We start from the raw sequence: 57,671 nt of genomic DNA, 5'->3' as shown, positions 1-57,671 counted from the left end.
GCGATCAGGGGCCGCTGAGCAACCCGGACAATTCGCCGTCCGTGGGTCTGCATTTGTATGTGACAGATGTCGACAAGTCCTACAAACAGGCGATCGATGCCGGTGCAACCGTTGTATCGGAGGTCAAGGATCAGTTTTACGGCGACCGTTCAGGGACCTTGAAGGATCCCTACGGGCACCTGTGGTTCCTGGCCACGCACAAGGAAGACCTGACCCAGGAGCAGATCGAGCAACGGGCCAAGGAGATGTTCGCCCAGGGTTGAAATCCCTGGTGATGGAGCGGGCCTCTTCGCGAGCAGGCTCGCTCCCACAAGGGCCCCGCCTTCAGCAGCACCGCCGACTTGCTGATCACTTGCGCAAGCAAGCCCGCCCACAGCCGTCGGCAATGAGAAACATTTTCTTTCATTTCCCCTTTCGGGATTTCCCCTGCTCATCCGTCCTACATAGATGCAGTCCTTTCGCGTAGGCAAAAGCCACGACTGGACCTTCAGGGCGCTCATCCCTGCGAAGCCCGCAGCCGAGCCGCCTCTCATCCAGCCAAGACCTCCAACATGTCAAAGAAGTCCCGTTCAAAGATCTGGTTCCTGGTCCATAGCTGGCTGGCATTGCCGATCTGGTTTTTCGTGCTGATCGTCTGTGTAACCGGCACCCTGGCCGTCATCAGCCAGGAGATCGTCTGGCTGGCCAACCCGCCAATGCGCGCCAGCCAACCCTCGGACGATGCTCCGCTGCTCAGCTACCAGCAGGTCATCGAGGCCATCAACAAGGCCGAACCGCAGACCGTGGTGCAGAGCATCAGCCGCCCCGACGAGTCGCACTTCGCCCTGGATGTCGAAGTCAGCTACCCCGACGGGCGCTCGGTGGTGATTTATGTCAATCCGTACAGCGGCGTGATCCAGGGTGTCGCGCCGCAGTTCAACTTCCGCGCCTTCACCCGGGCGCTGCACGGCTGGTGGCTGGTGCCTTTTACCAATGGCTACAGTTGGGGCTGGTACCTGGTGTCGTTTCTTGGCCTGCCGTTGCTGGCTTCGCTGGTCACGGGACTGGTGGTTTACAAACGCTTCTGGAAAGGCTTCTTCCGTCCGACCCTGCGCATTCGTCATGGCGCGCGAATTTTCTGGGGCGACTTTCATCGCTTGAGCGGCATCTGGTCGATCTGGTTCATCGCGGTGATTTCCGTCACCGGCACCTGGTTCCTGATCCAGGCATTGCTGTTCGATAACCAGATTTCCATTTCCACGGAAAAGATCATCCCGGCGATGTCCCGCGAAGCGGTGCCGCTGTCAGCCGATGGCTCGCCCCCGCCGCGTATCGACCTTGACCGTGCGGTTGAAATCGCCACACAGAAAATTTCCGGACTGGAGGCCAGTTTCGTCAGCCTGCCGGGCAATGCCTACAGCCACCTGGATGTCGGCGGGCGCGGTTGGTATCCGTTGATGTTCCAGACTGCCACGATCAACCCGTACAACGGCGAAATCGCCGCCTCGCGCCTGATTTCGGACCGCTCGGCCCTGGAGTTCGTCACCGAGTCCATGCGCCCGCTGCACACCGGCGACTTCGGCGGACTGTGGATCAAGCTGATCTGGGCATTCTTCGGCCTGCTGCTGAGCATGATGGTGCTCAGCGGTCTGCTGATCTGGACCAAGCGCACGGCGCTGGCCACGGCCAATGCCTTCAAACGCAGCAACAAAAAACAACGCGACACCGCGGCGCAACCGGCCACGAACCACGAAGTGTCGGAGGTCGAACTGTGAGCAAAGACATTGCAGCCCCGCAACCTTCGCGCCTGAGCCTGTTCTGGCACAAATGGCGCTTTCACCTGAACGTCCTGTTGTTGCTGATTCCACTCGGCTTCATGACCAAGTACTTCGCCGACGAGGCATTGATGCGCGGCGACAGCGGCCTTGGCGAACGGGAAGTCGGCGAAGTCCGGATCGGCCCCTGGAGCTTGCGCCTGGCTGAATTGCGCAATTCAGCCCCGATGCTCGAAGGCCCAGCCGGCTACATGAAGGGTTTCAACGCAGCACTGTGCGAGGCCTGTATCGACCAGGTCAAGGCCACTTACCTGCGCATCGGCAAGCCCCGCAGCCTGCGCGCCGCCGGGGTGATTTTCTTCGGCACGCCCTACCGCATGGGCGCTTCGCTGCCCGTCCCGGAAAAGACCAGGGCCGACGCCGAACTGTGGATCACCATGGAAGGCTGGGACGGCGCCATGCATCAGGCATCCATTCCTTTGAGCCAGGCCTCCCCCGCCACCATCGCCTGGTTGAACAAACAAGGAGGCAAACCATGATCAACCCTCTTCGCCCGCTCAACGCCATGTTGCTGGTGCTCTGCGCCGGCTTCAGCGCCAGCGCCCTGGCCCACAACCCGATGTGCGAGTGCAAGGCCATCGACGCGGAGCAGATCAAGTGCACCGGCGGTTTTTCCGACGGCAGCGGTGCTCCGGGTGTGACCCTCGATGTGATCGGCTACGACGAAACCATTCTGGTGCCGGGCAAGCTCGGGCCTGATTCGACCCTGACCTTCAAGAAGCCCGGCGCCGAATTCTATGTGCTGTTCGATGCCGGCCCCGGTCACGTCGTGGAAATCGACCAAGCGGACATCGAGGCACCATGAGCACTCCAACGACCCAAGTCGTGCGCCCGGCCGGGGCCGGTCACGAAACCCTCTACGTTCTGTTGCTGTGCCTGATGATCCTGGCGGTGGCCGGCTCGGTGGTGCTCTGGCGCGGCGAATCCCATGAGGTAAGCAGTGTCAGCAGCCATCAACTGGATGCGCGCCGTGACCTCAGTCCATCCGAGCAAGGTATCTACGCCGATCTGCGGGTGACGCTGGACGAGATCCAGCTGCTGCGCCAGGAGCAGCAAACGTTGCCGACACCCGAAGTGCTGGCCGAGGAAGGGTTTGCCCCGTTTGCCCGGGACGCCAGCGCCGTCAGTCGGGGCGGCCATGCCTGGCAATTGCTCGACGCCAAGGCCTATTTCGGCCAGAGCCAGGCGCCGACGGTCGCCGGTTCATTCCTGATGCGCCTGGCCGCAGCCAATGATGCACCGGACATCTGGCTCAACCGCGCCAGCACGCTCACGGCACCGGCCGACCTCAGCGACGCCGCGCTCGAAAGCGCTGGCTGGCAGCAAATCGTCGCGCAATTCGATGCCGGCGTGACCCGCCAGCACCGGCACTGAACCCTCGCCTTTTTCCGAGAGAAGACCGCTTTCCCATGCCCAATTCATCTCACCGTTGTTTTTTACGCCTGCTGCTGGTCGGCTTGCTCGCCTGCCTGCTGCCCTCACTGGCCAGCGCTGATGAAGCCAAGCGTCTGCGCATCGGCATCACCCTGCACCCCTACTACAGCTACGTGGCGAACATCGTCGGCGACAAGGCCGAAGTGGTGCCGCTGATTCCGGCCGGTTTCAACCCGCATGCCTACGAGCCCCGCGCCGAAGACATCAAGCGCATCAGCGGGCTGGACGTGATCGTGCTCAACGGCGTAGGTCATGACGATTTCGCCGACCGCATGATCGCCGCCAGCGAAACCCCAAGGGTCCCGGTGATCGAAGCCAACGAAAACGTACCGCTGCTGGCCGCCACCGGCGTGGCCGCTCGCGGTGCCGGCAAAGTGGTGAACCCGCACACCTTCCTGTCGATCAGCGCCTCGATTGCCCAGGTCAACAACATCGCCCGGGAGCTGGGCAAGCTCGATCCGGTCAATGCCAAGACCTATACCGAAAATGCCCGCGCCTACGGCAAGCGCTTGCGCAAGATGCGCGCCGACGCCCTGGCCAAACTGACCCAGGCACCGAGCGCCGAACTGCGGGTGGCCACGGTGCACGCGGCCTACGACTACCTGCTGCGTGAGTTCGGCCTCGAAGTGACAGCTGTGGTCGAGCCGGCCCACGGTATCGAGCCAAGCCCGAGCCAGCTGAAAAAAACCATCGATCAACTGCGTGAGCTGGACGTAAAGGTGATCTTCTCGGAGATGGACTTCCCTTCCACTTACGTCGACACCATCCAGCGTGAATCCGGGGTGAAGCTGTATCCGCTGTCGCACATCTCCTACGGCGAATACAGCGCCGACAAGTACGAAAAGGAAATGACCGGCAACCTCGACACCGTGGTGCGGGCGATTCAGGAGTCCGGCCAATGACATCGAAAGAAACCATTCTGGCCGATGCAGAATCCCCGGTAGGAGCGAGCCTGCTCGCGAAGGCGTCCGGCCATGCAACATCATCATTGAATGACACACCGCAATCGCGAGCAAGCTCGCTCCCACAGGTTCTCGGACCGACCGTGGATTTTGCTGACGTCTGCCTGACCCTTGGCCGCACGACGATCCTCGACCAGGTGACCTTCAAGGTCCGCCCCGGCAGTGTGCACGCACTGGTCGGCCCCAACGGCGGCGGCAAGAGTTCGCTGATCAAGACCCTGCTCGGGCAGATGCCCCACCAGGGCCGCTTGAGCCTGCAATGGCCCGCTGAACCAGGGACCATCGGCTATGTGCCACAGGCGCTGGAGTTCGACCGGGGCTTGCCGATGACCGTCGACGATTTCATGGCCGCCATGTGCCAGCGTCGCCCGGCCTTTCTCGGCTTGAGCAAACACTACGCGGCGGCGATTGGCGAGGCGCTGGAGCGGGTCGGCATGCAGGACAAACGCAAGCGCCGCATGGGCGCGCTGTCCGGCGGCGAACGGCAACGGGTGTTGCTGGCCCAGGGGCTGATTCCGCCTCCGCAATTGCTGGTGCTCGACGAACCCATGTCGGCCCTCGATGAGGCCGGCATCCGGGTGTTCGAACGTTTGCTCGGCGACTGGCGAGCGGCGGGCATCACCGTGCTGTGGATCGAGCACGACCTGGAAGCGGTCGGGCGCCTGGCCGATCATGTCACCGGGCTCAATCGCCGGGTGCTGTTCGACGCCACGCCGCAACAGGCGCTGACACCAGAGCGTCTGTTGACCCTGTTCTCGACCCACCCACGGAGCCTTGCCTGATGAGTTACGAAGCTTTTCGCCTGATGGTCCAGGGCTGGGCGTCGTCGGGTTATCTGCCCGAGGCGCTGGCCTATGGGTTCGTGGTCAACGCCTTGATCGCCGGGCTGCTGATCGGCCCGGTGCTGGGAGGCCTGGGCACGCTGGTGGTGGTCAAGCGCTTCGCGTTTTTCTCCGAGGCGGTCGGTCATGCTGCGCTCACTGGCGTGGCCATTGGCATCCTGCTCGGCGAACCCTACACCGGGCCTTACGGCAGCCTGTTCGGCTACTGCCTGCTGTTCGGCATCCTGCTCAATTACCTGCGCAACCGCACCGGCCTGGCGCCAGACACCTTGATCGGTGTGTTTCTCTCGGTGTCGCTCGCCCTGGGCGCGAGCCTGCTGCTGATTCTGGCGGGCAAGATCAACGTGCACATTCTGGAAAACGTACTGTTCGGTTCGGTGCTGACGGTCAACGGCAATGACCTGCTGGTGCTGGCCATCGTCGGTTCGCTGGTCATGGCTCTGGCCTTGCCGTTGTACAACCGCATCATGCTCGCCAGTTTCAATCCGCAGCTGGCGGCGGTACGCGGGGTGGCGGTGAAAACCCTGGATTATCTGTTCGTGATTCTGGTGACGCTGATCACCGTCGCCGCCGTGAAGGTCATCGGCGCGATTCTGGTGGGCGCCCTGCTGGTGATTCCGGCCGCCGCGGCACGCCTGCTCAGCCAATCGCTGAAGGGCTTTTTCTGGTGTTCGGTGCTGATCGCCACGGTCAGCACGCTGTGCGGGATTCTCGCGCCGATCGTCTTTGACCTGCCGATCCCTTCCGGTGCCGCGATCATCCTCGTGGCCGGTATCGCCTTCGCCCTGGCCGCCCTCGCGCGCGGCGTCGTCCCCAGCCTGAAAGGGAACCTTGGATAAATGACTTTTTCACTGCGCCAACTGACCCTCTCCGTCGCCCTGTGTGGACTGGCGACAACGACCAGCGCCGCCGACAACGGTAAACCGCTGCGCGTGCTGGCCTCCTTGCCGATTACCTATGGCCTGGGCGAAGCCTTGCTCAAGGGCACCGATGTCAGCCTCGAACGCGCGGCCCCGGCCAACCTGCCCGGCAGCCGCCAGACCGCCTACTTCACCGGCCGTGGCGCCCCGGCACTGGCCAGGCTGGCGGACGATGCCGATGCGGTGATCGGCCTGCGTTCACTGTGGCCGGATGACCCGCTGTACCCGGTCTCCCGGCGCAGCAATATCCGCATCGTCGAAGTCGACGCCGCCCGCCCGGTGGACGGCGCCCTGCCCGGCATAGCCGTACAGCCCGACAACAAGGTCGACGGGCTGAACAGTCAGCCGTGGTTCTCCAGCAATAACATGGGACGCATGGCCGATGTGATGGCGGCGGACCTGGTACGCCTGGCTCCCGAGGCCAAGCCGAAAATCGACGCCAACCTGGCAGCGCTCAAGCAGCGTTTGCTCAAGCTCAGTGCCGACAGCGAAGCGCGGCTGGCCAATGCGGACAACTTGAGTGTGATGAGCCTCAGCGATCACTTCAGCTACCTGATCGGCAGTCTCAATCTGGAATTGATCGGCCAGGACGCACGCGCCGATGCCGAGTGGACACCCGAAGCGCTCACGCAATTGGCCACGACGCTCAAGGACAATGACGTGGCGGTGGTGCTGCATCACCGGCAGCCGTCGGATGCACTCAAAGCGGTGATTGCCGGGTCGGGTAGCCGGTTGGTGGTGTTGAGCACCGATGCCGAGGATCCGGTGGCGGAGCTTGAGGGGAATGTGGATTTGCTGATCAAGGGTTTGAGCGGCGTTTAAGGTCAGTACGACCGCGTTATCGTTCATCGCGAGCAAGCTCGCTCCCACAGGATTTGTGCCATGCCGCAGATCACTGTGGGAGCGAGCTTGCTCGCGATAGCGGCCTGATAGGCGACACAAGACTCCAGACCTGAAAAAGCCCGCTGACTGTCACCAGTCCAGCGGGCTTCTTTTTGCATGACGGTTCAGTGCGCCACAGCCGCCTGCTCGTCCATTTTCTGCCGCAGGCTCAACGGACGCATGTCGGTCCAGGTCTCTTCAATGTAAGCCAGGCATTCCTTTTTCAGCCCGCCTTTGCCTACTGTGCGCCAGCCTTGTGGCACGGCTTTGTAGTCGGGCCAGATCGAGTATTGCTCTTCGTGGTTGACCACGACCTGAAAGAGGATGTCCTCACGGTCGAATACTGACGTCATGCTGTCTCTCCATCGTTTTCGGGCGGGCTGCGCCGTGTGCGCAGCCGTTATGTAGAAAGAACGTTCCGCCGGGCGGGAAATTTAGGGATTGGCAGTGGCGGCGACCAGGGCCCGACCGAAGATTTCGGCCACGCGATCGATCTGCGCAGCAGTAATCACCAGCGGCGGCAGGAAGCGCACCACCGCGCCATGGCGGCCACCGAGTTCCAGGATCAAGCCACGCTTGAGGCATTCGCGCTGCACCAGGGGTGCCAGGCGGGCGAAGGCCGGCGGATGGCCTTGGGCATCCAGAGCGCCCGTCGGGTCGACCAGTTCGACGCCAAGCATCAAGCCACGCCCGCGAATGTCACCCAGTTGCGGGAAGTCCCGCTGCAGGATGCGCAGGTGCTCGGCCAGGCGCTCGCCCATCGCGGCGGCATGCTCGCAGACCTTGTGATCGACCAGATAACGCATCACCGCGGAGCCGGCGGCCATGGCCATCTGGTTACCTCGGAATGTCCCGGCATGGGCGCCCGGCAGCCAGGTGTCGAGCCAGTCGCGATAGACCACCACCGCCAGCGGCAGGCTGCCGCCGATGGCCTTGGACAGCACCACGACATCGGGAATGATCCCGGCGTGCTCGAAGGCGAACATCTTGCCGGTGCGGGCGAAGCCACTCTGGATTTCATCGACGATCAGCGCGACACCCGCCTGTTCGGTGATCCGCCGCAGACCGCGCAGCCAGTCCAGATCCGCCGGGATCACCCCGCCCTCGCCCTGCACCACTTCCACGATCACTGCCGCCGGCAATTGCACGCCAGCCTCGGGATCGTTGAGCAGGTTTTCCAGGTAACTCAGGTTGGCCTTGACCCCTTGCACGCCGCCAAGCCCGAACGGGCAGCGGTAATCGTAAGGGTACGGCATGAACTGCACGCCACTGCCGAGCAAGGCGCCCAGAGGCTTTTTCGGCCCCAGGCTGCCCATCAGACTCAACGCGCCCTGACTCATGCCGTGGTAACCACCCTGGAACGACAGCACGGTGCTGCGCCCAGTGGCGGTACGCACCAGTTTCAGTGCCGCTTCCACGGCGTCGGTACCGGTCGGGCCGCAGAACTGGATCTTCGCTTCAGCGGCCAGGGCTGGTGGCAGCAAGCCGAACAAGTCCTGGACGAACCGGTCCTTGACCGGCGTGGTCAGGTCGAGGGTATGCAGCGGCAGTTCATCGCTCAGCACTTGCTGGATGGCTTCGATCACCACCGGGTGGTTGTGCCCCAGGGCCAGGGTTCCGGCTCCGGCCAGGCAATCGATGAAGGTTCGGCCTTCGACATCCTCGACGTAGATGCCCTTGGCGCGCTTGAGTGCCAAGGGGATGCGTCGTGGATAGCTGCGGGCGTTGGATTCCTGCCGGCTCTGACGGGCCAGCAGCGGCGATTCGTTGAATTGATAAAGCGTCTCGGCGGACGTCGCCGGATGCTCTTCGATAAGGCTGGTAGCGACTGACATCTCTCGACCCCTCAATACGCTGTGGATAGTGACCAAAACTGCACACCGGGCAGGTGCGCGCTCCGGTCACGGGGCGCACTTGTCAGGTTTTCCTGTTCTGGAAACGCATCAGCGAGGCGGGGATTTAGACTTTCAATCCGCTTTCTTGGCGGTCACCGCAATACCCTGTGGGAGCGGGCTTGCTCGCGAAGAGGCCATCACATTCAACATTTATGTCGACTGTTACGCCGCCTTCGCGAGCAAGCCCGCTCCCACAGGGTTCAGCGGTGTTTTTCAGACCGGTTGCAGCGGCATCGTCAGCTCAACCCGCAAGCCGTCCGGCCGGCTATCGAAATGCAGGGTGCAACCGCAACGCTGAACGATGGCCTGGACAATCGCCAGTCCCAGACCACAACCGGTGCTCTGGCCGTTGCGCCAGAAGCGCTGGGTCAGATGTTGCAGGTCTTCTTCGGCAATCCCCGACCCATGGTCGCGCACCACGAACTGCACACGATTGCCGGTGGTCTCCAGGCTCAACTCCACTGTTTTGTCGGCGGGGGTATGGCGCAGTGCGTTGTCGAGCAAGTTGCGCAGCGCGGCAATCGACAACACGGCGGGCATTTGTACCGGCGCGGCGGATACCTTGCCCGGTGCCTGAAACCTGATGCGCTGGCGATCGCCGCTCGCCGCGTCCTGGATCGCCAGCTTCGCCACTTGCTCGGCGTTGCATTGCACACCGTCGTCAAACGACAGACTGCCTTCGACGCGCGCCAGCAACAGCAATTGTTCGAGGGTCCGGTGCATGCGGTCGGCACCCTCTTCGGCCCGGGCCAGGGACTGGTCCCGGGCGCTGCCGTCAGTCATCCGCGCCACTTGCAGGTGGGTCTTGATCGCGGTCAGCGGGCTGCGCAGTTCGTGGGCCGCGTCACCGGTCAGGCGACGTTCGCGCTCGATGGTCTTGCCGATGCGCTGGAGCAATTGGTTCTGGGTTTCCAGCAAGGGTTGCAGCTCGCTGGGCAGTGGCTGGATCTGCAACGGTTCGAGGGAGTCGGCGCTGCGGCGCATCAAGGCGTCGCGCATGCGGTTGAGGGGCGCCAGCCCCTGGCCGATGCCCAGCCAGAGCAAACACAGGCAACCGAGCAGCGCCACGCCCACCGGAACCGAAGCGGCCAGCAGAATCGACATGTTCAACGCCTCGCGCTCGATCTGCCGGTCGGCGGTAGTGATGCGCAGATCGCCACGGGCCAGGGTAAAACTGCGCCACGGCGCGCCGTCGATCATCTGATCGTGAAAACCAAGTTTCTCGGCCTCCAGGGTCTGCTGCGGATCGGTGTGACTGCGGGCGAGGATCTCACCGCGCAACGAGCTGACCTGGCACGCCATGCCGCCCGGAATGTTCAGTTGTTCGGCGCTGAAATGAGTGCCCTCGCCCTTGCTCGGCACGGGCGGCAGTTGCTCCATCAGTCCGGCGACCATGCGCGCCGACGCCACCAGCCGCTGGTCGAGGGAAAACATCATTTGATTGCGCAAATCGCTGAGCATCCAGGCCGCGGCCAAGGCCCAGATCAAGGCAAAGGCGGCTCCGAGCGTCAGGCTCAGGCGCAAACGCAGGCTCATCACTTCGATTCTTCTCCGCCATCAGCCGGCCCCAGGCGATAGCCCAGGCCGCGCACGGTCTCGACAATGCCGTTGCCGAGCTTGCGCCGCAGGTGATGGATATGGACGTTGAGGGCGTTGCTCTCCAGCTCGTCGTTGAAACCGTAGACGCTGTCCTTGAGTTGCTCGGTGGATAACACGCGGCCACGGTTATGCAGCAAGGCCTGCAACAAAGATTGTTCACGACGCGACAGGTCCACCGGCTGCCCTGCGAGCGTGGTTTCGCGGCTGCTCGGGTCGTAGGTCAGGGCACCATGCTCGATCAGGTTGACGCTGCGCCCCGCCACCCGCCGCAACAGCGTGTGCAAGCGCGCAGCGAGCTCGCGCAAGTCGAACGGCTTGAGCAGATAATCGTCGGCGCCGGCTTGCAGGCCATCGACGCGGTCAGTGACCGAGTCCCGGGCGGTGAGGATCAGCACCGGGATTTCCAGGCCATGGTGACGCAACTGCTGCAGCAACTTGAGGCCATCTTCATCGGGCAGGCCGAGATCGAGCACCATGACATCAAACTCCGCGACCTTGAGCATCGCCCGTGCGGCGGACGCCGTGGCGACGTGTTCCACGGTCAGGCCCTGGGCGGTCAGGCCGGCGACGATACCGCTGGCGATCAATTCATCGTCTTCGCAAACCAGTATGTGCATGGAAAACCCTGTCGAAAGACATTGATTAAAAAGACACCGGGTTAAGCCAGGATTATGCCTTGACCGGCTGCTGACAGTCATTTCTCAAGACTGATGGTTTGTCGGGCATCCTATAAATATGTACCGCACCTGCACCCTCCTGCCTGAATAACCTGTGTGACGTACCACCCAAACTTCCATCAACACAGGTATTGACCATGTATATACACGCGGACGCATTGACGTCTTTGTTCAATTTGCTCAACACGCTTGGCTCACTGATCACCCAACTGAACGATGAGCAAAAAGCCGCCAGGAAAAAAGGTCTGCAACTTTACAACCTGGGGGAATATCGGGAATCGGAGGCCTATCTCATGATTGCCGCCACCGCAGGGGACCGCGATTCGCAGTATGCACTCGCACAGGTCATCACACTCCGGGAAAGAAGTCTCAAAGAGGAGGATAAAACCCATGCAGAGAGAGAATGGTACGTAAAGGCCGGTGCCCAGGGCGACGTCCGTGCCTTACTGCGATTAGCTGATGAAACCTCGCTTGCCAAAGCGAAAGAGCTTGCAGAGGAGCGCGCCGATCACGGCGACAGCGAAGCCATGCTGCAACTTTATGAACTAACCAAAGATATCGAATGGATGAAAAAATCTGCAGAAGCAGGATTTCTCGAAGCGCAATACAGTCTTGCTGTGCATTATGACAACGATCATTCCCTCATTCCGAACACGGATGAACGCGAAACGGCTATCGATGGCTGGCTCAAACGTGCAGCCGATGCCGGGTTCCCGAAAGCGATACATTGGTACAGCAATCGTCCGCACATCAGCCATGATCTTCCCGTCAGAAAGGAATGGCTGCTTAAATGGACGGAAACAAACGACGTTTGGTCTCTGCGCTATTACGCGTATGCGCTTGGCGGTGCATACCACGATGAAAATGGCATCGATGTCGAGTACGGCCTCGAAGAGAATCTAGTCAACGCCTACGGCCTCATGTGGCTGATTATGGAAAGCCACAAAGAGTTCAAGGGATACCAAAACATCTCAGATGTTTTTTCACAGATTGCCGAAACGTTGTCCGAAACAGATAAAGCGGCCGGCAAAGCATTTGCACAGGAGTGGAAACGCACGCATCCGCCAATGTCGGAATACCGATTGACCTATAGCGACCCTCGTTAATCCCGTGACGACGATTCGCGCTGTGAACCCGGTTTTCAGCGCGAATCAGTTCGTTAACACCCGGTTAATCGGCGGCCATCATCGTGCTCGGCAATAGCAGTTTTTAAGGCTTTTTCGATGCGCGGTATTTTTGTTTTTTTCCTCTGGCTGTTTACCTGCCTGGTTCAAGCGGCGCCCGGAACCAATCCGTTCGACACCAAACCTGAATTTCTCCCGGTTGATAAAGCCTTCACGTATACCTCTGAACGTCTGGAATCCGGTGAAACCCAGCTCTATTGGCAGATCACCGACGGCTATTACCTGTACCAAAAACGCTTGAAGTTCGACGGATTGCCTGTCGAACAGCACCCCCCGCTGCCGGAAGGTGAAGCGCACAGCGACGAGTTTTTCGGTGAACAGCAAGTCTACCGCCAAGGCCTGGAGCTGAAGATTCCCGCTGGCGCCAGCGGTCAGGTCAAGGTCAGTTACCAAGGCTGCGCCGATGCCGGCTTGTGTTATCCGCCACAGACCAGGGTCGTGGACCTGGGCAACACCAATGCGCTGAATGCAGCCACTGAAGCACCGGACCAGGCGCTAGCCAGCAGCTTGCAACAACGGGCGCTGGGCTGGAGCCTTTTGCTGTTCTTCGGCCTGGGCCTGTTGCTGGCCTTCACGCCTTGTTCATTACCGATGCTGCCGATTCTGGCTGGATTGATCGTTGGCAGCGGCGCCACACCCAGACGTGGATTCGCCCTGGCCAGCAGTTACGTAATCAGCATGGCGCTAGTGTATGCGGCGCTGGGTGTACTGGCCGCCTCTCTCGGGGCGAACCTGCAAGCCTGGTTGCAGAACCCTTGGCTGCTGGGCAGTTTCGCGGCGATATTCGTACTGCTGGCGCTGCCGATGTTCGGCTTCTTCGAACTGCAACTGCCGGTGGCCGTGCGTGATCGCCTGGAAAACGTCTCGCGCAATCAACGCGGCGGCAACCTGATCGGCGCCGGGGTGCTAGGGGCGCTGTCCGGTCTGCTGGTGGGACCGTGCATGACCGCCCCACTGGCCGGCGCCCTGCTCTACATCGCGCAAAGCGGTAACGCGCTGCATGGCGGGTTGATTCTGTTCGCCATGGGCATCGGCATCGGTGTACCGCTGTTGCTGCTGGTGACCGTCGGCAATCGCTTCATGCCCAAGCCCGGCGCCTGGATGAACCTGGTCAAAGGCATTTTCGGCTTCCTGTTCCTCGCCACTGCATTGCTGATGCTGCGCCCGGTGCTGGACGAATCCCTGTGGGTCGGATTGTGCGGTGCGCTGCTGTTGATCGCGGCCTACAGCGCCTGGAAACAGTCCGAAGGTTTTGGTCGTATCGCGCACCTGTTTGGCGCCAGTTCGTTGCTGCTCGGTTTATGGGGTGGCCTGTTGGTGATCGGTGCGGCCGCTGGCAGTGATGATCCGTTCAAGCCATTGCTGGTCTACCGCGCCTCGAACCAGGTTGTGGCCGCCGTGCCGGTTGGCCACGATGCCTTCACCACCGTCAAGGATCCGCAGGCACTGCAACGGGAACTCGACGCCGCACACGCTCAGGGCCAGTGGGTGCTGCTGGACTACTACGCCGACTGGTGCGTGTCGTGCAAAGTCATGGAAAAGCAGGTCTTCGGCAAACCTCATGTCCTCGAAGCCTTGAGCGATGTGCGCTTGCTCCGACTGGACGTCACCGCCGACAATGCCGCCAGCCGCGAACTGCTCGGCCGCTACAAAGTGCCAGGGCCGCCGAGCCTGCTGTGGATTGGCGCGGACGGCGAAGAACGGCGCAGCCAGCGCATCACCGGCGAGGTCGATGCCGACACTTTCCTGCAACGCTGGACCATCACCCGAGACGCCCGTTAATGCTGACCTTCACCCTCGGCACCTTTGCCATTGCGCTTAATCACCTGCTGCTGATCAGTGCGCTGGCGCTGGCCACCTTTGTCGGCTGGCGGGTTGCCAGGCGCGGTGGTGAAAACCCCGAGTCGGTGCTGTTCAGCCTGTTTCTGCTGGGCATGCTGGCGGCCCGAATCAGTTTCGTGGCGGCCTATTGGGTGCACTATCGCAATGATCCGTGGCAGGTCATCGACCTGCGCGATGGCGGTTTTCTCGCCTGGCCGGGGGTGGTCGTGGTGTTGCTCGCCACGCTGTATCGCGGCTGGCGTCGCCCGGGTCTGCGCCGTCCATTGGGCTTTGGCGTGGCCAGCGGCCTGGCGTTCTGGCTGTTGGCGACGATCTCCCTGTCAATTTATGAACAAGGCACACGCCTGCCGGAAATCACCTTGCGCAACGCCGCCGGCGAAACCGTGCAACTGGCCGACTACAAGGGCGGCCCGTTGGTGATCAATCTCTGGGCCACCTGGTGCCCGCCGTGCCGCCGGGAAATGCCGGTGCTGGAAAACGCCCAGCAACAACGGCCGGACCTGACGTTCCTGTTCGTCAATCAGGCGGAAAGCATGCAAAGCGTCGCGACCTTTCTGGAAACCCAGGGCCTGAGCCTGTCCAACGTGCTGTTCGACGGCAGCGGACGCCTGAGCCAGGCCGTCGGTTCCATGGCGCTACCGACTACGCTGTTCTACAACCCCGAGGGTCGCCTGCTGGGCAGCCATCTGGGCGAGTTGTCGGAAGCCAGCCTGGCCCGCGCGCTGGAAAACTTCGACACCGTACCCGTCACCTCTTCAAGGAAACTGCCATGTCCCGCCTCCGCCACCTGCTGACCCTGAGCCTCGGTGCTGCCCTGTTGCACCTGCCATCGGTGCAGGCCGAAGAGTTGCCCGATGCGATCAAGAAAATCGAGGCCAAGGGCGCGAAAATCGTCGGCCAGTTCGACGCCCCCGACGGCTTGCGCGGTTATGCCGCGCAATACCAGAACCGCGGCATGGCGCTGTACCTGACCCCGGATGGCAAACACGTGTTGCTGGGCAACCTGTATGACGCCGAGGGCAATGACCTGAGCAGCGCGCCATTGCAGAAACTGGTGTATGCCCCGATGGCCAAGGAAGTCTGGGCCAAGTTCGAAACCAGCAACTGGATCGGCGACGGCAAGAAGGATGCACCGCGCGTGGTGTACCTGTTCAGTGACCCGAACTGCCCATACTGCAACATGTTCTGGGAACAGGCCCGGCCGTGGGTCAAGGCTGGCAAGGTGCAGTTGCGCCACATCATGGTGGGCATCATCCGTGAAGACAGCCCGGGGAAATCCGCCGCACTGCTCGCAGCCAAGGACCCGGAAAAAGCCCTGCAGGACCACGAAGCCTCCGGCAAGGACAGTTCGCTCAAGGCCTTGAAGGAAGTGCCGCCGGCGATTCAGGCAAAGTTCGCGGCCAACATGCAATTGATGGAAGAACTGGAGTTGCAGGCGACGCCGGCGATTTTCTACATGGACGACAAGGGCAATCTGCAACAGCAGCAAGGCGCGCCGTCACCGGACAAACTGGCGAAGATTCTCGGACCGAAGTAAGCAAGATCAAAAGATCGTCCGAACGCGGGCCGCGTTCGGACGATCTTTTTTGCAAACCCTACGCCGGATTGCGCTCAGCCAAAAACTCCAGCAGCGCTTGGGTGACAAAGTCCGGATTCTCCAGATTGGAAATATGCCCCGCCTCCGGCACCAGCACCCACGGGCAGCCAATCAACTCGGCCATATCACGGGCTTCACCCGGTGGCCGAGGCTTGTCCTGATCGCCGCACATCACCAGCGTGTTCGCCGCATCCAGTTCGCCCAGACGCGATAACTGATCATCGCGCCCAAACGTAATCCGCCCCATCGGCACGATGCTTTCACGCAGGCGATCCGCAGGTAGAGCCGCGAGGGAAGCATGAAAATCCCGGTAGAGCGCCGACTGCTGATCAAGGCCTGTCCGGAAGAAAATCGGCACCACGATATCCAGCAACGCTGGCGTGATAACACCCGCCTCCTCGATCTGCTTCAACAGTGAAAAGTAATACTGGCGAGTCGGCTCCGGTTCGGCGCCGACGTAGGTGTCCATCAACACCAGGCCATTGAGCCGGTGCGCTGCCGATAAGGCCAGGCGCACGCCCCACATGCCGCCAACCGACAGGCCGACCAGCGTGACCCGTTCGATATCCAGATGATCGAGCAGGACCAGGGCCTGACGCGCCAGGTCATCCAGGGACGTCGTACCGACAGGCAACGGCCCGGATTGGCCGTGCCCCCACAGGTCCAGGGCGATCACACGATACTGCTGCGAGAGCGCAGCAATCTGCGGCGCCCACATGGCCTGGTCCCACAGGTAACTACCGGCCAGCAGAACCGCCGGGCCGGTGCCTTGATCGATGTAGTGAAGGGCCTGTCCGTCTATCGTTACGAAGGGCATCGACTGTTTCCGCGAGTAAAAATGGAGCCGGAAGACTGAGCGGCAGGCCATCCCTCGTCAATCGCTGGAGTGTATGCGTTTGTGCCACCTTCGCGGGCAAGCTCGCCCCATAGCGATTTATGCCGATCACAGATGATGTGATCACCACAAACTACTGTGGGAGCGAGCTTGCTCGCGATGGGGCCATTACAGACGCCAGGGAATCAAAGCCCCTCCAGCTCCGCCATCAAATCATTCAAGCGATCCACCTTCTCCCCGGTGAGCTCGCTGGCCGCCAACCCGTTAATGTACCGGGCCAGTTCTTCCACCGTGCTGCATTCGAACATCGCCCGCAACGGCACCTCCTGTTGCAGGGTTTTCTGCACCCGCGAGGCGATTTGCGTGGCCAGCAGCGAATGCCCGCCCAACTCGAAGAAGTTGTCGCGAACGCCCACCTTCTCGACCTTCAACACCTCGGCCCAGATGTCTGCCAGGGCCTGCTCCAGCTCATTGCGTGGTGCCTGGTAATCCTGGCTTTGCAGCTGGCCGATCTCCAGCGCAGGCAAAGCCTTGCGGTCCAGTTTGCCGTTGGCGTTGAGCGGCAGCTTGTCCAGCCACAGCCAGTGCAGCGGCACCATGTATTCCGGCAATTCGGCACGCAGGCGTTGCTTGATGCGCTCCAGGCGTTCAGCCGGATCGAACGCAACATCCGCCGCGACCAGATAGCCCACCAGATGCTTGCCGTTCGCCCCTTCCTGCACACTGACCGCTGCGTCACGAATTTCCGCTTGTTCATGCAGGCGAGCCTCGATTTCACCCAGTTCGATACGGTAACCACGGATCTTCACCTGATGATCGACACGGCCGACGTATTCCAGCACACCGTCACTGCGACGGCGGGCCAGGTCGCCGGTGCGATACAGGCGCTCACCCGGTGCGCCGAACGGGTTCGGCACAAATACCGGGGCGGTGCGCAGCGGATCGCCGACATAGCCGCGACCGACTCCGGTCCCCGCCACGCACAGCTCACCCACCGCGCCCAGCGGCACCAGTTCCAGCGCTCCGTCGAGCAGGTACAACTTATTGTTGTCGGTCGGCGTACCGATCGGCAGGTAGCTGCCGCGAGTCGACGCCAAATCAACCCGGAAGAACGCCACGTCATCCGAGCACTCCGCCGGGCCGTAGGCATTCACGAGGCCGATCTGCGGATAGCGCAGCAACCATTGATGCGCCAGTTCCGGCGGCATCGCTTCCCCCGTCGGCAGCATCCAGCGCAAGCCGTCGAGGCTCATGCGTTCCTGGGCGAGCATGCCCTGGATCAGCGAAGGCACGCTTTCCAGCACGGTGATGCCCTGGCTTTGCACATGAGCGAGCAAACCTTGGGGATCGTGGGCGATGGTGTTCGGCACGATGTCCACCCGTGCGCCGAACAACGGCGCCGCGAGGAACTGCCACACGGAAATATCGAAGCTTTGCGACGCGGTTTGCGCGATCACGTCGGCGTCGCTCAGGTTCAGGTACGGCACCTTGCTCAACTGGTTGTTGAGCATGCCGCACTGTTCGACCATCACGCCTTTGGGCAAACCGGTGGAACCGGAGGTGTAGATCACGTAGGCGAGGTTGTCCGGGCCGCTGAAGACGCCAGGATTGTCCGCCGACACCGCCAGGGTCTGGACCTCCTCCCAGACCAGCAGCCGTGGCCGGCTGGAGCAGCCGAACGCCTCAAGCAAGGCCTGCGCCTGCTCACGACACGCTTGCGTGCACACCAGCAACGGCGTGCGGCTCAGATCGATGATCCGGTTCAGACGCTGACTCGGCAAACCCGGGTCCAGCGGCAGGTAACCCGCCCCCGCCTTGAAGCTGCCGATGATCATGCCCAGCAAATCGAGGCTGCGTTCGGCCAGCAAGGCCACTGGCTGATCGCGCCCGACACCGGCGGCGATCAATGCATGGCCGAGGCGGTTGCTGCGCTGGTTCAGCTCCAGATAACTGTACTGGCGGTCCAGGCAACTGGCGGCAATCCGCTGCGGGTTCCGGGCAACCTGGGTTTCAAACAGTGCAACGTAGCTCTGCTCCAGCGGGTAATCCTGCTCGCTCTGGTTGCAGCCCTGGATGAGGAAATCCTGCTCCTCGGCCCCCAGCAACGGCAGGTCAGCCATGTCGCCATGGAAACCTTCCACCAACGCCAGCAGCAGACGCTTGAACTCACCGAGCATGCGCTCGACCGTGGTCTCATCGAAGTAGCGCTGGTCGTAGGACAGGTGCAAGCCCAGGTCATCCCCCGGATAGCACACGGCCGTGAGCGGGAAGTTGGTATGGGTCCGCCCCGAATCCGAGGTCGCGTTGAGGCTCTGCGCACGGTCCAGCACCGAGACTTCAACCGGGGCGTTTTCGAACACGAACAGGCTGTCGAACAGCGGCTGGCCCTTGGGCAGTTCGCTTTGCTCCTGGATGTTCACCAGCGGCAGGTATTCGTATTCACGCAGTTGCATGTTGTGGTCGAGCAGACCGCTGAGCCACTGGCGCACACTGCAACGCTGGCCGTCCTCGGGCATTTTCACCCGCAGCGCGATGCTGTTGATGAACAGGCCGACGGTGTGCTGCATCTGTGGCATGTCCACCGGACGCCCGGCCACGGTGACGCCGAACAGCACGTCGCGATCCCCGCTCAAGCGTCGCAGCACCAGTGCCCACGCCGCCTGGGCGAAGGTATTGATGGTCAGCTGATGGGCCTGGGCCAGTTCGCGCAATTGCACGCCGTCCCGGGCATCGAGCCTTGTGTAGCGGTCGCCGACGATCATGCCGCCGCTGTCGCCGGCATGTTCGCGCAGCAATGGCCGGTCGCTCGGGATAGGCGTGGTCCGTTCGAACCCCTGCAGATTGGTTTTCCACCATTGCCGTGCTTCAGCCAGGCTTTGGTGCTGCAGCCAGCCGATGTAGTCGCGATAACGTGGCGGCATCGCCAACTGCGCTTCCCGGCCTTCGCCGAGGGCGCTGTAGATTTCGAAGAAATCGCTCATCAGCAGCGAACGGCACCAGGCATCGATGAGGATGTGGTGGTTGCTCATCATGAACCAGTAGCGCGCCTCGCCCACACGGATCAAACGCAAGTGGAACGGCGCCTGGTTGAGCAGATCGAACCCGGCCTCGCGTTCGGTCTTGAGCAGGGATTGCAGTTTCGACTCCTGCTCGGCTTCGGCGAGATCGCTCCAGTCGAGGTATTCGATCGGCGTGTCGCCCGGTTTGTGGATCACTTGCAGCATGTCTTCTCCGACGTTCCAGCAAAAGGACGCGCGCAAGGCTTCGTGGCGGGCGATCACTGCTTGCCAGGCCTGGGCGAAACGCTGCGGGTCGAGCTCGCTGTTGATGCGGTAGCGGTCCTGCATGTAGTACAGGCCGGTGCCCGGCTCCAGCAAGGTGTGCAGCAGCATGCCTTCCTGCATAGGGGTCAGCGGGTAGACGTCTTCGATGGCGGCGGCCGGGACCGGCAGCGCATCCAGTTGCGTCTGGCTGAGATTCGCCAGCGGGAAGTCCGACGGCGTCAGGCCGCCCGCGTCGTCGCGCAGGCAATGCTCGATCAAGCTGCTCAACTCACCGAGGTAGGCATCTGCCAACTCGTTGATGGTTTGCCCATCGAAGCGTTCTGCGCTGAAAGTCCAGCGCAGTACCAGTTCACCGCCATACACCTGACCGTCGACGCTCAGCTCGTTGGGTAGCGGGGCATTGCCATCGTGGGCCGCGCCAAGGGCTTCATCCAGTGGATGGAACAGCGCGTCCGCGCCGAAGCTCTGGTCGAACTGGCCGAGGTAGTTGAAGGTGATCGGCGCCACCGGCAACCCGGCCATGCGCTGGCGACTCCGGTCATCGGCGAGATAGCGCAGCACGCCATAGCCCAGGCCTTTGTGCGGCACGGCACGCAGTTGCTCCTTGATCGCCTTGATCGACGCGCCCTGCCCGGCCGCTTCTTCGATGTTCGACGGGGTCAGGCGCAGCGGATAAGCGCTGGTGAACCAGCCGACGGTGCGGGTCAGGTCGATGTCGTCGAACAGCGCTTCGCGGCCGTGGCCTTCCAGTTGAATCAGCGCCGATGGCTGACCGCTCCAGCGGCACAGCACGCGGGCCAATGCGGTCAGCAGCAAGTCGTTGACCTGGGTGCGATAGGCACTCGGTGCCTGTTGCAGCAACTGCCGGGTACGCTCGCTGTCGAGACGCACGCTGACGCTTTGCCCATGCCGGTTCTGCCGCCCGCCCTCGGGGTGATCGCAGGGCAGATCGGCAATTGGTCCGGCCAGGTGTGCCTGCCACCAATCCAGTTCCTCGCGCAAGGAATCGCTGCCGGCGTAGGCCTGCAAGCGAGCGGCCCAGTCTTTGAAGGCGCTGGTTTTCGCTGGCAGTTTCACCGACTGCTGCGCGTGCAGTTGGCGATACACGGTTTGCAGATCGTCCAGTAGCACGCGCCATGAAACGCCATCGACGACCAAGTGGTGAATCGCGATGAACAGCCGTTGCTGGCCCTCGGGACCATCGACCAGCAACACGCGTATTAGCGGTCCCTCTTCGAGGTCGAGGCTGCGCTGGGCATCGGCGAACAAGGCTGCGCATTTGTCCATGGACGAAACGCGCACCTGCCACAACACCGGCGCTTCGAACATCGACTGGTGCGTGGCCTGCCATTGGCCGGCGACCTTGCTGAAACGCAGGCGCAAGGCGTCGTGCTGCTCGATCACCGCCAGCAGTGCTTGCTCCAGACGATGGGGTTCGAGGGCCACAGTCGGGTGCAGCAACAACGCCTGGTTCCAATGCTGGCGTTGCGGGATGTCGGTGTCGAAGAACCAGTGCTGGATCGGCGTCAGGTGCGATTCGCCGATGATCAAACCCTGCTCGGCGCTGACCTGCTCGGTGCGGCTGGCCACGGCGGCGAGGGTCTGCACGGTCTGGTGCTGGAACAGGTCGCGAGGGCTGAAGTGAATGCCCTGCTGCCGTGCCCGGCTGACCACCTGGATCGACAGGATCGAGTCACCGCCCAACTCGAAGAAGTTGTCGTTGAGGCCGACCTGTCCGACGTTCAGCACTTCGCACCAGATCTGCGCGAGGCTCACTTCAAGCTCGTTGCTCGGCGCTACGTAGTGATGGCGATTCAGCTCCGGGTCCGGCGCCGGGAGAGCGCGGCGGTCGAGTTTGCCGTTGGCGGTCAGCGGCATGCTGCCCAGCAGGATCAGGTGCGTGGGCACCATGTAGTCTGGCAGTTGCGATTTCAGATGCGCCTTGAGGGCCTCGCGCAAGACCGATTGCTGTGCTTCGCTCTGTTCGGCGACGTCAGTCACCAGATAGCCGACCAGTTGCTTGCCGCTCGGTACATCGAGCGCCAGCACCACCGCTTCACGGATCGATTCGTGCTCCAGCAGACAGGTTTCGATTTCACCGAGCTCGATGCGGAAGCCGCGAATCTTCACTTGATGGTCGATGCGACCGAGGTATTCCACCAGGCCATCGACGCGCTGGCGCACCAGGTCGCCGGTGCGGTAGATACGCCCGCCGCCGGCGGCAAACGGATCGGCGACAAAGCGCTCCGCGGTCGTGCCCGGACGCTGGTGATAACCCTGGGCCAGGCCCGCGCCACCGACGTACAACTCGCCCGTCGCGCCTTGCGGCACCAACGCCAGGTCGGCGTCGAGAATGTAGGCCACGCGATCGCCGATCACGCTGCCGATCGGTACACTTGCGGCGCCCTCTTCCAGTACTTCAGGGGCGAGACCGGCCAGCGGCATGACCACGGTTTCGGTCGGGCCGTAGGCGTTGAAGAACTGGATCGGCTGGAAGGCTGCGCGAATGCGTGCCAGGTGTTCACCGGTCAACGCTTCGCCGCCGGTGATGATCATGCGCACCGGCAGGGTTTCATTTTGCGTTGCCAGCCATTGCGCCAACTGGCTGCCGTAGCTCGGCGTGAAACCGAGGACATTGATGTGATGACGACGGATCAGGCCACAGATTTCTTCCGCGTCCCACTGCCCTTGAGCCCGCAGCACCACTTGCGCACCGCTGAGCAACGGCACCAGCAAACGCTCCGTGGCAGCGTCGAAGTTGATCGAATAGAAGTGCAGTTCGCAGTCATCGGCGCGCATGGCGAAGCGCTCGATCACCGCGCGGCAATGCATGGCGATTTCGCCGTGGGACACCACCACGCCTTTCGGCTTGCCGGTCGAGCCCGAGGTGTAGATCAGGTACGCCTGATGCTGCGCCAGGCTGATCAGCGGCAGCTCGGTGGCCGGGTAACTGACCAGTGCCGCCGCGTCTTCTTCAAGGCACCAGCGGCCGACGGTCGCCGGCAATTCGCCCAAAGCCTTGAACATCGCCGCATCGCTGAGCAGCAAACCGATGCCGCTGTCTTCGATCATGTAGTGCAAGCGGTCCAGCGGGTACTCCGGATCCAGCGGCACATAGGCGCCGCCAGCCTTGAGGATCGCCAGCAGGCCGACAACCATCTCCAGCGAGCGCTCCAGTGCCAGGCCCACGCGCACCTGCGGACCGACACCGCGTTCACGCAGCATCCACGCGAGGCGGTTGGCGCGGTTGTCGAGTTCGGCGTAGCTCAGGGTCTGCCCGGCGAAGGTCAGGGCCGGAGCGTCTTTGCGCGTCAACGCTTGCTCGGCGAACAGGTGATGGATGCACTGATCCAGCCGATGTTCGCCCGGCTCGACGCCAAGGCTGTCGAGCAGGTGTTGTTGTTCGCCACCGGCCAGCAGCGGCAACTCACTCAAGCGCTGCTGCGGATCGGCAATCAGTGCTTGCAGAAGATTGCGCCAATGCCGGGCCATTTGCGCGATACGCGCTTCGTCGAACAGATCGGTGCTGTAGGTCAGGCAGCAACCCAGGCGATGGTCGAGGTCGGTGACTTCCAGGTTGAGGTCGAACTTGGTCGCGCGGGCATCGTTGGCCAGGTACTCGACCGTCATGCCGGCCAGGGTGCGGCTTTGCTGGAACTCCCAGCGCTGCACGTTGCACATCACCTGGAACAACGGGTTGTAGGCCGCGCTTCGGGGTGGTTGCAAGGCTTCCACCAGATGATCGAACGGCAGGTCCTGATGGGACTGGCCTTCGATCACCGTGTGGCGCACCAGCTCGAACAACTCGCCGACAGACATCTGCCCGTCGAGCTGGCAGCGCAGCACCTGGGTGTTGAGGAATGCGCCGATCAGCCCTTCGCTCTCCGGTCGAATGCGGTTGGCCACCGGCGCGCCGATACGCAGGTCGGTCTGGCCGCTGTAGCGGTACAGCAGCGTGGCCAGGGCGGCGGTCATGGTCATGAACAGGGTCAGGCCGTTTTGCCCGTTGAAGGCGCGAACCCGTGCCGCGAGCTCATCACTGAGGTCAAAGCGATACAACTCACCCTGATGGCTTTGCACCGGCGGACGCGGACGGTCGGTCGGCAACTCCAACAATGGGTGTTCGCGGCCCAGTTGCGCGCTCCAGTAATCGAGCTGGCGCTGACGCTCGCCGGACTCCAGCCACTGACGCTGCCACACGCTGTAATCCAGGTACTGCACCGGCAATGGCGCCAGCGGTGATTCACGATCATCGACGAACGCTTCGTACAGCGCGCTCAGTTCCCGGGCAAAAATGTCCATTGCCCAGCCTTCGGTGACGATGTGGTGCAGGGTCAGAACGAAGTAGTGTTCCTGTTCGGCAGTCTTGACCAGACAGGCGCGCAGCAGCGGTCCGGTTTCCAGATCGAATGGCTGGTGCGCTTCATCGTCGGCCAGTTGCTGGACCTGCCACTCGCGGACTTCGTCATCCAGCGCGGTGAAATCCTTCCAATCCATGCGCACGCCGGTTTGCCCGTGTACTTGCTGGCGGGCGACGCCGTCGATGCTCGGGAACGTGGTGCGCAGGGTTTCGTGACGCAGGATCAGGGCTTGCAGCGCCGCCTCGAAACGCGCTACGTCGAGCACGCCACGCAACCGCGCCATGCCCCCGACGTTGTAGGCCGGGCTGTCCGGCTCCATCTGCCAGAGGAACCACATGCGCTGCTGGGAATAGGACAGCGGCACCGGTTGGCTGCGGTCGACTTTTTCAATGGGCGGCTGCTTGTTGGTGCTGCCACTGACCTGGATCAGGCGAACCTGTTCGGCAAATGCACCGAGTTCGCTGTGTTCGAACAGTGCCCGCAGCGGCAACTCGACATCGCAGGCCTGGCGGGTGCGGGAGATGATTTGCGTGGCCAGCAGCGAGTGGCCGCCGAGGGCAAAAAAATCATCGCGCAAACCGACTTGCGCCAGGCCCAGCACTTCGCGCCAGATTCCGGCGACGTGTTGCTCCAGTTCAGTCACTGGCTCGACGTGTTCGCGAACCTGCCACTGCGGTTCCGGCAAGGCACGGCGATCGAGTTTGCCGCTCGGGCCGAGGGGCATTTGTTCCAGGCGCATCAATTGTGCCGGGACCATGTATTCGGGCAGTTCGGCGGCCAAAGCGCTTTTCAGGCGGGCGGTTTGCCCGGCTTCCTCCCCGGCATAGTTCGCTGCGGTGTAGTAACCAATCAACTGCGCCCCGGCCACGGTGTCGCGCACCAGCACCACGGCTTGCGCAACGCCGTCCTGGGCCAGCAGGCGCGCCTGGATTTCCTCCGGCTCGACGCGGAACCCGCGCAACTTGACCTGCTGATCGAGACGGCCGAGGTATTCGATCACGCCATCCGCCGTCCAGCGCGCCCGGTCGCCAGTGCGATACAGGCGCGCGCCCGGCTCGCCCAACGGATCGACCACGAAGCGTTCGGCGGTCAACGCCGGGCGACCGAGGTAACCACGGGCCAGGCCAACGCCGCTGATGCACAACTCACCCGGCACACCGACCGGAACGGGATTGAGATCGTTGTCGAGCACGCGGCAAATCACATTGCCCAGCGGCCGGCCAATCGGCGAGCGTTCGCCATCGGCGCTGGAGCATTGCCAGTGGGTGACGTTGATTGCGGTTTCAGTCGGTCCGTAGCGGTTGTGCAGTTGCACCGCCGGCAGTTGCGCCAGCACCCGGTTGCGCAGCTCCGCCGGCAAGGCCTCGCCCCCGGAGAACACCCGGCGCAGGCTGGTACATTCAGCGCTCAGCGGCTCCTCGATGAACAGCGAAAGCAGCGGCGGCACGAAGTGCAATGTGGTCACGCCGTACGCTTGCACCAGCTGCGCGATGCGGTGCGGATCGCGGTGTTCGCCGGGACCGGCGATCAGCAAACGTGCGCCAGTGATCAGCGGCCAGAAGCACTCCCACACCGAAACATCGAAACTGATCGGCGCCTTTTGCATCAGCACATCGGTTTCGTTCAGGCGGTAAGTGTCCTGCATCCATTGCAGGCGCTCGGCCAGCGCGGCGTGGGTGTTGCCGACGCCTTTGGGCTGGCCCGTGGAGCCGGAGGTGTAAATCACATAGACAAGGTTGTCGCCGTGCAGGTGCAACCCCGGCGCATGGCTCGGCCAGCCGTCCAGGTGCAGGGTGTCCATGGCGATCACGCTGACGCCGTCAGTCGCTGGCAGGCACTCAAGCAATCGGGTTTGCGTCAGCAGCAATTCAACACCGCTGTCGCTGAGCATGTAGGCCAGGCGTTCGGCCGGGTACTCCGGGTCCAGCGGCACGTAGGCGCCACCGGCCTTGAGGATCGCCAGCAGGCCGATCAGCAGTTGCGGCGAACGTTCGCAGGCGATGGCCACGCAAACGTCCGGGCCAACGCCTTTGTCGCGCAGGTAATGGGCCAGACGGTTGGCCCGGGTGTGCAGTTCGACGAAGTCCATCTGGCCACCGTCCCACACCAGCGCGATGCGCTGCGGGGTCTGGCGCGCCTGCTCAGTGAGCCACTCCGGCAGCCATTGGCTGGCCGCTGCGCAGGGTGCGCTGGCCCAGTCCGATTGCTGATGGTGCTCGGCAGCGGTCAACAGCGGCAGGTCACCGATGGCGGTGTCCGTTTGATCGCAGACAGCGCGCAGCAGGTTGCTGAAATGCTCGGCCAGGCGCTCGATGGTGGCGGCCTCGAACAATTCGCTGGCGTAGTCGAAGGACAGGGTCAGGCGACCGTTGCGGTCTTCTTCACTGTGCAACTGCAAATCGAACTTGGCTTCGCGGCTATGCCAGGGCAACTCTTCGGCCAACAACCCCGGCAAGCGCTTCAATGCGCCGAGGTCCCGTTGCTGATGGTTGAACATGACCTGGAACAGACCTTGTTCACGGGCTTGCGGGAAGGCTTCCAGCAGTTGCTCGAACGGCAGGTCCTGATGCGCCTGCGCACCCAACGCCGCCTGACGGGTCTGCGCCAGCAGCTCAACGAATGGCAGGCGCGAGTCCACCTCGGCACGCAGCACCTGGGTATTGATGAAGAAACCGATCAGGCCCTGGGTTTCCAGGCGCGGACGGTTGGCATTGGGCACGCCGATACGGATATCACCCTGGCCGCTGTAGCGGTGCAACAAGGTCTGGAACGCAGCCAGCAACAGCATGAAGGCGGTCGATTCATGGGCCTGGGCGGTCTGGCGAATCCCATCGCTCAGGGGAGCGCCCAGACGCACGGTGTGGCGAGCGGCGCTGTGCAGTTGTTGGGCAGCGCGTGGATGGTCGGTGGCCAGGTTCAGGGTTGGATGCTTATCACCCAAGCGGTCCTTCCAGTAGGCCAGTTGACGCTCGCCTTCCCCTTGCGCCAGCCATTGCCGCTGCCAACTGCCGTAATCGGCGTACTGCGTCGGCAACGGCGCCAGCTCCGCTTGCTGGCCCTGGGAGGCGGCCGCATACAGGCGCGAGAACTCGTCGATCAGCACGTTCAGCGACCAGCCGTCAGCGATGATGTGGTGCATCGTCACCAGCAACTGATGGTCTTCGTCGTCGAGGCGAACCAGCGTCACCCACAGCAACGGGCCTTTCTCCAGATCGAATTGGGTTCGTGCTTCGTCCTCCCGGATCTGCTGCGCCCGGGCCTCACGCTCGGCGGTCGGCAGGTCGCTGATATCGATCAGTTGCAGGTTGAACCCGGCCGCCGCAACGACCTGTTGCAGCGCCACCCCGTCGCGCTCGAAGAATCGCGTGCGCAGGGATTCGTGGCGCTCGATCAACTGCTGGAAACTGGCGCGCAAGGCGTCCTCATCCAGTTCGCCGCGCAGGCGCAAGGCACCGGGAATGTTATAGGCGCTGCTTTGCGGGTCGAGTTGCCAGGTGATCCACAGGCGGTTTTGTGCCAGCGATTGCGGCATCGGTTGCTGGCGCGACAGCGCCGTGATCGAGCCCTGGGCCAGGCCACCGTCCTGTTGCAGACGGGCCACGACATCGGCGAATGCGCCGAGGGTCGGCGCTTCGAACAGCAGACGCAGGTTCAACTCCAGACCGAGCTCTTCACGCAGGCGCGCCACCACTTGCGTCGCCGCTATGGAGTTGCCGCCGAGCAGGAAGAAATGATCATCGGCGCCCACCTGCGTCACTTGCAACTGCTCACACCAGATCTGGCCGATCAGGCTTTGCAGCTCGGAGCCCGACTCGATCCGGCCTGCACTTTGTGTGGCGGCCGACGGGAACATCGCGTAGCTGTCGAGACTGCCGTCCGCCAGGCGATTGCGACACGCCGAGCGCTGCAATTTGCCGCTGGAGGTCTTGGGCAGCGCGCCCGGATTGAGCAGCACCACCACGCTCGGCGCTTGCTGATACGCCTCGGCGACGGCTTGGCGAATGGCTTTGATCAAGGATTCCGGTGGCTGGATTTTCTGCACGCTGCGGCTGATTTCGGCGGCGATGCCGATACCTTCCTGACCATCAACCGTAACGGCAAAGGCGGCAACCCGGCCTTTGCGCACCACTTCCACTTCGCGCTCGACGGTCTGCTCGATGTCCTGCGGGTACAGGTTGTGCCCGCGCACGATCAGCATGTCCTTCAGGCGCCCGGTGATGAACAGCTCGCCATTGCGCAGGAAACCCAGGTCCCCGGTGCGCAACCAGGTCTGGCCGGCGTGCCGGACGAAGGTCTTGGCCGACGCCTCGGGGTTGCGCCAGTAGCCTGAGGCGATGCTCGGCCCGCTGGCCCAGACTTCGCCGACGACGTTGTCGGCCTGTTCGCTGAGGGAGGCCGGATCGATGATCAGCACCGCGTGCGCCGGTTGGCTGATACCGCAACTCATGATCGCGCTACCCTCGCCCGCTTCGACTCGGTTCTGCGCCAGGGCCTGATCGTCCACCCGCAGGTTGCCAATGCCTTTACCGCGCGCGGTGCCGGCCACGAACAAGGTGGCTTCGGCCAGACCATAGGAGGCCATGAAGCTGTCCGCGGTGAAACCGCAGGTGGCGAACTTCCCGGCGAAGCGTTCCAGGGTGTCGAGGCGAATCGGTTCGGAACCGGAATACGCCACGCGCCAGCCACTCAGGTCGAGCCGCTCCAGGGCTGACTCGCTGACCCGTTCGCTGCACAAGCGATAGGCAAAATCCGGCCCGCCGCTGATGGTGCCGCCGTATTCGCTGATCGCCTCCAGCCAGCGCAACGGCCGGCCGAGGAAATACGCCGGGGACATCAACACACAGGGCACGCCGCTGAAAATCGGCTGCAGCAGGCCGCCGATCAGGCCCATGTCGTGGTACAGCGGTAGCCAGCTGACGATGACATCGTCGGGGTTCAGGTCAATGCCGAAACCGTGGCGAATCAGCAATTCGTTGGCCACCAGATTGCCGTGGCTGACTTGCACGCCTTTGGGCAGCGCGGTGGAGCCGGAGGTGTATTGCAGGAAGGCGATGTGATCGGCCTGCAGGTCCACCGCGACCCAGCGCTCGGCCAGTGCACCGTCGAGGGTATCGACACACAGCAGCGGCGGCGCCCCTTCGATCTGCTGCAACCCTTCGCGCAGTCCGGCGCTGGTCAGCAGCAAGCGTGGCTGGGCATCGCTGATGATCGACAGCAGGCGCTCCTGATGATGACGGCGCGTCGACTCCGGCGGATAAGCCGGCACCGCGATCACCCCGGCGTACAGGCAACCGAAGAACGCCGCGACGTAATCCGGGCCGCTGGGGAACAGCAACACCGCGCGGTCGCCGACATCCGTTTGGGTCTGCAACGCGCCGGCAATCGTCCGCGCCCGCAGGTCCAGTTCGCGATAGCTGAGCAGCACCGCCTGGTCCTGGGTTTCGGCGAGAAAGCGCAGGGCCACCCGATCCGGCGTCAGGGCCGCGCGGCGCTGAAGGGCTTGGACCATTGTGCTGGGGAGTTCGAACGCGTCGCTCATGAGGTTTCCTGCCTGAATTCGGCTTGCAATTGGAATCGGTTTTCTGACGTCGCACCCTGATCGAGGGCGCGCAGGACGCGGTCTTCGCCGACCGCGCAAGGCATTGGCAATGCGGTTGTGACCGGGGCTGCTGCCCGGTTCCATTCACCAATGAGAACGGATGACGTCTGGAAATAATTAGTCGCCAGGCTGGAACGCAAAGTGGACGCAAGTGAGTCAGCGTGTCGCAGTTCTCACTCTGCACTCTTACAGCGCAATAGTTCTTTTTCTCATTTGACAATAATTATCATTAAGCCTAATTTGTCGCTCGATGTGTAGGACGGCCCCCCGGTTTTTTTCCCCGTCCCACTAACCTTTTGGCAGCAGGGTGATTTCCATGATGGAACCAGTATCCACAAGCAGGTGCGATACACCGCTACTTCAGGCATTCGTCGACAATCGACTGATCCTGGTGAAGATTGCAGCCCGAATTACCGGTTGCCGCTCACGTGCCGAAGATGTTGTGCAGGATGCTTTCTTCCGGCTGCAATCGGCCCCGCCCATCACCAGTTCGATCAAGGCCCAGCTCAGCTACCTGTTCCAGATCGTGCGCAACCTGGCGATCGACCATTACCGCAAGCAGGCGCTGGAGCAGAAGTATTCCGGTCCTGAAGAGGAAGGGCTGAATGTGGTGATCCAGGGCGCGTCCCCGGAAACGTCGCACATCAATTTCTCGACCCTGGAGCACATTGCCGATGCGTTGACCGAGTTGCCGAGCCGCACCCGCTACGCCTTCGAGATGTATCGCCTGCACGGCGTACCGCAAAAGGACATCGCCAAGGAACTCGGCGTCTCGCCAACCCTGGTGAACTTCATGATCCGTGATGCGTTGGTGCATTGCCGCAAGGTGTCGGGCAACCGGGGTGATATAGCTGCTCGCCAATAAGATCCAGGATCTGCATCGCGCCCTTCGCGAGCAAGCCTGAGACTCAAGACCACAACGAATCTTGAGTCTCAGGCTTCAAGCCAGTCTGCACCGATCAAAAAACCGCTCCCGCCCCAACACCATCAAGGCCGCGCGCTTGTGCGGGAAGTCGAACTCTTTCTCACAGTGAAAGCGCTGCTCCTGCATGTACCCGATCATCTTCGCGTTATCGGCACGGGGCTCGGCCACCACGCGCCGGGTGCGCGGATCATCGAGAAACAGGTAATGCACCAGCGCCGATAACCAACTCGCCACCTTGTGCGGGCCGCGGTGATTTTCTTCGCCCACCAGCATGTGAATGCCACGGTCGTAATCGCCGGCCTCATAGAAGGGTGCGATGCGATCTTCCTTGGCCCAGTAGACTTCGAAATAAGCGAAGGGCTGGTCGTCGAAACAACCGATCAGCGTCAGCGTGTGCGGGTCGGCTACGAGTTTGCTCAGGTATTGGCGATGCTGGTCGAGGCTGCCCTCCTCCTGCCAGAAACTCGCGACTCGCGGACTGTTCTGCCAGCGGTTGAAGCGTGCCAGGTCTTGCTCGATGTCCAGCGTGCGCAGGGAAACCCGGGCACCCAGCCGCGCATCGAAGCGTTGATACACTTCACCCCGGGGCTTGACCGGCCGCCGTGGGTGGCGCTTGCCGTCGGTGATGAGCATCTGCTGCGGGTAGCTGCCGGTCAGGGAATGCCCCAGCCACGGCGGCGGCAACTGCCAGAACACGGTGCGCTCGCAGTGATACTGGCCGCTGACGGGAGTCGGAATCAGCAGACCGCTGGACACGGCTTCGTCCGGCACCTCTTGCAGTTGCCAGGTCAGACGCTGACAGTCAGGGTCACGAGCGAACAGCCAGTAACAGGCCGTCCACAATGCCTGCCCTTCAGGGCGACTGAAGCGCTCCTCCAGTTGCACGTTCAACTCCCGGCCACGACTGAGCCGCAAGGCGGGCAACGGTTGCCCTTCCAGGCTGAGGCTCAGGCGGCAATCGGTTTCATCAGCGGCAAGACGACTGCCCGTCGGCAGACACAGGGCAGTCAGGTCATTGAGATTGGGCATGGGGCGGGCTCACGATAATCGTCGACAGTTCAACGAAGTGACGTGAGCCAGGGCGGGAAATTTAGCCAAAAACCGTCAATTGGCAACTTGGGGCGCCGGTGCATTGCGCTGGACCGGCACCAGCGCAATCTTGTACGGCTCGAAAATCTTCAACATCTGGCCGTTGTCCCGCAAGCCTTGCAACAACTTGCCGAATGCCTCGCCGCTGATGGGTGCGGTCGGACGCAGAATGGCGTAATGGTGATAGACCTGGTCGACGCGCTGGGACGCCAGCAAACTGCCGGCGACTTTTTCATTGCGCAGGAAGTAGTCGCTCAGGTACGAACGTGTGACCAGGGCAATGTCGGCCCGGTCGCGTAAAACCATCAGCAGATTGCTGTCATGGGAATAAGTCAGCGTGGCGTTGTAGTTTTTCGCGAGGTACAGAGGGTCGGCATTGAAGTTGGCGAACTCGTAGTGATAGCCGCTGAACAGTGCCAGGCGCTTGCCTTTCAGGTCGGCAAAATAGCTTTGCTGTCGATCGGGCAGGCGTTGCGCAACAAAAATCTCAGCGTCCTCCAGCCCCATGTCGACGGCCGTGTGGGGGATCTCTTCCCAACCCCAGGCGGGATTTTCGAAAATGGCCATGTCGACCCGGCCCTGCTTGAAATCACCGAAGCGCCGAGGAATGGAGGTGGGCACCAGGACAAACTGGTAGTCAGTTTGCGATGCATTCAGGGCCTCGACCAGTTGCGGCAGCAACCCGGTATCGGCCCCGGATTCCGGGCGCACGGTATAGGGCGGAAAGTGCGCGGCACCTATGCGCACCAGTTGCGCAGCCTGGGACGGTATCATCGTTGACGCCGTAAGCATCGCCAGCAAAAGCCGCGAGGCTGACCGAATTGGCGAACCCATCAAAACGCCCCACTCCCCAATAAAACGGTACCCATGCATTCAAGCTAGGCGGTTTCGACAAGTTAGCCAGTTTAATGCTGGCCAATACAAGCTTATTGCCGGTCTTCCAGCACCAGAATCAGCGCTTCATCGGCCAACTGATCGAGACTCATGCTGCCGCCGGCACGAAACCAGGTGGTGGTCCAGGACAATGCACCGGTCAGGAAGCGGCGGGTGATAAACACATCGCCACGGATAAACCCCGCGGACTTGGCTTCACCCAGCACTTGCAGCCAGATGTCTTCGTAGATGTCCCGCAGCGCCAGGACCTTGGCCTGGCCCTCTTCGGACAGCGAGCGCCATTCGTAGACCAGCACGGCCATGGCCTCACCGCTGCCGCCCATGATCGACTGCAACTCACAGCGAATCAGCGCAAGCACCTGCTCGCGCACACTGCCGGCCTCGGCGATGGCCGCACGCATCAACGCGGTGTTGTAGAGAATGGTCTCCTCCATCACGGCGCGCAGGATTCCGTCCTTGCTCTTGAAGTGATGGAAAATACTCCCGGACTGAATGCCCACGGCGCCGGCCAGGTCGCGCACGGTCGTGCGTTCATAGCCTTTATTGCGAAACAGGTGGGCCGCCACTTGCAGCAGCTTGCCACGGGCGCTGTCCGGGTCGGTCAGTTGGCCGTCGTCGACCAATTGGCGCATCACCCTCAGGGCTTTTTGCTCGTCCACCCGTTCTCTCCTACAGTCGTTCAATCAATAACGCCGATCCCCCCGAAAACAGTGGGGTTGCGCGGGCAATTTAAGCGCATGGATGCAACCAAGCAAGCGCTTGGGCAGAAGAAAATCAAGTCATTTACAAACCAAGCGCTTGCTTGGTAATGTCGACGCACTTCGGTTGGAGGTGGCTATGGAATGGACTGCGCCTAAAACAATTCGCATCGGTTGCGCCAGCGCCTTCTGGGGCGATACCTCGACCGCTGCCGCGCAACTGGTCGAACACGGGCATCTGGACTATCTGGTCTTCGATTACCTGGCCGAAATCACCCTGTCGATCATGGCCGGCGCGCGAATGAAAGATCCCCAGGCCGGCTATGCGGGCGACTTCATCGAAGTGCTCGCGCCCTTGCTGGGGCAGCTCGCGCAGCAGAACATCCGGGTCATCAGCAATGCCGGCGGGGTCAACCCCCAAGCCTGCGCCGCCGCCCTGCAAGCGGCCTGCGACAAGGCCGGGGTGGCGCTGAAGATCGCCGTGCTGCTGGGTGACGATCTGCAGCCGCAATTCAAACAGCTGGGCAACCTGGGCATTCGTGAAATGTTCAGCGGCGCGCCCCTGCCATCGATGTGCGTCTCGACCAATGCCTACCTCGGCGCACCCGGCATTGTCGAAGCCCTGCGCCTGGGGGCGGACATCGTGATCACCGGGCGCGTGGTCGACAGTGCGGTGGTCAGCGCCGCGCTGGTGCATGAGTTCGGCTGGTCGTGGCATGACTACGACAAGCTCGCCCAGGCGGCACTGGCCGGGCACATCATCGAATGCGGCGCCCAGTGCACGGGCGGCAACTTCACCGACTGGCGCGCCGTGCCCGACTACGAACACATCGGTTTTCCCATCGTCGAAGTCAGCGCCGACAGCCAGTTCATCGTCAGCAAACCTGAAGGTACGGGCGGGCTGGTCACGCCGCTGACGGTGGGTGAACAGATGCTGTATGAAATCGGTGACCCTCGCGCATACCTGCTGCCCGACGTGGTGTGCGATTTCACTCAGGTCAAACTGCTGCAACAGGGCAGGAACGCGGTGCAGGTGCACGGCGCCAAAGGCCTGCCGCCGACCGCTCAATACAAGGTCAGCGCCACGTACCCCGATGGTTTCCGCTGCACCGCCAGTTGCCTGATCGCCGGCATCGATGCCGTCGACAAGGCGCGACGGGTCGGTGATGCGATCATCAACAAGACCTCGGAAATGTTCCGCCAGCGCGGCTGGGCGCCTTACAGCGACGTGAGTATCGAGTTGCTGGGCAGCGAGGCCACCTACGGCCCCCACGGCCAGCGCCATGACAGCCGCGAAGTGGTGATCAAACTCGCGGTGCGTCATCCGGACAAGCAGGCATTGATCGTGTTCTCCAGGGAAATCGCCCAGGCCGCCACCGGCATGGCGCCGGGGCTGACCGGCATTGTCGGTGGCCGGCCGACGGTGTATCCGCTGATCCGGCTGTTCTCGTTCCTGATCGACAAAACCGCCTGCACGCTGGACATTGATTTCATGGGCCAGCGCCACCCGTGTGCCCTGCCCGCCCTCGATGTGCTCGACCCGCTGAACCTGCCAGCCCCGCTCGCGCCGCCGAAACCGCTTGGCCTGGCCGACGCCAGCGTGGCCCTGGTCAAACTGGCGGTTGCACGCTCGGGCGACAAGGGTAACCACAGCAATATCGGCGTCATGGCCCGCGAGCCGGAATTCCTGCCATGGATTGCCGAGGCCTTGACCCCGGAAGTGATCGTCGACTGGATGGGCCACGTCCTCGACCCCATCCACGGGCGGGTCGAACGCTGGTACTTGCCGGCCAGCCACAGCCTGAATTTCCTGCTGGAAAACGCCCTCGGCGGCGGCGGTGTCGCCAGCCTGCGCATCGATCCGCAAGGCAAGGCCTTCGCCCAGCAACTGCTGGAAATCCAGATCCCGGTGCCGCAGCGCATCGCCGACCAGTTCAACTAGAGGATTGCCGCCATGGCCTACGATTCGATTTTCAAAGCCGATTTGTTTGCCGGCCAAAACATCATCGTCACCGGTGGTGGCAGTGGCATCGGCCGCTGCACCGCCCACGAACTGGCGGCCCTCGGCGCCCATGTGCTGCTGGTCGGGCGCAAGGCCGACAAACTGAAAACCGTTGCGGCGGAGATCGCCGACGACGGTGGCAAGGCCGATTGGGCGGTTTGCGATATCCGCGAGGAAGAATCGGTAGAGCACCTGGTCAGCGAATTGATCCGCAAGCATGGCCCCATTCATGGCCTGGTCAACAATGCAGGCGGGCAGTACCCGTCGCCCTTGGCCTCGATCAATCAGAAGGGTTTCGAAACCGTGATGCGCACCAATCTGGTAGGCGGTTTCCTGATGGCCCGGGAAGTGTTCAACCAGTCCATGAGCAAGCACGGCGGCGCCATCGTCAACATGCTCGCCGACATGTGGGGTGGCATGCCAGGTATGGGCCACTCCGGTGCGGCACGTTCGGGCATGGATAACCTGACCAAGACTGCCGCGTACGAATGGGGTCATGCCGGGGTGCGGGTCAACGCCGTGGCGCCGGGGTGGATTGCCTCCAGCGGCATGGACACCTACGAAGGCGCCTTCAAGGCCGTGATCCCGACCTTGCGCGAACATGTGCCGCTCAAGCGCATCGGCACCGAATCGGAAGTCAGCGCGGCGATTGTTTTCTTGCTCAGCCCGGCAGCGGCGTTTGTCAGCGGCAGCACCTTGCGCATCGATGGCGCCGCCAGCCTCGGCGGCCGCGCCTGGCCGATCCACAAGGCGACCAACAGCGAGTCGTACAACGGTTTCCACCGCGCCTACATACCAGACGTGTTGAAGGACAAGGAATAACCCATGCCGGTGATTCAGTCGTTACTCGATCCCCATAGCGAGCCGTTCGCCCAGAACCGTGCGGCGATGCTGAGCGCCATCGAGCAAGTTCGCGTGCTCGAACAGAACCTGCTGAACAAGGCGGCCGAAGCCAGGCCGAAGTTCGAAAAGCGCGGCCAGTTGCTGCCTCGCGAGCGCCTCAATCTGCTGCTGGATCCCGGCGCGCCGTTTCTTGAGCTGGCGAGCCTGGCCGGCTACAAGCTGCATGACGACAAGGACGGCAGCTGCGCCGGTGGCGGCTTGATCGCCGGGATCGGCTATGTATCCGGTGTACGTGTGTTGGTAGTCGCCAACAACAGCGCGATCAGGGGCGGGACCATCTCCCCCAGCGGCTTGAAGAAATCCCTGCGCCTGCAACAGATCGCCATGGAAAACAAACTGCCGGTGATCACCCTCGCCGAAAGTGGCGGCGCCAATCTCAATTACGCGGCGGAGATTTTCGTCGAAGGCGCGCGCAGCTTTGCCAATCAGGCGCGGATGTCGGCCATGGGCTTGCCGCAAGTCACCGTGGTGCATGGCTCGGCCACGGCGGGCGGCGCCTATCAGCCGGGGCTGTCGGATTACGTGGTGGTGGTACGCGGCAAGGCCAAGCTGTTTCTCGCAGGTCCCCCACTGCTCAAGGCCGCCACCGGCGAAGTCGCCACCGATGAAGAACTGGGCGGTGCCGAGATGCACGCACAAACCGCCGGCACCGCCGAATACCTGGCTGAAAACGACGCCGACGGCGTGCGCCAGGTACGCGAGATCGTCAGCTTGCTGCCGTGGAACGAACAACTGCCCCCACTCCCCGAACGTCGCTGGGAGGAGCCGCTCTACCCCATCGACGAGTTGCTGGGCCTGATCCCGGATGACTCGAAAAAACCCTACGACGTGCGCGAAATCATCGCCCGTCTCGCCGACGCTTCGAACTTTCTTGAATTCAAGGGCGAGTTCGATCAGCAGACTGTGTGCGGTCATCTGAAAATTCAGGGCCGCGCCTGTGGCTTCATCGGCAACAACGGCCCGATCACGCCAAAAGGCGCGAGCAAGGCCGCGCAGTTCATCCAGCTGTGCGACCAGAGCCAGACACCGCTGCTGTTTTTCCACAACACCACCGGGTTCATGGTCGGCACCGAATCGGAGCAGCAAGGCGTGATCAAACACGGTGCGAAGATGATTCAGGCGGTGGCCAACGCCCGGGTGCCAAAGCTGACCATCGTCGTCGGTGGTTCCTACGGCGCGGGCAACTATGCGATGTGCGGACGCGGCCTCGACCCGCGCTTCATCTTCGCCTGGCCCAACAGCCGCACCGCCGTGATGGGCGGCGCGCAAGCGGGCAAGGTGCTGCGCATCGTCACCGAGGCCAAACAGGCCAAGGACGGCCTGGTGCCCGACCCGAAAATGCTCGACATGCTCGAACAGGTGACCGCGCAGAAACTCGACAGCCAGTCCACGGCGCTCTACGGCAGCGCCAACCTGTGGGACGACGGTTTGATCGACCCGCGCGATACCCGGACCTTGCTGGGTTATCTGCTGGATATCTGTCACGAGGCCGAAGTGCGGCCTCTGCAAACCAACAGCTTTGGTGTGGCGCGGTTCTAAGCCGACTAACAGGAGAACAATAAAAATGATCTTCACCCAGGAACACGAAGCACTGCGCCGCACCGTGCGCCAGTTCGTCGAGCACGAGATCAACCCCCACGTCGATGAGTGGGAAAAGGCCGGGCGCTTCCCCATCCACGACATCTTTCGCAAGGCCGGCGACCTCGGCTTGCTGGGCATTTCCAAACCGGAAAAATTCGGCGGCATGGGGCTCGACTACAGCTATTCGATCGTCGCCGCCGAAGAGTTCGGCACTATCCGTTGCGGCGGCATTCCGATGTCCATCGGCGTGCAGACCGACATGTGCACCCCAGCGCTGGCACGGTTCGGTTCCGATGAGCTACGCGAGCAATTCCTGCGCCCGGCCATCAGCGGCGAACAGGTCGGCTGCATCGGCGTCTCCGAAGTCGACGCCGGTTCCGATGTGGCCGGGCTGAAAACCACCGCGCGCAAGGACGGCGACGACTACGTGATCAACGGTAGCAAGATGTGGATCACCAACTCGCCGAGCGCCGACTTCATCTGCCTGCTGGCCAACACCTCGGACGACAAGCCGCACATCAACAAGTCGCTGATCATGGTGCCGATGAACACACCGGGCATCAGCTTGAGCTCGCACCTGGACAAGCTCGGCATGCGCAGCTCGGAAACCGCCCAGGTATTTTTCGACAACGTGCGCGTGCCGCAGCGCAACCGCATCGGCCATGAAGGCGCGGGGTTCATGATGCAGATGCTGCAATTCCAGGAGGAACGCCTGTTCGGCGCGGCCAACATGATCAAGGGCCTGGAGTACTGCGTCGACAGCACCATCGAATACTGCAAGGAACGCAAGACCTTCGGCAACGCGCTGATCGACAATCAGGTGATCCACTTCCGCCTGGCGGAACTGCAAACCGAAATCGAATGCCTGCGAGCGCTGGTCTATCAGGCTACCGAGCAATACATCAAAGGCCAGGACGTCACGCGCCTGGCCTCCATGGCCAAGCTCAAGGCCGGGCGGCTGGGCCGCGAAGTCAGTGACAGTTGCCTGCAATACTGGGGCGGCATGGGCTTCATGTGGGACAACCCGGTGGCCCGGGCTTACCGCGATGTACGGCTGGTGTCGATCGGCGGCGGCGCCGACGAAATCATGCTGGGGATCATCTGCAAACTCATGGGCATTCTGCCGGGGAAAAAGAAATGAACAACCTGCCGGTTTGCCAGACTTTGCTGCTGGAACTGCACAACGGCGTGTTGCACATCACCCTCAACCGCCCGGAATGCCGCAATGCGATGAGCTTGCAGATGGTCGCCGAGTTACGCTCGGTGCTGGCCGCGGTACGCGATAAACCCGGGGTTCGCGCACTGGTGATCGGCGGCGTCGGCGGGCACTTCTGTGCCGGCGGCGACCTCAAGGACATGGCCAATGCCCGCGCTCAAGGCCCAACTGCGCACCGGGACCTGAACCGGGTGTTCGGCGCGCTATTGCAGGAGGTGCAACACGCACCGCAAGTGGTGATTACTGTGCTGCAGGGCGCGGTACTCGGCGGCGGTCTCGGCCTGGCCTGTGTCAGCGATATCGCCATGGCCGATCATCAGGCGCAATTCGGCCTGCCGGAAACCAGCCTCGGCCTGCTGCCGGCGCAGATAGCGCCATTCGTGGTGCAACGCATCGGCTTGACCCAGACCCGGCGCCTGGCCCTGACGGCGGCACGTTTTGATGGTACTCAGGCACGGCGCATGGGGCTGGTGCATTTTGTCGAGCATGATCCGCAGGCACTGGCCGAACGGCTCGACGAGGTGTTGGCCCATGTGTTGTGTTGCGCGCCGGGGGCGAATGCGGTGACCAAGAAACTCTTGCTGGCCAGTGCCGGACAGCCGTCGGATGAGTCGCTTGATCAAGCGGCTGAATGGTTCAGCGAAGCGGTGACCGGAGCCGAAGGCATCGAGGGAACGATGGCCTTCTTGCAAAAACGCAAACCGGGGTGGGCCTCTTAAAAGCTTCGCGAGCGTGCTCACGATGAGGCCCGACCAGACACCGCTAAAATTCAGAGAGCCTAACCATGCCCGGACTCAAAAAAATCCTCATCGCCAACCGCGGTGAAATCGCCTGCCGCATCCAGCGCACGGCCCAGGCACTGGGCTATCGCACCGTCGCCGTGTTCAGCGATGCCGACGCCGATGCGCTGCACGTGCGGATGGCCGACGAGGCGGTCAAGCTCGGCCCGGCCCCGGTGCAACAGTCTTACCTGAACATCCCGGCCATCCTCGACGCAACCCGGCGCACAGGCGCGGATGCGATCCATCCGGGCTACGGCTTCCTCTCGGAAAACGCCGGGTTTGCCCTCGCGTGCAGGGATGCCGGCATCACCTTCATCGGCCCCAGCCCCGAGGCCATCGAACTGATGGGCAGCAAGCGCCTGTCGAAGATCGCCATGATCGAAGCCGGTGTGCCCTGCATCAACGGTTATCAAGGCGCCGAACAGGACGACGCCACCCTGAGCCGCGAAGCCGAGCGCATCGGCTATCCCTTGATGATCAAGGCCAGCGCCGGCGGCGGTGGACGCGGCATGCGCCTGGTGCACGACGCCAGCGACTTGCTGGAACAGATTCGCACCGCGCGCTCCGAAGCCTTGAACGGTTTTGGCAGCGCTGAACTGATTCTCGAACAGGCACTCATCGAACCCCGCCACGTCGAGATCCAGTTGTTCGGTGACCGGCATGGCAACTTGATTTACCTCGGCGAGCGCGATTGCTCGGTGCAGCGCCGGCATCAGAAAGTCATTGAGGAGGCGCCCTGCCCGGTGATGACCGCTGAGCTGCGCCAGGCCATGGGCGAAGCGGCGCTCAAGGCCGGGCGAGCGGTGAAGTACGTGGGCGCGGGCACCGTGGAGTTTTTGCTGGATGCGCGTGGGCAGTTCTATTTCCTGGAGATGAACACCCGGCTGCAAGTGGAGCACCCGGTGACCGAACTGATCACCGGGCTGGACCTGGTGGCCTGGCAACTGAACATCGCCGAAGGGCAACCGCTGCCCTTGCGCCAGGAACAGGTGCAACTCACAGGCCACGCCATGGAAGTGCGCCTGTATGCCGAAGACCCGGCCCAAGGCTTCTTGCCGCAAACCGGGCGAGTCGTGGCCTGGGAGCCGGCATTGCAGGACGGTGTGCGGATCGACCACGGACTGATCGAAGGCCAGGTCATCAGTCCCTTCTACGACCCGATGCTCGGCAAGCTCATCGCTCACGGTGCCACCCGCGAAGAAGCCCGGCGCAAATTGCTGCGGGCGGTACAAGACAGCGTGCTGCTGGGGCTGCAAAGCAATCAACGCCTGCTTGCCAGCCTGCTGGAACACCCGCAGTTCGCTGGTGGAGATTTCAGTACCGGTTTCATCGCGCAGCATTTCGCCGACCACGCCTGCCTGCATCCCGAGCCCCCAAACGCGCAGCACTTGGCCATCGCCGCCGCCCTGTTCTATCAGGCGGCGGCACAGGCTCACCCGGCCCCGCTTGGCGGTTGGCGCAACAACGCCAGCGTGCCGCTGCACTATCGCATCGGCCTTGAGGATCGGGACTGGCCGGTAGCGTTGCAGGCGATCCCGGGCCAGCCGTTGTGCATTCAGGTCGCCGAGCGCAGCCTCGAACTGAAGATCATCCACAGCGACGGACGCTGGGTCAGCCTGGAAATCGAAGGCGTTCGCCAACGCCACGCTTATCGCCTGGAGGCCGGGCGCCTCTGGCTGTTTACCCGGCCGGGCAGTCTGCAGTTCGTGGATCGCACTCAGGCGCAGGTTACCGGCCAGGCCAGTGTCAGCTCCGGCACCCTCAAGGCACCGATGGACGGGGCGATTGTCGACGTTCTGGTCAACGAAGGCAGCAAAGTGACCAAGGGCCAACTGCTGGTGGTACTGGAGGCGATGAAAATGGAGCACCCATTGAAATCAGGCATCGACGGTGTGCTCAAACGCTTGCAGGTCAAAGTCGGGGATCAGGTGAAAAACCGGCAGATTCTGTTGGAGGTCGAATAAGGCGCTAGGCGGAACCGCCGGGTTTGGCTACGCTCAAACCCTACAGGACGCGGATATCAGGAACCCTGCAATGCCTCATTGGCTGGTCATTGATCTGGAGGCCACCACCGATGAGGGTGGATGGCCCGTAACAGATATGGAAATCATTGAAATCGGCGCCACCCTGGTGGACCGCAAGGGACGTGAACTGGACCACTTCCAGCGCTTCGTCCGGCCTTTGCGACGGCCGTTACTGACGCCGTTCTGCCGCGAGCTGACGCACATCACCCAAGCCAACATCGATGCCGCACAACCGCTGGGCGAAGTCTGGCCGGCGTTTGAGCGCTGGCTTGGCCATCACCACACACGACTGGAAGGCTGGGTCAGCTGGGGCGATTACGATCGCAAACAACTGCTTCAGGAGTGGCAGCGCCTAGGACTCGCCAGCGTGCTGGCCAACGTGCCGCACATGAACCTCAAACAGCGCTTTGCCAAGGCCCGACGCCTGGAACGCCCGCTGGGGCTCAACGGCGCCCTGCAACTGGCCGGCCTGCAGTTCACCGGCCAGCAACACCGGGCGCTGGAGGATGCGCGCAATACCGCGCGCCTGCTGCCGCTGGTTCTTCCGCTTTAGACAGGTGACGACTCCCGGGGCCTTGTGCATACTGGCCGGCCCTTTTTAGCCCTTTTCGAGGAATCGCCCATGTTTAAAGTCAACGAGTACTTCGACGGCACCGTCAAGTCGATCGCCTTTGGCACCGCAGAAGGTCCAGCGACCATCGGCGTCATGGCACCGGGCGAGTACGAATTCGGCACCAGCCAGCGTGAAATCATGCACGTGGTCAGCGGCGCATTGACCGTCAAGTTGCCAGACAGCAGCGACTGGGAAACCTTCGCCGCCGGCAGCCAGTTCAACGTACCGGCCAACAGCAAGTTCCAGCTGAAAGTCGCCGTCGACACCGCTTACCTGTGCGAATACCGCGGTTAAGCCTGCGGGGCCTGCACCAAAAAGTCGCCGCAATAAAAATGCCCGTGTTTTTCGACACGGGCATTTTTTATTCTGCGCAAAGTTACTCGAGGATCTCCACCGGCATGCCGACTTCGAGTCGACCGTTGCTATCGTTGACCAGGTTCTGGCCGAACATTGCCCCGTCCGCCTGGGCACGGTATTTCTGCAAGGTGGCCAAGGGTTCGCGGTCGTCGCTGCGCTCCCCGGTCTGCGGGTCGATGGTGGTCAGGATGCAGCGTGAACAGGACTTGACCACGCGGAACTCGACTTCGCCGATACGGATACGCTTCCAGCCATCCTCGGCGAACGCCTCACTGCCTTCGATCACCAGGTTCGGCCGGAAACGCAGCATCTCCAACGGACGCCCGACCCGTTGCGACAAATCCGCGAGAGAGGCCTGGCCAATCAGCAACAGCGGATAGCCATCGGCGAACGCCACCTGGTCGTCATCCTTGCCGTAGCCAGCCTCCGTCATCCGCGCCCGATCCAGCGGCACTTGCACCAGGCGTGTCGGTTTGCCGATGAATCGGCTGACCCAGGCTCCTGCTTCATCGCCTGCATCAGGGACTCGCAAGGTATCGCGCCAGATCGTCACGCCACGCAACTCTGCATCGTTACCGGGCAAGGCAATGTCGATCGGCGAATGGCCAGGCGCGCTGAGGGTCAAGCCACCTTCGGCATTCCACAGTGCCGACAACTGGCTCATCTGCGCTACCGCACGCTGGGTCAGGAAGCGCCCGCTGGCCTCGTCCACCAGCATCCAGCGGCGATCGCCGTCCAGCCCAAGCTTATCCAGACCGATCGCTTGCAAGGTCTCGCCCTTGGCGGACTTCAACGGATAACGATACAGCGCGCTCAGTCGCAACATGGCCACTCCCTGTCAGGTAAAAACGCCACCCTATACGAGCTTTACGGCCGAATCAAAGGCTGACGAGCAAACACTGCCCCGGTGGGGGGCAGGCCTGATCAGGCCGGTACTTCGTCAAGCATCAGGCGCTGGCGAACCACGTCGACGAGTTTGTCCGGCTGGAATTTGGAAAGGAAATTGTCGCAACCGACCTTTTTCACCATCGAGTCGTTGAAGCTGCCGGACAGCGAGGTGTGCAGCACCACGTACAAGCCGCGCAGGCGCGGGTCGTTGCGAATTTCGGTGGTCAGGCGATAGCCATCCATTTCCGGCATTTCCGCATCGGTGAAGACCATCAGCAGTTTTTCGGTCATGTCCACGCCGGTATCAGCCCAGGCCTTGAGCATGTTCAAGGCCTTCAACCCGTCGCTGGCGATGTGCATCTTCACACCCAGTTGTCCCAGGGTATCGCGCAATTGCGTCAGGGCCACGTTGGAGTCATCCACCAGCAGCACCTCACGGCCACGGGCACGTTCCAGCACCGGATCTTCGAGCTTGGCGCGGGAGACCTTGGCGTTGTAAGGGACGATCTCGGCCAGGACCTTTTCGACGTCGATGATTTCCACCAATTGGTCATCGACCTTGCTGATGGCCGTCAGGTAGTGCTGGCGGCCGGCACTGCTCGGGGGCGGCAGGATGGCTTCCCAGTTCATGTTGACGATCCGGTCCACGCCACCGACCAGGAAGGCCTGAACCGAACGGTTGTATTCGGTGACGATAATCGTGCTGCCTGGCCCCGGCACCAACGGGCGCATGCCGATGGCCTGGGACAGGTCGATCACCGGCAGGGTCTGGCCACGCAGGTTGACCACGCCGCACACAAACGGATGGCGCTGCGGCATCAGCGTCAACTTTGGCAGTTGCAGGACTTCCTGCACTTTAAAGACGTTGATCGCGAACAATTGCCGTCCGGCGAGCCGGAACATGAGAATTTCCAGGCGATTCTCACCCACCAGTTGCGTGCGTTGGTCTACCGTGTCGAGAATGCCGGCCATCAATGACTCCAGGTCTTGTTCGGATGAATTCACTTAAGGAAGGTTATCGGCTGTTTTTGCCGAAGCTTGACCCTCTCTAAAATGCCACGCCCGGCAATTGATGTCACATTAACATCATGCTTTACTGGCGCTGTGATTACATCTGCCGTACTTCCGCGCCACGCGACCCCGGTTCTCGCGAAAGGTTCCCCTGCGTAAGGGATCCCCCTATCAACAATCAGGTACAACCTGATATTCGCAATATCCAATAGCCATTAATGTGACGCCATTCTCATTGCATGAACGGAGTCAGGCTTTTGTGTGCGATCGCAAGCCAGTGGCCAACCACCCTCTCGTGTTCCCCAGCCTGCCTGCGGGCCAGCCGCAAGTCGTTCACCCGGCGACTCGGCAATGCCGGGGTTCCGACCGCCCTCGTCGACACACACGATATCCCCTCATTTGATATGACGCTGTGGAGATAAGTATGCCGAACGACCGTAAAGAGTGGGCCCTGAGGCTCCCGGAGTTTCTAGTCGAGGCTGAAACACTCCTGGCTAAAACCGAGGAATGCCTGAGTCATCTGCAACTCATCAGCAATGACAAGGACGCCATCGACTGTCTGCTCAGCACACTGCTCAAGCTGGCCAACAAGGCCGATGCCCTGGCGTTGGCGGCCGTGTCTGAATTCTCCCTGCATATTCATGGCCTGCTGAACCACGCACAGAACACCATGAGCCTGCACGACGAGGCGCTGAGTGCCCTGAAAGACTGCCTGACCCTGATTGCCTGGCAACTCGAACTCATCGACCAGACCACCGGACAGCTCAGTCTCGACGACAGCGAACAGGCCACCCTGATCGAAGCCTTTGCCTTTCAAGTCGGGCAAAGCCGGTTTCAACCACCGGTCAATGCCAGGCCCTTCACCCTCGTATCCTATTCGGAGCGGCAGGCCTGAACTTGCCAAACCATGCCGTATGGCGTGTTCCGGTTATCAATATCGCGCTCTAACTTGAGTGCGCACAGGTCGCAAATGAATATTTCATAGCTATAAGCGACATCATTAAACAACCACTCTTGCCCATCGACAATTGCGCACCTGCCTTGACCCGGGTGTTGCCTGATATCAACAAAAAAACCTAAGGTAATCGGCATTTTGCGACGGTAACAACCAACTTGTTCCATTATGGAATCATCCTCCAGACGACTGGGCGCCTGACTTTTCGGACATACATACGGACGCGACCATCGGTATCTTAAGTGCTAACATGCCGCCTGTTAGTTGACGCCAATTAATGGCAGTGTGATTGCAGCCGGATACAGCTCGCTGCAGTTCGGAGCTGAACGCGTCGGCGCTCCACATGAAAAAACAGGGGCCTGTCAGCCAGCATGACCGGTCAGCCCGCAGCGAACATCCATTGGCTCCATCCGCTATGCACGCCAGCCTCAAGTCAATCGCCAAGTGGCCACCCTCCCGGGAAAATGCACGCACATTCACGCTATTGCTATGCGTCTGCTCGACCCTCGGCAGTCTACTGGTCCATGGCTTGTCCATTCCGCTCCCCCTGTCATTGCTGGTGCTCAACGTTGCGGCGCTGACCAGTGTTGCCGTGCAGTATTGCCTCTCGCGCAAATCGATCAAATTCCAGCCCCAGGAACTGGCCGACCGGCTATTACAGGTCCAGGAAAACGAGCGTCACCGACTGAGCCGCGAACTGCATGACGACATCGGTCAATTGCTGACCGCCGCAAAACTGCAAAGTGACTGGCTCAAACGCCGGATGCCCGAAGAGCTCCAGGGACAATGTTCGGTCCTCTGCGACACGCTGGAAGAAACCCTCGCCAAAGTTCGTGACGTATCCGCCATTCTCAATCCCCGGCAGTTGACCAGCCTTGGGCTGGAAGCCAGTCTGCGGGCGCACCTGCTCAAGACCCTGGCCAACACCCCGGTGCACTGGAGCCTGGAATGCCAGCAGCGCCTGACCGGCATACCGGAGGAAATGGCCGTGGCGGCTTTCCGCATTACCCAGGAAGCGGTCACCAACATCCTGCGACATGCCCAGGCCAAGAACCTGCTAGTGTGCCTGCAGCGTCTGCCCCAAGGCCTGAAGTTGCAGATCAGCGACGATGGCCAGGGCTTCGCACCCGCATCAGACCCTGGTCGTGAAGGGCAACGCGGTATGGCCGGGATGTCGGAACGAATCGATCAACTGGGCGGCACACTGACCGTTACCAGCGAGCCGGGCAAAGGCACTCAAATCGAAGCTCTTTTTCCCTGGGCGCCCCGTGCGCTCGAACGGGCCAGTTCGAATAAGGTTATGCATTGACTTGTAATTTACTTCTGGTGGATGACCACTCGCTGATCAGGGCTGGCGTGCGTGCCCTGGTAATGGATCTGCCCGGCTATGCCGTCATCGGTGAGGCCAGTGACGGCTCGCAGTTGCTCGAAATGGTCGGGCACCTGTCCCCGGACATTGTCTTGCTGGATATTTCGATGCGCCAGACCGGCGGCCTCGAAGCGCTGCAGCAGCTCAAGCGGGTGCGCCCGCAGAGCAAGGTCCTGATCCTCTCGATGCACACCGACCCGGCCCTGATCATGCAGGCGCTGGAGTCCGGAGCCCATGGCTACCTGCTCAAGGACACTACGGCGACTGAACTTGAACACGCGTTGGAAGCCTTGCGCAACAACGAGCGCTATCTGAGCCCGGCCATTGCCCACACGGTGATCAACCAGGCCCTGACCCGAAACCAGAAGCGCCCACCTGAACCTGCCGACTCGCACAACCTGACGGCACGTCAGCTGGAAATCCTGCGGTTGATCGTTCGCGGAAAATCCACCCGAGAGATCGCAAACGGCCTGGGGTTGAGCGTCAAGACCGTCGAAACCCACCGTTCGCAGATCATGAAGCGTCTGCAGATCTACGATGTGGCCGGCCTGGTACTGTTTGCCGTGCGCGAACAAATCATCAGCCTTGATGACTAGGTATTTCACTGGCTTGTACCATGCTGCGTTCACAACATTACTTTCGTACAGAGCCTGGCGAAAACCTTTAAGCCCGCCCTCCCCATCGCGGGCTTTTCTCCGCCTGGCAGCGTCCATCGAATGCTATGGCTAGCCAGCGATTTTGCTTGATGCGCTCCCGATGTTCATTCCCTGGCGGCGACCGATCCAAAGCGCCAGGGTACAGGCGACGACTGAGATCACCAGGTAAGGCACCAGCGCAAAGGTGAAGTTGCCAGTGGCCTCTTTGATTACCCCGATCAGATAGGTGCCGGCAAAAACCCCCAGATTGTTCAAGGCATTAATCATCGCAATGGCCATGGCTGCGTTGCGCGCCGGGACCATTTCGGTCGCCAGTGCCCAGAATGGGCCTTTGATCATCGACGCGGCGGTGATGGCAACACATAGCACAACAATGGTCGCCAGCAACGACTCAACGAACATGATGCATGTCAGCGCAACCGCGCCGATGGCCAATGGAAGCGCCAAGTGCTTTACACGCTCACCGGTGCGATCCGAATGGCTGCTCCAGAGGTACATGACAAAGCTGGCGAGGGCGAAAGGCAGCGCGTTGAGGAAACCGATCTGCATGGTCGACAAATTGAACGTGCTAATGATTTGTGGCTGCCACAGCGACAGACCATTGGTCACGGAAGTCCCACCTATATATATCAATGTCAAAACCAACACATACTTGTTGCAAAGCACGCCCCATAGATCCTTGAGCGTACCCCGAACTTTTTCGCCGGGCACCTCACTGACCTGGCTGGCAATCCATGCCCGTTCTTGAGCTGTCAGGAACCTGGCACGACTAACATCGTGAGGAAGCACGTACAAACAGAGAATGCCCATGAAAATAGCCGGCGAACCCTCAATGATGAACAACCAGTGCCAGCCTCGCATGCCCAACCAGCCATCGGTCAGCAACAACAAGGCAGACAACGGGGAGCCCAGAACACTTGACACTGGCAAGGCCATCATCAATATCGCGACCGCACGGCTGCGGTGGCCACTGGGGAACCACAGCGTCAGATAGAAGATAACGCCAGGAAAAAATCCAGCCTCGGCCATCCCGAGCAGAAAACGCAGGATGTAAAAGGACTGAGGTCCCGACACAGCAGCCATGCAACTACTGATGAGCCCCCAGGAAACCATGGTGAACGCTAGCCAGCGTACCGGCCCGAACCGTTCCAGCATCATATTGGCAGGAACCGCGAACAGGCAGTAAGCGATAAAAAACAAACCCGCGCCGAAGCCGAAAGCCGCGTCTCCCAATGCAATATCCTGCTTCATCTGTAATGCGGCGAAGGCAATATTGACTCGGTCCAGAGAGGCAAGAAAATATCCGACGGTCACAAAAGGTAATATTCGCCATGCCACCTTGCGCATCGTGAGGCTTTCAACTGTTTGTTGTTTTTGTTCCATGAAGTGCTCCTTCAGGTGTAATGCGCTGATGCTTGTTAGAAAGCATTAGAGAGCAGTAGCCAATCCTTGCGTTTGCAACCATTTTTGGATCAGCGCCGAAATAGCCAGGTTGTTGCGTTCGAGCATGAGTAGGTGTGAGTTTCCATAAATACCGTGCGCTGGCAGATCCATGAGCGTTACATGACCACCGCAAGTCGCGAGCTGATCAAAATAGTGATCGGTACGTTTTCTGATATGGGGCCAGCGTGCGTCCAGTCGCAGATTGTCGCCATAGACCAACAGGATCGGAGTATCTTTCAGCCGCCTTTGCGCAAGCCCTTCTGCCGTGCCCGCTTGCGCCGGTTCAATGGCGACAATCGCGGCCACTTTGTCAGGGTGCTGTTCGGCCGCACGCACGGCGAAAGCACCGCCTTGTGAGTGGGCAATGAGAATCACCGGCTGTGCCAAACAATCCAGCATCGCTACATAAGCGTTCAGAGTCAGTTCGTCCGTATCTGACCAACGCGGCACCACCTGCCTCATGAACTGGTCAAACGCCTGAAGCGGGAATTGGCAGTGGGGATAAGCGGCGGCATGCAGGCTGTCGAGCGAGCAATCCTGAACCGCAGTACCGATGCGAAACTGCACAAAGCAGTCCTGGCCGGTGCGCAATAATGGTTTGGCGGCAAAAGCGCGATCTCGAGGGGCCCAGCCCGAACGGCCACGCTCGACGGCATCAACGTTGTAGACCGACCAACCCTGACGAAAGAAATCGCTCAACCAGCCTTCCTGCCCGTCAGGGGTCGACTCCCAGACCGCCCCCGTCATCGAGCCGCCATGGCAAAACACCACGGGTGGGCGGCGTGTCCCTTCGGCATTGAGCAAGTACTGCACATACATCTGCCCGACACAGGACGTACCGTTGGGGTTGATGTTCACGGGCACTCCATTGGGAGCCAGTACATACGCCTCCTCTGGTTCGCCGCTGTAGCAGACCTCATGTCCACCGACAAAAAAAGACCCCATCGACAACAGCGGCATCGACACACGTTTAATGGCGTGTGGTAAAAAAGTTGTACTCATAGGAATTTCCGGAAGTGACGTTGAAGTTGTTCAGCCAACTGGCGCATAGGAGACATGCAAGCCTGTAACTTTTCATCTGTCATACGCGCACCGGGGCCGCCGATGGTGACCGAACCCATTACGATTGAACGGGCGTCAAACAGCGGGAAACTCAAACCGACAACATCCTTCAGCCGCTCACTGCGACTGACGCAAAAGCCTTGTTCATGGACACTATCGAGGTCCGCGTGAAGACTTGACCGGCGTTGCCGGGCCTCGTCCATCGGCAACGAAACAAACGTCTCTTCGAGAATCAGATTGCGCATCTGCGTAGGTAAAAACGCTAGCATCACCTTGCCTCGGGAGCCCGCATGCAGCGAAGTCCGCTCTCCCGGCTTAATGTTCAGTTGCACATGTTCGGTGCTGTCGGCTACCTGCACACACACAGAAGTGTGGCCGTCCAGGAAATTCAGATACACCGTTTCGCCTTGTTCCGTGGCCACTTCTCGCAGCCAGATAGCGGGCGCATCGGATAACTGCAACCGGTCGCGAAACAACAACCCGTACTCCCAAAAGCGAACGCCCAGTTCGTATCGGCGAGTTTCCGTTTGTTGGCGCAAAAAGCCCTGCTTTGCAAACGTCGACATGATCCGTTGCACAGCGGAGGGCGAAAGGCCCATCTCTGCGCTCATTTCACGAACGCCCCAACTGAAACGCTCCGCGGAAAAGCGGGAGAGCAACTCAAGGGAAATATTGAGAGTTTTTAATGACATTATCTGTCCCTGCATTTGGAACACTGTTTCAATTTGAAGTACAGCATTTAATTCTTCATAGAAAAGAGTCAAGTTAAAAGTGACTCACTCTTCTTAACAAATCATTTCATCTGCAGATTTACGCTACAAACACGCAAACAGAAAACCATTACTCAAACAGTGCACTTATTCCAAATATCGGAACACATCAAGCCTTGTCCCTCTTATCGGGACAAGTAGCAAAAAAAACCACTGCACAAATAAATTTATGATAGAAGCGCCTTATCGTACAAACCATCGAGTTGCACATTTTAAACTATCAATTCGCCACTCGAAGCGTCCGTTAAAAGCCACAAAAAACGAATTATTTCCAGTCGGAAGGTCCCGCACCCCACACGGCAGGACTTTTCTTACAAAACATGAGGAATCGGCTCAATTGACCGGAAATCTGAATTGATAGAGTTTTAGAAGCCTGCTGGACATCACAAGGACGTGCCATGCAACGCCAGAACCTCGCGTCACCGACCATTTCGGTCTTGCCGCTCACAGAAAATAAAAATGCAGGCCATCGAGCTGAATGCCGCAACAGCACAAAAGCCACGGGAGAAGTTGATATGGAACCTCGCGTCACCGAGCTGGAAACACACCTCAAGTGCATACGCAGGGACATGGAAGAAGCCCGGGATGACGTCAAATCCATCAAACACCGACTTGTCTATTCCGCCTGCGGAACAGCCGTGATCCTCGGCCTCCTTGGCTGGATCGCCAATAGCCGTTTCGAACAGGTCATTTCATTGCTTTTGGCGCATTGAGTTGCCACCCACACAAGACCCGGCTCAATCAACCGGGTCTTGTGTGACAAAGCCACTGAAGCTATCAGCCCAGGACTTCGCTCAGCGGAATGAAGAAAACGCTATCGCCCGGAACCAGTGTGCGATCCTCCAGGACTTCTACCAGTCCATCAGCCCAGGCCGCGCTGCGCAGCACACCGGAACTCTGGTTTTTGTAGATCGTTGCCCTGCCGTTTTCCAGACGTCCACGCAAATACTCACGCCGACTGCCTGGCTGGAGCCAGTCAAACCCGGCAGGCACCTGGACCTTCAGCGGCTCAACGTCCTGCACGCCCTGACGACGCAGGAGATAGGGTCTGGTCAACAAGGCAAAGGTCACGAGGGTCGATGCCGGATTGCCCGGCAAGCCAATCACCGGCACACCACGAAAATGTCCGAACGTCAGCGGTTTACCGGGTTTGATGGCGAGCTTCCACAGCGTCAGCTCGCCCTCTTCGCGCAAGGCGATACCCAGAAAATCGGCTTCCCCCACCGATACGCCGCCGGTCGAGAGGATCAGGTCGACATCCTTCAACTCTCCCAATCGGGAGCGAGTGGTTTCCAGATTGTCCGGCAGAATTCCCGCATCGACGACCTCACACCCCAAACGCTGCAACCAGCTACACAACAACACCCGGTTGCTGTTGTAGATCTGTCCTGGCCCCAGCGCCTGCCCCGGTTCAATCAATTCGTCGCCGGTAGACAGTACCGCCACACGCACCTTGCGAACCACCGCCAGCTCAGCGCATCCCAAGGAGGCCGCCAATCCTTGCTCGATCGGCCCCAGCCGTGTACCTGCCGGCAGAATCAGTTCGCCGACGGTCGTTTCCTGGCCTTGCGGGCGAATGTTCTGGCCTTGGGTCAAGGCTTGAATGAAACGTACTCGCTCATCGGCCTGAACCTCGGCGTTCTCCTGCATCTCGACGCAATCGGCACCGGCAGGAACAGGCGCCCCGGTGAAAATGCGCGCACAGGTGCCTGGCTGCAACGGATCGGGGGCCTGGCCGGCAAACACCTTCTGACTGACCAGCAACGGCTCTCCCGTCCAGTCAGCCATGCGCAAGGCATAACCGTCCATGGCGCTGTTGGGCCAGGGTGGCAGATCAAGCGTCGACACCAGATCTTCAGCCAGTACGCGCCCCTGTACCTGCGCCAATGGCAAGCGTTCACGCTCGACAATCCTCGAGGCCTCGGCCATTTCCAGCAGCCGCGCCAACGCCTGCTCGACAGGCATCAGACTGCCAGACTTGCCAGGCTTACCCACGGGATTCACAAGGCGCGGCCTGTTTCAAATGAGGCACGAAGTTGCACGGCCGATGCCGCGCATCCAACTGCTCGGCCAGTATGCCATCCCAAGCTGTGCGCACGGCATTGGTCGAGCCCGGCAAGCAGCAAACCAACGTGCCGTTTGCCAGGCCAGCCAATGCCCGGGACTGAACGGTCGAGCTACCGATATCGGCAACCGAGATCTGGCGGAACAGCTCGCCAAATCCATCAACCTGCTTGTCCAGCAGGCAACCGACGGCTTCCGGTGTGCTGTCACGCCCGGTAAAACCGGTGCCGCCGGTGATCAGCACCACCTGCACGACATCGTCGGCAATCCAGTTGGCGACTTGCGCGCGAATTTTGTAGAGGTCATCTTTGAGCAACACCCGAGCAGCCAGGAAATGACCGGCAGCGGTCAATCCGTCGACAAAGGCCTGGCCTGAGGTGTCGGTTTCCAGTGTGCGGGTATCGCTGACAGTCAGCACTGCAATATTCAGCGGTGCGAAAGGTACATCAGCCTTGGCTTTCATAGGCTCGTCCAGTTGTAGGAGAAACAGCCCGGTGTTATATCACAGCGCTCCGTTTTTTCGCCGCCCCCATGGAGGCCTGCCATGACCACGAATTCACAATTGCCACCCTGCTCCATTCTGCTCCTGGCGGGCGGGCGCGGCCAACGCATGGGTGGTCGGGACAAAGGGTTGCTGGACTGGCACGGCGAACCCCTGATTGCACATCTGCACCGCAAGACCCGTCCGCTGACCGATGACCTGATCATCTCCTGCAATCGCAACCTTGAGAAGTACGCCCCCTACGCTGACCAGTTGGTCCACGATGATGAAGGTGACTTCCCCGGGCCGCTGGCCGGTATTCGCGCGGGCCTGAAAGCTGCTCGCCATAGCCATTTGCTGGTCATGCCCTGTGACGTTCCGGGCATCGATGCGGCACTGATCGGCACTATGCGCGAGGCCGCCAACCTGCATCCGGACAAGCCACTGATGGTGCGCCATGATGACCACTGGGAACCCTTGTTGTGTGTGATCCCGGTGCTGCACAGGGCAGCATTTGAAAATGCCTGGAACGAGGGTGAGCGCAGCCCTGGCCGGTTGATGCGCAAGCTCGGCGCGACCGCGCTGCAATGCCCGGACAACGACCCGCGACTGGCCAACCTCAACACGCCGGAACTTTTAAGCGGTCATGACACTGTGTCAGACTGACATTGATCAGGAACTTGCGCAGACGGTGCACGTCTCAAGTTCAGCAACCACAGAATTCTTATTCGGAGACACAACTCATGACTCAACGGACCCTCGCCACTTTCATGCTCGCACTGGGCCTTGCCACCCTCGCCGGTTGCGCATCGCCTACGGTGATCACCTTGAATGACGGTCGCGAAATCCAGGCCGTCGACACGCCACAATTCGACAAGGATTCCGGTTTCTACGAATTCGAACAGCTCGATGGCAAACAGACCCGCATCAACAAGGATCAGGTTCGGACCGTCAAGGAGCTGTAATCCTGGTGCCACCGGATACAGAAAAGCCCGCTTGATGCGGGCTTTTTCATGCCTGGAGAGCAGCGTTTCAGGATCGCTTACCGATCACCATTGCAGGGTGATTTCACTCTCGAACTCACGCGCCTGGCCCGTGACCGGATCGACAAATTTCAGCCCCTGAGCCAGCAGTTTCAAAGGATTGGCGTAGTCATCCTGCGCATCCTTGAGCACCTCGGGGTAAAACGGGTCGTTGCAGATACCGGCGCCCAACGCCGCCATATGTACCCGTAGCTGATGTTTCTTTCCCGTCACCGGGTAAAGACCATAACGCCAGAGATCCCCCTGTTTCTCCCGAACTTCGACCGCCGTCTCGGTATTGCTGGCCCCCGGACCTTCCTGCATGCGGAAGAACGGTTCGCCATCGACCAGCCGGCTTTTGTGCACCAACGGGAAAGAAAGGCCAGGCAACGCCTTGGCGATGGCCTCGTAGCGCTTTTCGATCTGCCGGGTTGGAAACAACGACTGATAAGCCGAACGGGTCTGCGGATTGGCGGAAAACAGCACCAGCCCCGCGGTGTGCCGGTCGATGCGATGCAATGGCACCAGATACGGATTGTCCAGGCGCCGGATCAAGCGCCTGAGCAGCGTCTGTTCGACGTATTCGCCAGCCGGCGTCACCGGCAGGAAATGCGGCTTGTCCGCCACCACCAGATGCTCGTCCGCGTACAGGATCGACTCGATCACCGGAATCGGTTTTTCATCCGGCACTTCGCGAAAATAATGAATCCGCAAACCTTCCCTGTAGGCCAGATCGAGTGCAATCGGCATGCCCTGCCCATCGAGGACCCGGCCACGGGCGATTCTGTCCAGCCATTGTTCACGACCAATAGTGCTGAAATGCTCGCACAGACAATCGACAACGGTCTGCCACGGGCCAGGTGGCAAGTAGAGCGTACTGGCCTGACTGTGTGCCGCGGAAAAAGAAGAAGTGGACATACGAAAGCTCTAACCTCAGTGCAGAGCGGCATTATCCAACAGCAAGGGGAATGAACCTAGGGTGCGTTCTCAATTAGTTTTCCCGGCGTGAAAACCAATTGAGAACGCACCCTAAGATTACTCAAGCCGGGATCTGCGTGCGCGCTGCCGCTTCGGTGTACTCCTTGAGCCAGCGCAGCACATCGACCGCCTCCCAGCGAGCGGGGTCGTACAGGGCGTACAACAATCCCTGATAGCCCACGACATCGAGTTGCCGGTGATAACCCGCGCGCTGAAACAAGGCTTCGATTTCTGCGAAACAGGTATTGAAATGTGTTTTGTTGAAGGGCGTTTTCCCCTCGGTCACCAGACCATCCAGACGCAACTCAAGGACAGCCTCGCGCACGACGTCCGCGGACATCCGGTTCACGCTGTTCTTCAACTGTTCGACATTGACCACGATTCATCCCTCTGACACCCGGGCTTGCCTGCTCACTCCCAAAAATCTGGAATGGCAAGGCAGGCACCGCGAATAACTGTATACACATACAGTATCCGATCAACACCGAATAAGCCAAGGGGATCAATCGCAAAGTTCGACAGGCGGGACATACCGCCAGCGCAAGAACCGCTCAACGCAGGAACGCCACCACCTGGTCGGCACTGAACGGCCAGCCCAGTTCAGCACCGGTATCGATTCGCCGCAACACCGGAATACGCAGGCTGTAGGCTGCGAACCATGTTTCATCGTCGGCGATATCCACCAGCTCCACCAGCAGACCGCGCTCGACGAACTCCATCAACATGGCTTCGGCTACTTCACACAGGTGGCATCCAAGGGTGCCGAACAGCTGACATTCGGGAAGCATGAGCGCTCAACCAGTAAATGAAGTGACCATTCTAGGCCTGCCCCGAAAAACCGTCGAGCCATTGAGGCCCCTGCCCTGATGCTACCGACGATAAAGTGACCTGGGTCAGTCCTGGCTCACGGCGCCGATCTTGTGGATCGACAGGTCCGCGCCGTAGTACTCCTCTTCCTGACTCAGGCGCAATCCATGCAACGCCTTGATCACGCCATACACCGCAAACCCGCCGGCCAGTGCCACAGTGATGCCCAGCGCAGTGCCTATCAACTGGCTGATCAGGCTGACCCCGCCCAACCCGCCCAAAGCGGTCTGGCCGAAAATGCCGCAGGCGATGCCGCCCCACACACCGCACAAGCCATGCAACGGCCACACACCCAATACATCGTCGATGCGCCATTTGCCTTGGGCCGCGGTAAAGCACCAGACAAACAGCGCCCCCGCGACGGCACCGGTAACCAGCGCCCCAACAGGATGCATCAGGTCGGAACCGGCACAGATTGCCACGAGCCCCGCCAACGGGCCGTTGTGCAGAAAGCCCGGGTCGTTGCGACCGACAATCAGCGCCGCCACCGTACCGCCAACCATGGCCATCAACGAGTTCACCGCCACCAGTCCGCTGACACCTTGCAGGGTTTGCGCGCTCATGACGTTGAAGCCGAACCAGCCGACAATCAGGATCCACGAGCCCAGAGCCAGAAACGGGATGCTCGATGGCGCGAATGCGACCAGCCTACCCTCGCGATAGCGGCCATTACGCGGCCCGAGCAACAGCACCGCCGCCAGAGCCAGCCAACCGCCCATGGCATGCACCACCACTGAGCCTGCGAAATCATGGAAACCGGCGCCAAAGCGCTCCAGCAACCAGGCTTGCAAACCCAGGTTGCCATTCCAGACAATGCCTTCGAAGAACGGATAGATGAACGCGACAATCAACGCGGTTGCACACAGCTGGGGAACAAACCGGGCGCGTTCGGCGATCCCACCGGAAATGATCGCCGGAATCGCCGCGGCAAAGGTCAGCAGGAAGAAAAATTTCACCAGTCCATAGCCATGGTCGGCATTGAGCAGGGCCGCTGGCTGCATGAACGTCACGCCATAGGAAATCCAATAGCCTATAAAGAAGTAGGCCAGTGTCGAAACAGCGAAGTCGCTGAGGATTTTCGACAACGCATTGACCTGGTTTTTCTGTCGCACGGTTCCGACTTCGAGAAAGGCGAAACCGGCGTGCATGGCCAGAACCATGACCGCACCGATCAGAATGAACAGCGTGTTGGAACTATGGACCAGGGTGTCCACAGCGCTTTGCAGATTTTCCATGGAATGGGCAGACCTTATGGCAGAAAAAAGCACCAAAGCAGTTCGCGATGACTGCCCGT

General features: G+C 61.1%; 49 protein-coding genes (1 of these 49 running past the window's edge). 28 read left to right on the top strand and 21 right to left on the bottom strand.

Translation table 11 applies throughout. From position 1 onward, the window contains the following. The 9 genes from ASD95_RS26580 to ASD95_RS26540 form a co-directional block, all read left to right on the top strand. On the top strand, positions 1 to 263 hold the 3' portion of the coding sequence (locus ASD95_RS26580; RefSeq protein ID WP_056727043.1) for a VOC family protein. 196 nt of this gene lie to the left of the window's left edge; only the last 263 of its 459 coding nucleotides appear in the window; the start codon falls outside the window, past its left edge; it ends in the stop codon at positions 261 to 263. 288 nt (positions 264 to 551) lie between these two features. Further along, positions 552 to 1,754: a PepSY-associated TM helix domain-containing protein gene (locus ASD95_RS26575; protein WP_056727044.1), complete on the top strand. Its 1,203-nt coding sequence runs from the start codon at positions 552 to 554 to the stop codon at positions 1,752 to 1,754. After that, entirely contained in the window at positions 1,751 to 2,293 is a 543-nt protein-coding gene (locus tag ASD95_RS26570) for a hypothetical protein (RefSeq protein ID WP_056727045.1), read from the top strand. Before ASD95_RS26575 ends, ASD95_RS26570 begins: the two co-directional genes overlap by 4 nt. Then, positions 2,290 to 2,619, top strand: coding sequence for a hypothetical protein (locus ASD95_RS26565; protein WP_056727046.1), 330 nt, complete (start codon positions 2,290 to 2,292; stop codon positions 2,617 to 2,619). Before ASD95_RS26570 ends, ASD95_RS26565 begins: the two co-directional genes overlap by 4 nt. After that, positions 2,616 to 3,188, top strand: coding sequence for a DUF6162 family protein (locus ASD95_RS26560; protein WP_056727047.1), 573 nt, complete (start codon positions 2,616 to 2,618; stop codon positions 3,186 to 3,188). Before ASD95_RS26565 ends, ASD95_RS26560 begins: the two co-directional genes overlap by 4 nt. Positions 3,189 to 3,223: 35 nt before the next feature. After that, positions 3,224 to 4,150 carry a metal ABC transporter substrate-binding protein gene (locus ASD95_RS26555; protein ID WP_056727048.1) on the top strand — a complete coding sequence of 309 codons (927 nt, stop codon included), beginning with the start codon at positions 3,224 to 3,226 and terminating at the stop codon, positions 4,148 to 4,150. Continuing rightward, positions 4,147 to 4,992, top strand: coding sequence for a metal ABC transporter ATP-binding protein (locus ASD95_RS26550; RefSeq protein ID WP_056727049.1), 846 nt, complete (start codon positions 4,147 to 4,149; stop codon positions 4,990 to 4,992). Before ASD95_RS26555 ends, ASD95_RS26550 begins: the two co-directional genes overlap by 4 nt. Next, positions 4,992 to 5,891 (top strand): metal ABC transporter permease, encoded by a 900-nt coding sequence (locus tag ASD95_RS26545; protein ID WP_056727050.1) that lies wholly within the window; start codon positions 4,992 to 4,994, stop codon positions 5,889 to 5,891. Before ASD95_RS26550 ends, ASD95_RS26545 begins: the two co-directional genes overlap by 1 nt. Beyond that, positions 5,892 to 6,794, top strand: a complete 903-nt coding sequence (locus ASD95_RS26540; protein WP_056727051.1) for a metal ABC transporter substrate-binding protein — start codon at positions 5,892 to 5,894, stop codon at positions 6,792 to 6,794. 185 nt (positions 6,795 to 6,979) lie between these two features. Here the strand turns inward: ASD95_RS26540 and ASD95_RS26535 are convergent, their stop codons facing one another. The 4 genes from ASD95_RS26535 to ASD95_RS26520 all read right to left on the bottom strand — a co-directional run bounded on the left by ASD95_RS26535 (position 6,980) and on the right by ASD95_RS26520 (position 10,965). Continuing rightward, positions 6,980 to 7,207: an MbtH family protein gene (locus tag ASD95_RS26535; RefSeq protein WP_056727052.1), complete on the bottom strand. Its 228-nt coding sequence runs from the start codon at positions 7,205 to 7,207 to the stop codon at positions 6,980 to 6,982. Between the two features lie 81 nt (positions 7,208 to 7,288). Next, positions 7,289 to 8,689 carry an aspartate aminotransferase family protein gene (locus ASD95_RS26530; protein WP_056727053.1) on the bottom strand — a complete coding sequence of 467 codons (1,401 nt, stop codon included), beginning with the start codon at positions 8,687 to 8,689 and terminating at the stop codon, positions 7,289 to 7,291. Positions 8,690 to 8,962: 273 nt separating this feature from the next. After that, a complete protein-coding gene (locus ASD95_RS26525) occupies positions 8,963 to 10,288 on the bottom strand; it encodes an ATP-binding protein (protein WP_056727054.1) in 1,326 nt (441 codons plus the stop codon). Continuing rightward, positions 10,285 to 10,965, bottom strand: a complete 681-nt coding sequence (locus ASD95_RS26520) for a response regulator (RefSeq protein WP_056727055.1) — start codon at positions 10,963 to 10,965, stop codon at positions 10,285 to 10,287. The genes ASD95_RS26525 and ASD95_RS26520 overlap by 4 nt, the downstream gene beginning before the upstream one ends. Before the next feature lie 197 nt (positions 10,966 to 11,162). Between ASD95_RS26520 and ASD95_RS26515 the strand changes: the two genes are divergently transcribed. The 4 genes from ASD95_RS26515 to dsbG all read left to right on the top strand — a co-directional run bounded on the left by ASD95_RS26515 (position 11,163) and on the right by dsbG (position 15,588). Further along, entirely contained in the window at positions 11,163 to 12,131 is a 969-nt protein-coding gene (locus ASD95_RS26515) for a tetratricopeptide repeat protein (RefSeq protein ID WP_056727056.1), read from the top strand. A 117-nt stretch (positions 12,132 to 12,248) separates the two neighbouring features. Next, entirely contained in the window at positions 12,249 to 13,991 is a 1,743-nt protein-coding gene (gene dsbD / locus ASD95_RS26510; RefSeq protein ID WP_056727057.1) for a protein-disulfide reductase DsbD, read from the top strand. Further along, positions 13,991 to 14,845: a TlpA disulfide reductase family protein gene (locus tag ASD95_RS26505; protein ID WP_056727058.1), complete on the top strand. Its 855-nt coding sequence runs from the start codon at positions 13,991 to 13,993 to the stop codon at positions 14,843 to 14,845. The genes dsbD and ASD95_RS26505 overlap by 1 nt, the downstream gene beginning before the upstream one ends. Beyond that, positions 14,821 to 15,588 (top strand): thiol:disulfide interchange protein DsbG, encoded by a 768-nt coding sequence (gene dsbG / locus ASD95_RS26500; protein ID WP_056727059.1) that lies wholly within the window; start codon positions 14,821 to 14,823, stop codon positions 15,586 to 15,588. Before ASD95_RS26505 ends, dsbG begins: the two co-directional genes overlap by 25 nt. 58 nt (positions 15,589 to 15,646) lie before the next feature. Here dsbG and ASD95_RS26495 read toward each other — a convergent pair whose 3' ends face one another. Together ASD95_RS26495 and ASD95_RS26490 are read right to left on the bottom strand one after the other, a co-directional pair. Further along, the gene (locus tag ASD95_RS26495; protein ID WP_056727060.1) at positions 15,647 to 16,465 is read right to left on the bottom strand and encodes an alpha/beta fold hydrolase; all 819 of its coding nucleotides are present in this window, start codon (positions 16,463 to 16,465) and stop codon (positions 15,647 to 15,649) included. Between the two features lie 203 nt (positions 16,466 to 16,668). Then, the gene (locus ASD95_RS26490) at positions 16,669 to 29,667 is read right to left on the bottom strand and encodes a non-ribosomal peptide synthetase (protein WP_056727061.1); all 12,999 of its coding nucleotides are present in this window, start codon (positions 29,665 to 29,667) and stop codon (positions 16,669 to 16,671) included. Positions 29,668 to 30,043: 376 nt separating this feature from the next. On the opposite strand from ASD95_RS26490, the gene ASD95_RS26485 reads away from it, so the two are divergent. Then, positions 30,044 to 30,592: an RNA polymerase factor sigma-70 gene (locus tag ASD95_RS26485; protein ID WP_056727062.1), complete on the top strand. Its 549-nt coding sequence runs from the start codon at positions 30,044 to 30,046 to the stop codon at positions 30,590 to 30,592. A 75-nt stretch (positions 30,593 to 30,667) separates the two neighbouring features. Here the strand turns inward: ASD95_RS26485 and ASD95_RS26480 are convergent, their stop codons facing one another. From ASD95_RS26480 to ASD95_RS26470, 3 genes are all read right to left on the bottom strand, one after another. Beyond that, a complete protein-coding gene (locus ASD95_RS26480) occupies positions 30,668 to 31,681 on the bottom strand; it encodes a GNAT family N-acetyltransferase (protein WP_056727063.1) in 1,014 nt (337 codons plus the stop codon). A 75-nt stretch (positions 31,682 to 31,756) separates the two neighbouring features. Further along, entirely contained in the window at positions 31,757 to 32,575 is an 819-nt protein-coding gene (locus ASD95_RS26475; RefSeq protein ID WP_056727064.1) for a substrate-binding periplasmic protein, read from the bottom strand. A 92-nt stretch (positions 32,576 to 32,667) separates the two neighbouring features. Continuing rightward, on the bottom strand, positions 32,668 to 33,294 hold the full coding sequence (locus ASD95_RS26470; protein ID WP_056727065.1) for a TetR/AcrR family transcriptional regulator: 627 nt from the start codon (positions 33,292 to 33,294) through the stop codon (positions 32,668 to 32,670). A gap of 178 nt (positions 33,295 to 33,472) precedes the next feature. Here ASD95_RS26470 and ASD95_RS26465 point away from each other — a divergent pair, with 178 nt between their 5' ends. From ASD95_RS26465 to ppnP, 8 genes are all read left to right on the top strand, one after another. Further along, positions 33,473 to 35,275: an acyclic terpene utilization AtuA family protein gene (locus ASD95_RS26465; protein WP_056727066.1), complete on the top strand. Its 1,803-nt coding sequence runs from the start codon at positions 33,473 to 33,475 to the stop codon at positions 35,273 to 35,275. A gap of 12 nt (positions 35,276 to 35,287) precedes the next feature. Then, positions 35,288 to 36,157: an SDR family oxidoreductase gene (locus ASD95_RS26460; protein ID WP_056727067.1), complete on the top strand. Its 870-nt coding sequence runs from the start codon at positions 35,288 to 35,290 to the stop codon at positions 36,155 to 36,157. Positions 36,158 to 36,160: 3 nt separating this feature from the next. Continuing rightward, positions 36,161 to 37,777, top strand: a complete 1,617-nt coding sequence (atuC, locus tag ASD95_RS26455; RefSeq protein WP_056727068.1) for a geranyl-CoA carboxylase subunit beta — start codon at positions 36,161 to 36,163, stop codon at positions 37,775 to 37,777. Positions 37,778 to 37,802: 25 nt separating this feature from the next. After that, the gene (gene atuD / locus ASD95_RS26450) at positions 37,803 to 38,960 is read left to right on the top strand and encodes a citronellyl-CoA dehydrogenase (RefSeq protein WP_056727069.1); all 1,158 of its coding nucleotides are present in this window, start codon (positions 37,803 to 37,805) and stop codon (positions 38,958 to 38,960) included. Further along, positions 38,957 to 39,754, top strand: coding sequence for an enoyl-CoA hydratase/isomerase family protein (locus ASD95_RS26445; RefSeq protein WP_056727070.1), 798 nt, complete (start codon positions 38,957 to 38,959; stop codon positions 39,752 to 39,754). Before atuD ends, ASD95_RS26445 begins: the two co-directional genes overlap by 4 nt. Positions 39,755 to 39,819: 65 nt before the next feature. After that, positions 39,820 to 41,781 (top strand): acetyl/propionyl/methylcrotonyl-CoA carboxylase subunit alpha, encoded by a 1,962-nt coding sequence (locus tag ASD95_RS26440; protein ID WP_056727071.1) that lies wholly within the window; start codon positions 39,820 to 39,822, stop codon positions 41,779 to 41,781. A gap of 70 nt (positions 41,782 to 41,851) precedes the next feature. Then, complete coding sequence (locus ASD95_RS26435; RefSeq protein ID WP_056727072.1) at positions 41,852 to 42,394, top strand: exonuclease domain-containing protein; 543 nt, start codon at positions 41,852 to 41,854, stop codon at positions 42,392 to 42,394. 69 nt (positions 42,395 to 42,463) lie between these two features. Continuing rightward, positions 42,464 to 42,748, top strand: a complete 285-nt coding sequence (gene ppnP / locus ASD95_RS26430; RefSeq protein WP_007940055.1) for a pyrimidine/purine nucleoside phosphorylase — start codon at positions 42,464 to 42,466, stop codon at positions 42,746 to 42,748. Positions 42,749 to 42,830: 82 nt separating this feature from the next. Here ppnP and ASD95_RS26425 read toward each other — a convergent pair whose 3' ends face one another. After that, the gene (locus ASD95_RS26425; protein WP_056727073.1) at positions 42,831 to 43,637 is read right to left on the bottom strand and encodes an MOSC domain-containing protein; all 807 of its coding nucleotides are present in this window, start codon (positions 43,635 to 43,637) and stop codon (positions 42,831 to 42,833) included. Positions 43,638 to 43,735: 98 nt separating this feature from the next. Further along, complete coding sequence (locus tag ASD95_RS26420) at positions 43,736 to 44,671, bottom strand: chemotaxis protein CheV (protein WP_056727074.1); 936 nt, start codon at positions 44,669 to 44,671, stop codon at positions 43,736 to 43,738. A gap of 463 nt (positions 44,672 to 45,134) precedes the next feature. Between ASD95_RS26420 and ASD95_RS26415 the strand changes: the two genes are divergently transcribed. Beyond that, a complete protein-coding gene (locus tag ASD95_RS26415; RefSeq protein ID WP_056727075.1) occupies positions 45,135 to 45,605 on the top strand; it encodes a hypothetical protein in 471 nt (156 codons plus the stop codon). On the opposite strand, the gene ASD95_RS26410 is transcribed toward ASD95_RS26415, so the two are convergent. Further along, complete coding sequence (locus ASD95_RS26410; RefSeq protein WP_156385845.1) at positions 45,584 to 45,832, bottom strand: hypothetical protein; 249 nt, start codon at positions 45,830 to 45,832, stop codon at positions 45,584 to 45,586. The two genes, ASD95_RS26415 and ASD95_RS26410, sit on opposite strands and share 22 nt — an antisense overlap. Positions 45,833 to 46,080: 248 nt before the next feature. On the opposite strand from ASD95_RS26410, the gene ASD95_RS26405 reads away from it, so the two are divergent. Next, entirely contained in the window at positions 46,081 to 46,974 is an 894-nt protein-coding gene (locus ASD95_RS26405) for a sensor histidine kinase (protein WP_056727076.1), read from the top strand. Further along, complete coding sequence (locus ASD95_RS26400) at positions 46,971 to 47,630, top strand: response regulator (protein ID WP_056727077.1); 660 nt, start codon at positions 46,971 to 46,973, stop codon at positions 47,628 to 47,630. The genes ASD95_RS26405 and ASD95_RS26400 overlap by 4 nt, the downstream gene beginning before the upstream one ends. 129 nt (positions 47,631 to 47,759) lie before the next feature. On the opposite strand, the gene ASD95_RS26395 is transcribed toward ASD95_RS26400, so the two are convergent. The 3 genes from ASD95_RS26395 to ASD95_RS26385 are packed head-to-tail and all read right to left on the bottom strand — an operon-like array spanning position 47,760 to position 50,959. Next, a complete protein-coding gene (locus ASD95_RS26395) occupies positions 47,760 to 49,073 on the bottom strand; it encodes an MFS transporter (protein ID WP_056727078.1) in 1,314 nt (437 codons plus the stop codon). Positions 49,074 to 49,118: 45 nt separating this feature from the next. Further along, on the bottom strand, positions 49,119 to 50,135 hold the full coding sequence (locus tag ASD95_RS26390; protein WP_082563013.1) for an alpha/beta fold hydrolase: 1,017 nt from the start codon (positions 50,133 to 50,135) through the stop codon (positions 49,119 to 49,121). Then, complete coding sequence (locus tag ASD95_RS26385; RefSeq protein WP_156385847.1) at positions 50,132 to 50,959, bottom strand: IclR family transcriptional regulator; 828 nt, start codon at positions 50,957 to 50,959, stop codon at positions 50,132 to 50,134. Before ASD95_RS26385 ends, ASD95_RS26390 begins: the two co-directional genes overlap by 4 nt. Positions 50,960 to 51,363: 404 nt before the next feature. Between ASD95_RS26385 and ASD95_RS30040 the strand changes: the two genes are divergently transcribed. Continuing rightward, on the top strand, positions 51,364 to 51,678 hold the full coding sequence (locus ASD95_RS30040; protein ID WP_236709764.1) for a hypothetical protein: 315 nt from the start codon (positions 51,364 to 51,366) through the stop codon (positions 51,676 to 51,678). Positions 51,679 to 51,742: 64 nt separating this feature from the next. On the opposite strand, the gene ASD95_RS26375 is transcribed toward ASD95_RS30040, so the two are convergent. Further along, positions 51,743 to 52,969, bottom strand: coding sequence for a molybdopterin molybdotransferase MoeA (locus ASD95_RS26375; protein ID WP_056727081.1), 1,227 nt, complete (start codon positions 52,967 to 52,969; stop codon positions 51,743 to 51,745). Further along, complete coding sequence (moaB, locus tag ASD95_RS26370; protein WP_056727082.1) at positions 52,953 to 53,492, bottom strand: molybdenum cofactor biosynthesis protein B; 540 nt, start codon at positions 53,490 to 53,492, stop codon at positions 52,953 to 52,955. The genes ASD95_RS26375 and moaB overlap by 17 nt, the downstream gene beginning before the upstream one ends. 81 nt (positions 53,493 to 53,573) lie before the next feature. On the opposite strand from moaB, the gene mobA reads away from it, so the two are divergent. Beyond that, positions 53,574 to 54,176, top strand: coding sequence for a molybdenum cofactor guanylyltransferase MobA (mobA, locus tag ASD95_RS26365; RefSeq protein WP_056727083.1), 603 nt, complete (start codon positions 53,574 to 53,576; stop codon positions 54,174 to 54,176). A gap of 77 nt (positions 54,177 to 54,253) precedes the next feature. After that, positions 54,254 to 54,475: a YgdI/YgdR family lipoprotein gene (locus ASD95_RS26360; protein ID WP_007994800.1), complete on the top strand. Its 222-nt coding sequence runs from the start codon at positions 54,254 to 54,256 to the stop codon at positions 54,473 to 54,475. 84 nt (positions 54,476 to 54,559) lie between these two features. On the opposite strand, the gene ASD95_RS26355 is transcribed toward ASD95_RS26360, so the two are convergent. The 4 genes from ASD95_RS26355 to ASD95_RS26340 form a co-directional block, all read right to left on the bottom strand. Then, positions 54,560 to 55,450, bottom strand: coding sequence for a pseudouridine synthase (locus ASD95_RS26355; protein WP_056727084.1), 891 nt, complete (start codon positions 55,448 to 55,450; stop codon positions 54,560 to 54,562). Positions 55,451 to 55,571: 121 nt separating this feature from the next. Further along, positions 55,572 to 55,889 carry a hypothetical protein gene (locus tag ASD95_RS26350; RefSeq protein ID WP_008020364.1) on the bottom strand — a complete coding sequence of 106 codons (318 nt, stop codon included), beginning with the start codon at positions 55,887 to 55,889 and terminating at the stop codon, positions 55,572 to 55,574. A gap of 172 nt (positions 55,890 to 56,061) precedes the next feature. Then, on the bottom strand, positions 56,062 to 56,298 hold the full coding sequence (locus ASD95_RS26345; protein WP_056727085.1) for a glutaredoxin family protein: 237 nt from the start codon (positions 56,296 to 56,298) through the stop codon (positions 56,062 to 56,064). A 105-nt stretch (positions 56,299 to 56,403) separates the two neighbouring features. Continuing rightward, the gene (locus tag ASD95_RS26340; RefSeq protein WP_056727086.1) at positions 56,404 to 57,612 is read right to left on the bottom strand and encodes an ammonium transporter; all 1,209 of its coding nucleotides are present in this window, start codon (positions 57,610 to 57,612) and stop codon (positions 56,404 to 56,406) included. Positions 57,613 to 57,671 lie beyond the last annotated feature (59 nt).

This window comes from Pseudomonas sp. Root71, from assembly GCF_001429045.1.
GTDB lineage: Bacteria > Pseudomonadota > Gammaproteobacteria > Pseudomonadales > Pseudomonadaceae > Aquipseudomonas > Aquipseudomonas monachiensis.
This window is presented reverse-complemented; position numbering and strand designations above follow the sequence as displayed.

Bases quoted from the DNA above. Each gene is read 5' to 3' on its own strand.
- ASD95_RS26575 (WP_056727044.1), top strand. From the start codon at position 552: ATGTCAAAGAAGTCCCGTTCAAAGATCTGGTTCCTGGTCCATAGCTGG.
- ASD95_RS26565 (WP_056727046.1), top strand. From the start codon at position 2,290: ATGATCAACCCTCTTCGCCCGCTCAACGCCATGTTGCTGGTGCTCTGC.
- ASD95_RS26560 (WP_056727047.1), top strand. From the start codon at position 2,616: ATGAGCACTCCAACGACCCAAGTCGTGCGCCCGGCCGGGGCCGGTCAC.
- ASD95_RS26555 (WP_056727048.1), top strand. From the start codon at position 3,224: ATGCCCAATTCATCTCACCGTTGTTTTTTACGCCTGCTGCTGGTCGGC.
- ASD95_RS26550 (WP_056727049.1), top strand. From the start codon at position 4,147: ATGACATCGAAAGAAACCATTCTGGCCGATGCAGAATCCCCGGTAGGA.
- ASD95_RS26545 (WP_056727050.1), top strand. From the start codon at position 4,992: ATGAGTTACGAAGCTTTTCGCCTGATGGTCCAGGGCTGGGCGTCGTCG.
- ASD95_RS26540 (WP_056727051.1), top strand. From the start codon at position 5,892: ATGACTTTTTCACTGCGCCAACTGACCCTCTCCGTCGCCCTGTGTGGA.
- ASD95_RS26535 (WP_056727052.1), bottom strand. From the start codon at position 7,207: ATGACGTCAGTATTCGACCGTGAGGACATCCTCTTTCAGGTCGTGGTC.
- ASD95_RS26530 (WP_056727053.1), bottom strand. From the start codon at position 8,689: ATGTCAGTCGCTACCAGCCTTATCGAAGAGCATCCGGCGACGTCCGCC.
- ASD95_RS26520 (WP_056727055.1), bottom strand. From the start codon at position 10,965: ATGCACATACTGGTTTGCGAAGACGATGAATTGATCGCCAGCGGTATC.
- ASD95_RS26515 (WP_056727056.1), top strand. From the start codon at position 11,163: ATGTATATACACGCGGACGCATTGACGTCTTTGTTCAATTTGCTCAAC.
- dsbD (WP_056727057.1), top strand. From the start codon at position 12,249: ATGCGCGGTATTTTTGTTTTTTTCCTCTGGCTGTTTACCTGCCTGGTT.
- ASD95_RS26505 (WP_056727058.1), top strand. From the start codon at position 13,991: ATGCTGACCTTCACCCTCGGCACCTTTGCCATTGCGCTTAATCACCTG.
- dsbG (WP_056727059.1), top strand. From the start codon at position 14,821: ATGTCCCGCCTCCGCCACCTGCTGACCCTGAGCCTCGGTGCTGCCCTG.
- ASD95_RS26495 (WP_056727060.1), bottom strand. From the start codon at position 16,465: ATGCCCTTCGTAACGATAGACGGACAGGCCCTTCACTACATCGATCAA.
- ASD95_RS26490 (WP_056727061.1), bottom strand. From the start codon at position 29,667: ATGAGCGACGCGTTCGAACTCCCCAGCACAATGGTCCAAGCCCTTCAG.
- ASD95_RS26485 (WP_056727062.1), top strand. From the start codon at position 30,044: ATGATGGAACCAGTATCCACAAGCAGGTGCGATACACCGCTACTTCAG.
- ASD95_RS26480 (WP_056727063.1), bottom strand. From the start codon at position 31,681: ATGCCCAATCTCAATGACCTGACTGCCCTGTGTCTGCCGACGGGCAGT.
- ASD95_RS26475 (WP_056727064.1), bottom strand. From the start codon at position 32,575: ATGGGTTCGCCAATTCGGTCAGCCTCGCGGCTTTTGCTGGCGATGCTT.
- ASD95_RS26465 (WP_056727066.1), top strand. From the start codon at position 33,473: ATGGAATGGACTGCGCCTAAAACAATTCGCATCGGTTGCGCCAGCGCC.
- ASD95_RS26460 (WP_056727067.1), top strand. From the start codon at position 35,288: ATGGCCTACGATTCGATTTTCAAAGCCGATTTGTTTGCCGGCCAAAAC.
- atuC (WP_056727068.1), top strand. From the start codon at position 36,161: ATGCCGGTGATTCAGTCGTTACTCGATCCCCATAGCGAGCCGTTCGCC.
- atuD (WP_056727069.1), top strand. From the start codon at position 37,803: ATGATCTTCACCCAGGAACACGAAGCACTGCGCCGCACCGTGCGCCAG.
- ASD95_RS26445 (WP_056727070.1), top strand. From the start codon at position 38,957: ATGAACAACCTGCCGGTTTGCCAGACTTTGCTGCTGGAACTGCACAAC.
- ASD95_RS26440 (WP_056727071.1), top strand. From the start codon at position 39,820: ATGCCCGGACTCAAAAAAATCCTCATCGCCAACCGCGGTGAAATCGCC.
- ASD95_RS26435 (WP_056727072.1), top strand. From the start codon at position 41,852: ATGCCTCATTGGCTGGTCATTGATCTGGAGGCCACCACCGATGAGGGT.
- ppnP (WP_007940055.1), top strand. From the start codon at position 42,464: ATGTTTAAAGTCAACGAGTACTTCGACGGCACCGTCAAGTCGATCGCC.
- ASD95_RS26425 (WP_056727073.1), bottom strand. From the start codon at position 43,637: ATGTTGCGACTGAGCGCGCTGTATCGTTATCCGTTGAAGTCCGCCAAG.
- ASD95_RS26420 (WP_056727074.1), bottom strand. From the start codon at position 44,671: ATGGCCGGCATTCTCGACACGGTAGACCAACGCACGCAACTGGTGGGT.
- ASD95_RS26415 (WP_056727075.1), top strand. From the start codon at position 45,135: ATGCCGAACGACCGTAAAGAGTGGGCCCTGAGGCTCCCGGAGTTTCTA.
- ASD95_RS26410 (WP_156385845.1), bottom strand. From the start codon at position 45,832: ATGGAACAAGTTGGTTGTTACCGTCGCAAAATGCCGATTACCTTAGGT.
- ASD95_RS26405 (WP_056727076.1), top strand. From the start codon at position 46,081: ATGCACGCCAGCCTCAAGTCAATCGCCAAGTGGCCACCCTCCCGGGAA.
- ASD95_RS26395 (WP_056727078.1), bottom strand. From the start codon at position 49,073: ATGGAACAAAAACAACAAACAGTTGAAAGCCTCACGATGCGCAAGGTG.
- ASD95_RS26390 (WP_082563013.1), bottom strand. From the start codon at position 50,135: ATGAGTACAACTTTTTTACCACACGCCATTAAACGTGTGTCGATGCCG.
- ASD95_RS30040 (WP_236709764.1), top strand. From the start codon at position 51,364: ATGCAACGCCAGAACCTCGCGTCACCGACCATTTCGGTCTTGCCGCTC.
- moaB (WP_056727082.1), bottom strand. From the start codon at position 53,492: ATGAAAGCCAAGGCTGATGTACCTTTCGCACCGCTGAATATTGCAGTG.
- mobA (WP_056727083.1), top strand. From the start codon at position 53,574: ATGACCACGAATTCACAATTGCCACCCTGCTCCATTCTGCTCCTGGCG.
- ASD95_RS26360 (WP_007994800.1), top strand. From the start codon at position 54,254: ATGACTCAACGGACCCTCGCCACTTTCATGCTCGCACTGGGCCTTGCC.
- ASD95_RS26355 (WP_056727084.1), bottom strand. From the start codon at position 55,450: ATGTCCACTTCTTCTTTTTCCGCGGCACACAGTCAGGCCAGTACGCTC.
- ASD95_RS26345 (WP_056727085.1), bottom strand. From the start codon at position 56,298: ATGCTTCCCGAATGTCAGCTGTTCGGCACCCTTGGATGCCACCTGTGT.
- ASD95_RS26340 (WP_056727086.1), bottom strand. From the start codon at position 57,612: ATGGAAAATCTGCAAAGCGCTGTGGACACCCTGGTCCATAGTTCCAAC.